This is a genomic window from Kineothrix sp. MB12-C1, assembly GCF_030863805.1.
Lineage (GTDB): Bacteria > Bacillota > Clostridia > Lachnospirales > Lachnospiraceae > Kineothrix.
On the sequence record NZ_CP132957.1, the window covers coordinates 57,672 to 115,342 of the forward strand.

Annotated in this window: 63 protein-coding genes (2 of these 63 cut by a window edge); 20 read left to right on the forward strand and 43 right to left on the reverse strand. The window is 39.3% G+C overall.

Features of this window, described 5'->3' with window-relative positions; genetic code table 11:
* The 9 genes from RBB56_RS00350 to xylA form a co-directional block, all read left to right on the forward strand.
* Positions 1-429: the 3' portion of a cell division protein SepF gene (locus RBB56_RS00350; protein ID WP_306720402.1), read on the forward strand. It extends 66 nt beyond the left edge of the window; only the last 429 of its 495 coding nucleotides appear in the window; its start codon lies beyond the left edge, outside the window; the stop codon is at positions 427-429.
* A gap of 68 nt (positions 430-497) precedes the next feature.
* Entirely contained in the window at positions 498-1,607 is a 1,110-nt protein-coding gene (gene aroB, locus RBB56_RS00355) for a 3-dehydroquinate synthase (protein ID WP_306720403.1), read from the forward strand.
* 20 nt (positions 1,608-1,627) lie between these two features.
* Entirely contained in the window at positions 1,628-2,155 is a 528-nt protein-coding gene (gene lspA / locus RBB56_RS00360) for a signal peptidase II (RefSeq protein WP_306720404.1), read from the forward strand.
* Positions 2,156-3,079: an RluA family pseudouridine synthase gene (locus tag RBB56_RS00365; RefSeq protein WP_306720405.1), complete on the forward strand. Its 924-nt coding sequence runs from the start codon at positions 2,156-2,158 to the stop codon at positions 3,077-3,079.
* Positions 3,080-3,276: 197 nt separating this feature from the next.
* Complete coding sequence (locus RBB56_RS00370) at positions 3,277-3,912, forward strand: cytidylate kinase-like family protein (protein WP_306720406.1); 636 nt, start codon at positions 3,277-3,279, stop codon at positions 3,910-3,912.
* A gap of 316 nt (positions 3,913-4,228) precedes the next feature.
* Positions 4,229-4,993 carry a DUF2087 domain-containing protein gene (locus RBB56_RS00375; RefSeq protein WP_306720407.1) on the forward strand — a complete coding sequence of 255 codons (765 nt, stop codon included), beginning with the start codon at positions 4,229-4,231 and terminating at the stop codon, positions 4,991-4,993.
* A 61-nt stretch (positions 4,994-5,054) separates the two neighbouring features.
* On the forward strand, positions 5,055-5,618 hold the full coding sequence (locus RBB56_RS00380) for a TetR-like C-terminal domain-containing protein (RefSeq protein WP_306722053.1): 564 nt from the start codon (positions 5,055-5,057) through the stop codon (positions 5,616-5,618).
* A 182-nt stretch (positions 5,619-5,800) separates the two neighbouring features.
* Positions 5,801-7,774: an oleate hydratase gene (locus RBB56_RS00385; RefSeq protein WP_306720408.1), complete on the forward strand. Its 1,974-nt coding sequence runs from the start codon at positions 5,801-5,803 to the stop codon at positions 7,772-7,774.
* A gap of 282 nt (positions 7,775-8,056) precedes the next feature.
* A complete protein-coding gene (gene xylA, locus RBB56_RS00390; protein WP_306720409.1) occupies positions 8,057-9,376 on the forward strand; it encodes a xylose isomerase in 1,320 nt (439 codons plus the stop codon).
* Between the two features lie 319 nt (positions 9,377-9,695).
* Here the strand turns inward: xylA and RBB56_RS00395 are convergent, their stop codons facing one another.
* Entirely contained in the window at positions 9,696-10,463 is a 768-nt protein-coding gene (locus RBB56_RS00395; protein WP_306720410.1) for an ATP-binding protein, read from the reverse strand.
* Positions 10,464-10,473: 10 nt separating this feature from the next.
* The gene (istA, locus tag RBB56_RS00400) at positions 10,474-12,021 is read right to left on the reverse strand and encodes an IS21 family transposase (RefSeq protein WP_306719960.1); all 1,548 of its coding nucleotides are present in this window, start codon (positions 12,019-12,021) and stop codon (positions 10,474-10,476) included.
* A 657-nt stretch (positions 12,022-12,678) separates the two neighbouring features.
* Here istA and RBB56_RS00405 point away from each other — a divergent pair.
* Positions 12,679-13,017 carry a hypothetical protein gene (locus RBB56_RS00405; RefSeq protein WP_306720411.1) on the forward strand — a complete coding sequence of 113 codons (339 nt, stop codon included), beginning with the start codon at positions 12,679-12,681 and terminating at the stop codon, positions 13,015-13,017.
* Complete coding sequence (locus RBB56_RS00410; RefSeq protein WP_306720412.1) at positions 12,995-13,177, forward strand: hypothetical protein; 183 nt, start codon at positions 12,995-12,997, stop codon at positions 13,175-13,177. Before RBB56_RS00405 ends, RBB56_RS00410 begins: the two co-directional genes overlap by 23 nt.
* 154 nt (positions 13,178-13,331) lie before the next feature.
* On the opposite strand, the gene RBB56_RS00415 is transcribed toward RBB56_RS00410, so the two are convergent.
* The 3 genes from RBB56_RS00415 to RBB56_RS00425 form a co-directional block, all read right to left on the reverse strand.
* Complete coding sequence (locus RBB56_RS00415; protein ID WP_306720413.1) at positions 13,332-13,556, reverse strand: hypothetical protein; 225 nt, start codon at positions 13,554-13,556, stop codon at positions 13,332-13,334.
* 44 nt (positions 13,557-13,600) lie between these two features.
* Complete coding sequence (gene dtd / locus RBB56_RS00420) at positions 13,601-14,056, reverse strand: D-aminoacyl-tRNA deacylase (RefSeq protein WP_306720414.1); 456 nt, start codon at positions 14,054-14,056, stop codon at positions 13,601-13,603.
* Positions 14,057-14,311: 255 nt separating this feature from the next.
* On the reverse strand, positions 14,312-15,706 hold the full coding sequence (locus tag RBB56_RS00425; RefSeq protein WP_306720415.1) for an AI-2E family transporter: 1,395 nt from the start codon (positions 15,704-15,706) through the stop codon (positions 14,312-14,314).
* 161 nt (positions 15,707-15,867) lie between these two features.
* Between RBB56_RS00425 and RBB56_RS00430 the strand changes: the two genes are divergently transcribed.
* The 3 genes from RBB56_RS00430 to RBB56_RS18580 are packed head-to-tail and all read left to right on the forward strand — an operon-like array spanning position 15,868 to position 17,282.
* The gene (locus tag RBB56_RS00430; protein WP_306720416.1) at positions 15,868-16,920 is read left to right on the forward strand and encodes a tyrosine-type recombinase/integrase; all 1,053 of its coding nucleotides are present in this window, start codon (positions 15,868-15,870) and stop codon (positions 16,918-16,920) included.
* 30 nt (positions 16,921-16,950) lie between these two features.
* Positions 16,951-17,103 (forward strand): hypothetical protein, encoded by a 153-nt coding sequence (locus tag RBB56_RS00435; protein ID WP_306720417.1) that lies wholly within the window; start codon positions 16,951-16,953, stop codon positions 17,101-17,103.
* 26 nt (positions 17,104-17,129) lie between these two features.
* Complete coding sequence (locus RBB56_RS18580; RefSeq protein ID WP_442905437.1) at positions 17,130-17,282, forward strand: hypothetical protein; 153 nt, start codon at positions 17,130-17,132, stop codon at positions 17,280-17,282.
* Between the two features lie 50 nt (positions 17,283-17,332).
* Here RBB56_RS18580 and RBB56_RS00440 read toward each other — a convergent pair whose 3' ends face one another.
* On the reverse strand, positions 17,333-17,695 hold the full coding sequence (locus tag RBB56_RS00440; RefSeq protein WP_306720418.1) for a LysM peptidoglycan-binding domain-containing protein: 363 nt from the start codon (positions 17,693-17,695) through the stop codon (positions 17,333-17,335).
* Between the two features lie 381 nt (positions 17,696-18,076).
* On the opposite strand from RBB56_RS00440, the gene lexA reads away from it, so the two are divergent.
* Positions 18,077-18,694: a transcriptional repressor LexA gene (gene lexA, locus RBB56_RS00445; RefSeq protein ID WP_306720419.1), complete on the forward strand. Its 618-nt coding sequence runs from the start codon at positions 18,077-18,079 to the stop codon at positions 18,692-18,694.
* Between the two features lie 112 nt (positions 18,695-18,806).
* On the opposite strand, the gene RBB56_RS00450 is transcribed toward lexA, so the two are convergent.
* From RBB56_RS00450 to RBB56_RS00475, 6 genes are all read right to left on the reverse strand, one after another.
* The gene (locus tag RBB56_RS00450; RefSeq protein ID WP_306720420.1) at positions 18,807-19,448 is read right to left on the reverse strand and encodes a cytidylate kinase-like family protein; all 642 of its coding nucleotides are present in this window, start codon (positions 19,446-19,448) and stop codon (positions 18,807-18,809) included.
* 18 nt (positions 19,449-19,466) lie between these two features.
* Positions 19,467-20,180, reverse strand: coding sequence for an ABC transporter ATP-binding protein (locus tag RBB56_RS00455; RefSeq protein WP_306720421.1), 714 nt, complete (start codon positions 20,178-20,180; stop codon positions 19,467-19,469).
* Between the two features lie 16 nt (positions 20,181-20,196).
* Entirely contained in the window at positions 20,197-20,955 is a 759-nt protein-coding gene (locus RBB56_RS00460) for an ABC transporter ATP-binding protein (protein ID WP_306720422.1), read from the reverse strand.
* Between the two features lie 2 nt (positions 20,956-20,957).
* On the reverse strand, positions 20,958-22,052 hold the full coding sequence (locus RBB56_RS00465; RefSeq protein WP_306720423.1) for a branched-chain amino acid ABC transporter permease: 1,095 nt from the start codon (positions 22,050-22,052) through the stop codon (positions 20,958-20,960).
* Between the two features lie 9 nt (positions 22,053-22,061).
* The gene (locus RBB56_RS00470) at positions 22,062-22,946 is read right to left on the reverse strand and encodes a branched-chain amino acid ABC transporter permease (protein WP_306720424.1); all 885 of its coding nucleotides are present in this window, start codon (positions 22,944-22,946) and stop codon (positions 22,062-22,064) included.
* 239 nt (positions 22,947-23,185) lie between these two features.
* Positions 23,186-24,418, reverse strand: coding sequence for an ABC transporter substrate-binding protein (locus tag RBB56_RS00475; protein WP_306720425.1), 1,233 nt, complete (start codon positions 24,416-24,418; stop codon positions 23,186-23,188).
* A gap of 224 nt (positions 24,419-24,642) precedes the next feature.
* On the opposite strand from RBB56_RS00475, the gene RBB56_RS00480 reads away from it, so the two are divergent.
* Complete coding sequence (locus RBB56_RS00480) at positions 24,643-24,855, forward strand: DUF378 domain-containing protein (protein WP_306720426.1); 213 nt, start codon at positions 24,643-24,645, stop codon at positions 24,853-24,855.
* An 82-nt stretch (positions 24,856-24,937) separates the two neighbouring features.
* Here the strand turns inward: RBB56_RS00480 and RBB56_RS00485 are convergent, their stop codons facing one another.
* The 15 genes from RBB56_RS00485 to pdaA all read right to left on the reverse strand — a co-directional run bounded on the left by RBB56_RS00485 (position 24,938) and on the right by pdaA (position 36,497).
* Positions 24,938-26,344 (reverse strand): MATE family efflux transporter, encoded by a 1,407-nt coding sequence (locus RBB56_RS00485; protein ID WP_306720427.1) that lies wholly within the window; start codon positions 26,342-26,344, stop codon positions 24,938-24,940.
* Positions 26,341-26,688 (reverse strand): ribosome silencing factor, encoded by a 348-nt coding sequence (gene rsfS, locus RBB56_RS00490; protein ID WP_306720428.1) that lies wholly within the window; start codon positions 26,686-26,688, stop codon positions 26,341-26,343. Before rsfS ends, RBB56_RS00485 begins: the two co-directional genes overlap by 4 nt.
* Positions 26,689-26,701: 13 nt before the next feature.
* Entirely contained in the window at positions 26,702-27,298 is a 597-nt protein-coding gene (gene yqeK / locus RBB56_RS00495) for a bis(5'-nucleosyl)-tetraphosphatase (symmetrical) YqeK (RefSeq protein WP_306720429.1), read from the reverse strand.
* A 31-nt stretch (positions 27,299-27,329) separates the two neighbouring features.
* The gene (gene nadD, locus RBB56_RS00500; protein WP_306720430.1) at positions 27,330-27,944 is read right to left on the reverse strand and encodes a nicotinate-nucleotide adenylyltransferase; all 615 of its coding nucleotides are present in this window, start codon (positions 27,942-27,944) and stop codon (positions 27,330-27,332) included.
* A gap of 36 nt (positions 27,945-27,980) precedes the next feature.
* Positions 27,981-28,271 carry a ribosome assembly RNA-binding protein YhbY gene (gene yhbY / locus RBB56_RS00505; protein ID WP_306720431.1) on the reverse strand — a complete coding sequence of 97 codons (291 nt, stop codon included), beginning with the start codon at positions 28,269-28,271 and terminating at the stop codon, positions 27,981-27,983.
* Positions 28,272-28,434: 163 nt separating this feature from the next.
* Positions 28,435-29,715 (reverse strand): GTPase ObgE, encoded by a 1,281-nt coding sequence (gene obgE / locus RBB56_RS00510; protein ID WP_306720432.1) that lies wholly within the window; start codon positions 29,713-29,715, stop codon positions 28,435-28,437.
* A gap of 81 nt (positions 29,716-29,796) precedes the next feature.
* Positions 29,797-30,081 (reverse strand): 50S ribosomal protein L27, encoded by a 285-nt coding sequence (rpmA, locus tag RBB56_RS00515; RefSeq protein WP_031390037.1) that lies wholly within the window; start codon positions 30,079-30,081, stop codon positions 29,797-29,799.
* A gap of 4 nt (positions 30,082-30,085) precedes the next feature.
* Complete coding sequence (locus RBB56_RS00520; RefSeq protein WP_306720433.1) at positions 30,086-30,415, reverse strand: ribosomal-processing cysteine protease Prp; 330 nt, start codon at positions 30,413-30,415, stop codon at positions 30,086-30,088.
* Positions 30,416-30,418: 3 nt separating this feature from the next.
* Entirely contained in the window at positions 30,419-30,724 is a 306-nt protein-coding gene (gene rplU, locus RBB56_RS00525) for a 50S ribosomal protein L21 (protein WP_306720434.1), read from the reverse strand.
* 92 nt (positions 30,725-30,816) lie between these two features.
* A complete protein-coding gene (locus tag RBB56_RS00530; RefSeq protein WP_306720435.1) occupies positions 30,817-31,386 on the reverse strand; it encodes an NUDIX hydrolase in 570 nt (189 codons plus the stop codon).
* Positions 31,374-32,582, reverse strand: a complete 1,209-nt coding sequence (locus RBB56_RS00535) for a ribonuclease E/G (protein ID WP_306720436.1) — start codon at positions 32,580-32,582, stop codon at positions 31,374-31,376. Before RBB56_RS00535 ends, RBB56_RS00530 begins: the two co-directional genes overlap by 13 nt.
* Positions 32,582-33,295: a TIGR03936 family radical SAM-associated protein gene (locus tag RBB56_RS00540; RefSeq protein ID WP_306720437.1), complete on the reverse strand. Its 714-nt coding sequence runs from the start codon at positions 33,293-33,295 to the stop codon at positions 32,582-32,584. Before RBB56_RS00540 ends, RBB56_RS00535 begins: the two co-directional genes overlap by 1 nt.
* A complete protein-coding gene (locus RBB56_RS00545; RefSeq protein ID WP_306720438.1) occupies positions 33,285-35,150 on the reverse strand; it encodes a TIGR03960 family B12-binding radical SAM protein in 1,866 nt (621 codons plus the stop codon). Before RBB56_RS00545 ends, RBB56_RS00540 begins: the two co-directional genes overlap by 11 nt.
* A gap of 40 nt (positions 35,151-35,190) precedes the next feature.
* Positions 35,191-35,619, reverse strand: a complete 429-nt coding sequence (locus RBB56_RS00550) for a hypothetical protein (RefSeq protein ID WP_306720439.1) — start codon at positions 35,617-35,619, stop codon at positions 35,191-35,193.
* A 14-nt stretch (positions 35,620-35,633) separates the two neighbouring features.
* Positions 35,634-36,497 carry a delta-lactam-biosynthetic de-N-acetylase gene (gene pdaA, locus RBB56_RS00555; protein ID WP_331526260.1) on the reverse strand — a complete coding sequence of 288 codons (864 nt, stop codon included), beginning with the start codon at positions 36,495-36,497 and terminating at the stop codon, positions 35,634-35,636.
* 205 nt (positions 36,498-36,702) lie between these two features.
* On the opposite strand from pdaA, the gene RBB56_RS00560 reads away from it, so the two are divergent.
* Together RBB56_RS00560 and RBB56_RS00565 are read left to right on the forward strand one after the other, a co-directional pair.
* Positions 36,703-38,496, forward strand: a complete 1,794-nt coding sequence (locus RBB56_RS00560; protein WP_306720440.1) for a heme NO-binding domain-containing protein — start codon at positions 36,703-36,705, stop codon at positions 38,494-38,496.
* Positions 38,497-38,735: 239 nt separating this feature from the next.
* A complete protein-coding gene (locus RBB56_RS00565; protein WP_306720441.1) occupies positions 38,736-40,154 on the forward strand; it encodes an NCS2 family permease in 1,419 nt (472 codons plus the stop codon).
* Between the two features lie 124 nt (positions 40,155-40,278).
* On the opposite strand, the gene hisIE is transcribed toward RBB56_RS00565, so the two are convergent.
* From hisIE to RBB56_RS00635, 14 genes are all read right to left on the reverse strand, one after another.
* Positions 40,279-41,574 carry a bifunctional phosphoribosyl-AMP cyclohydrolase/phosphoribosyl-ATP diphosphatase HisIE gene (hisIE, locus tag RBB56_RS00570; RefSeq protein ID WP_306720442.1) on the reverse strand — a complete coding sequence of 432 codons (1,296 nt, stop codon included), beginning with the start codon at positions 41,572-41,574 and terminating at the stop codon, positions 40,279-40,281.
* A gap of 15 nt (positions 41,575-41,589) precedes the next feature.
* Positions 41,590-42,177, reverse strand: coding sequence for an imidazoleglycerol-phosphate dehydratase HisB (gene hisB, locus RBB56_RS00575; RefSeq protein ID WP_306720443.1), 588 nt, complete (start codon positions 42,175-42,177; stop codon positions 41,590-41,592).
* A 35-nt stretch (positions 42,178-42,212) separates the two neighbouring features.
* The gene (gene hisD, locus RBB56_RS00580; RefSeq protein WP_306720444.1) at positions 42,213-43,508 is read right to left on the reverse strand and encodes a histidinol dehydrogenase; all 1,296 of its coding nucleotides are present in this window, start codon (positions 43,506-43,508) and stop codon (positions 42,213-42,215) included.
* A 41-nt stretch (positions 43,509-43,549) separates the two neighbouring features.
* Entirely contained in the window at positions 43,550-44,218 is a 669-nt protein-coding gene (hisG, locus tag RBB56_RS00585) for an ATP phosphoribosyltransferase (protein ID WP_306720445.1), read from the reverse strand.
* On the reverse strand, positions 44,211-45,344 hold the full coding sequence (gene hisZ / locus RBB56_RS00590) for an ATP phosphoribosyltransferase regulatory subunit (RefSeq protein WP_306720446.1): 1,134 nt from the start codon (positions 45,342-45,344) through the stop codon (positions 44,211-44,213). Before hisZ ends, hisG begins: the two co-directional genes overlap by 8 nt.
* Before the next feature lie 95 nt (positions 45,345-45,439).
* Positions 45,440-45,982, reverse strand: a complete 543-nt coding sequence (locus RBB56_RS00595; protein WP_306720447.1) for a Holliday junction resolvase RecU — start codon at positions 45,980-45,982, stop codon at positions 45,440-45,442.
* 21 nt (positions 45,983-46,003) lie between these two features.
* Complete coding sequence (locus RBB56_RS00600) at positions 46,004-47,050, reverse strand: RluA family pseudouridine synthase (RefSeq protein WP_331526264.1); 1,047 nt, start codon at positions 47,048-47,050, stop codon at positions 46,004-46,006.
* Entirely contained in the window at positions 47,051-47,650 is a 600-nt protein-coding gene (locus RBB56_RS00605) for a hypothetical protein (protein WP_306720448.1), read from the reverse strand.
* An 88-nt stretch (positions 47,651-47,738) separates the two neighbouring features.
* Complete coding sequence (locus tag RBB56_RS00610; RefSeq protein ID WP_306720449.1) at positions 47,739-48,509, reverse strand: SDR family NAD(P)-dependent oxidoreductase; 771 nt, start codon at positions 48,507-48,509, stop codon at positions 47,739-47,741.
* A 54-nt stretch (positions 48,510-48,563) separates the two neighbouring features.
* Positions 48,564-50,513, reverse strand: coding sequence for a YgiQ family radical SAM protein (locus RBB56_RS00615; RefSeq protein WP_306720450.1), 1,950 nt, complete (start codon positions 50,511-50,513; stop codon positions 48,564-48,566).
* Between the two features lie 35 nt (positions 50,514-50,548).
* A complete protein-coding gene (locus tag RBB56_RS00620) occupies positions 50,549-51,205 on the reverse strand; it encodes an HAD family hydrolase (protein ID WP_306720451.1) in 657 nt (218 codons plus the stop codon).
* 165 nt (positions 51,206-51,370) lie between these two features.
* Positions 51,371-52,420 carry a calcium/proton exchanger gene (gene cax, locus RBB56_RS00625; RefSeq protein WP_306720452.1) on the reverse strand — a complete coding sequence of 350 codons (1,050 nt, stop codon included), beginning with the start codon at positions 52,418-52,420 and terminating at the stop codon, positions 51,371-51,373.
* A gap of 363 nt (positions 52,421-52,783) precedes the next feature.
* The gene (locus RBB56_RS00630; RefSeq protein ID WP_306720453.1) at positions 52,784-52,918 is read right to left on the reverse strand and encodes a FeoB-associated Cys-rich membrane protein; all 135 of its coding nucleotides are present in this window, start codon (positions 52,916-52,918) and stop codon (positions 52,784-52,786) included.
* Positions 52,919-52,960: 42 nt separating this feature from the next.
* Entirely contained in the window at positions 52,961-53,173 is a 213-nt protein-coding gene (locus RBB56_RS00635; RefSeq protein ID WP_306720454.1) for a FeoA family protein, read from the reverse strand.
* Positions 53,174-53,442: 269 nt separating this feature from the next.
* On the opposite strand from RBB56_RS00635, the gene RBB56_RS00640 reads away from it, so the two are divergent.
* The gene (locus tag RBB56_RS00640; protein ID WP_306720215.1) at positions 53,443-54,906 is read left to right on the forward strand and encodes an ISLre2 family transposase; all 1,464 of its coding nucleotides are present in this window, start codon (positions 53,443-53,445) and stop codon (positions 54,904-54,906) included.
* Between the two features lie 205 nt (positions 54,907-55,111).
* Complete coding sequence (locus RBB56_RS00645) at positions 55,112-55,480, forward strand: metal-dependent transcriptional regulator (protein ID WP_306720455.1); 369 nt, start codon at positions 55,112-55,114, stop codon at positions 55,478-55,480.
* A 132-nt stretch (positions 55,481-55,612) separates the two neighbouring features.
* Here RBB56_RS00645 and eno read toward each other — a convergent pair whose 3' ends face one another.
* Positions 55,613-56,896 (reverse strand): phosphopyruvate hydratase, encoded by a 1,284-nt coding sequence (gene eno / locus RBB56_RS00650; protein WP_306720456.1) that lies wholly within the window; start codon positions 56,894-56,896, stop codon positions 55,613-55,615.
* Between the two features lie 230 nt (positions 56,897-57,126).
* On the reverse strand, positions 57,127-57,671 hold the end of the coding sequence (locus RBB56_RS00655) for a transglutaminase domain-containing protein (protein ID WP_306720457.1). 937 nt of this gene lie beyond the right edge of the window; only the last 545 of its 1,482 coding nucleotides appear in the window; the start codon falls outside the window, past its right edge; the stop codon is at positions 57,127-57,129.

Consider the following 57,671-nt stretch of genomic DNA (forward strand, 5'->3'; position numbering starts at 1 on the left):
GAAGATTACTATGATGATACAGAAGAAGCCCCGAAAAAAGTGATGATGCAGAAGGAAGAGCCTATCCCTATAGAGGATGCGACTACGAAAAAGACTGCTCCTAAGATTACACCAATGGCGAGACAGCCTCGCAAGTTAGGGGGAGCTGGCATGGAAGTATGTGTTATTAAACCGACAACGGTAGAGGATGCGAGAGAAATTACGGAAACTTTGCTTGCCAATCGGACAGTGGTTCTTAATTTGGAAGGATTGGATGTGGATATTGCACAACGGATTATCGATTTTACTTCCGGTTCCTGTTTTGCAATGAGCGGAAATCTTCAGAAGATATCCCATTACATATTTATCATTACCCCGGCAAGTGTTGATATTTCCGGTGATTTTCAGGAACTTTTATCAGGAGCATTCGATGTTCCTATCAATAAGTAAAGTAAAGACTTCCCTGACAACGAGGGAAGTTTTTATATAAAGAACATAACTATTCGGAGGATGCGACTATGGCGCAAAGAATGACCATTAATTATGAGAAAAAACCTTGTTATGATATTGTATTTTCACAGAGCTTCGAAGAACTTGGCTGTGAATTGGAAGATCTAGGAATTAAGGAACGCCGTCTTTGTATTGTTACAGACTCTTCTGTAGAAGCATTATATGCGCAGAGCGTTTTCGAAATCATAAAGGATAAGTGTAAGAAGGCAGTTATTTTCTCTTTTCCTTCCGGCGAACAGAGTAAAACCTTAGATACTGCAAGGAAGGTCTATACTTTTCTTATTGAAGAAGGTTTTGACAGAGGTGATTTACTTATTGCGCTCGGAGGCGGGGTGGTTGGAGATTTAACAGGATTCGCAGCGGCTACTTATTTAAGAGGAATTGACTTTATACAGATACCTACGACCTTATTGTCACAGGCTGACAGCAGCATTGGCGGAAAGACCGGGGTTGACTTCGATGGCTTTAAGAATATGGTAGGAGCTTTTCATATGCCTAAGCTAGTGTATATGAATGTTTCCTCTTTAAAAACTTTGGAAGAAAGGCAGTATTTTTCCGGATTTGCAGAAATTATGAAGCATGGCTTGATTCGTGATCATATTTTCTATGAATGGCTGCTTGAAAATATGTATGAAATATGTGAAAGAGAGCCTTCCGTATTAGAAGAAATGGTGATGAGAAGTAGTTCAATTAAAAAGATGATCGTAGAAAAGGACCCGATGGAAAAAGGGGATAGAGCCTTGTTAAACTTGGGCCATACGATTGGACATGCGATAGAAAAGGCGAAGAATTTCGAACTGTATCATGGAGAATGCGTGGCGCTCGGCTGCGTGGCCGCCGCCTTCATTTCTTGGAAACATGAACTTCTTACGATGGAAGAATATTATGAGATTCGCGATATGTTCGTCCCTTTCAATCTTCCTATTTCAGTAGAGGATATCGATGCCCGGGAAATTGCAGCACTTACGAAAACGGATAAGAAAATGGATGCCGGAAAGCTCAAGTTTATACTGCTTAAGAAGGTGGGAAAAGCGATAGTGGATACGAGTGTGACAGAGGAAGATATTATAAATGCGGTAAGAGAGATTGTTTTCACCGAAGATGATATGAAGGAGTAGATAGAAAGGACAATTATCGAATGGGGCAGGGAAAAAAGATGTTGGCTGCGTTTGATTTACTTTTTCTTGCCATTTTGATTGTAGTGGATCAAGTAAGCAAGTATTTTGCAGTTTTGAAATTAAAAGATGGGACGGTATTTCAGGCCATAGATGGCGTTTTAGAGTTTCGTTATTTGGAGAATAAAGGGGCTGCATTTGGGCTTTTGCAGAATCAAAAAGCATTATTTTTATTTGTGGGCATTATTTTTCTGTGTGCTATCTGTTACGTGTTGTATCAGTCTCCTTATGGAAGAAAGTATACGGTGCTTCACATTCTTCTCGTGACCATTGCAGGAGGCGCCATTGGAAATATGATAGACCGTATTCGATTAGACTATGTAGTAGATTTCATTTATTTTTCCTATATTAATTTTCCTATCTTTAATGTTGCCGATATGTATGTAACGACGGCGTCCATTATCCTTTGTATATTATTTTTATTTTATTATAAGGAAGAGGACTTAAGTTTTCTCAATTTCAAACAGAATAAGTATAGGGAATCGAAATAGATGGATAAGGATACCAGACAGTTTTGCTTTCGAGTAACAGAAGAAATGGAAGATGAGAGAATCGATAAGTGTTTAAGTATGCTTATGGATTCTTTGTCACGTTCTTATATACAGAAATTATTAAAAGACGGACAAGTTACCGTAAATCGTACCGTAGTGAAGGCGAATTATCGGGTGAAGGCCGATGATGAAATATATCTCGAACTGCCCTCTGCGGAGGAACCCGATATTTTACCGGAAGATATTCCGCTTGAGATTCTGTATGAGGATGAAGATGTACTTGTTGTCAATAAGCCGAAAAATATGGTAGTCCATCCGGCGGCAGGGCATCACAGCCATACACTTGTGAATGCGGTTATGTTTCATTGCCGGGGAGAATTATCCGGTATTAACGGTATTATGCGTCCCGGCATTGTCCATAGAATCGATAAGGATACCACAGGCTCTGTTATTATTTGTAAGAACGATTATTCCCATAATCATATTGCAGCTCAATTAAAGGAACATTCCGTAATACGAAAGTACCATGCAATATGTTATGGTACTTTCGCAGAAGATGAAGGCAGTATTAATGCTCCTATTGGAAGGCATCCGGTAGACCGTAAAAAGATGGCAATCAATGAAAAGAATGGGAAGCATGCGGTGACACATTATCGGGTGCTTGAGCGCTTCAAAGGATATAGCTATATCGAATGTATTCTGGAAACAGGTAGAACCCATCAGATTCGCGTTCATATGGCGAGTATAGGTCATCCTCTTCTCGGCGATGAAGTCTATGCCGAAGGCAGGAAATCTCCGTTTAAATTAGAGGGACAATGTCTGCATGCGAAGATGCTCGGCTTTATACATCCGCGTAGTCTGTCATATATTGAAACGGATGCTCCCTTACCTGATTATTTCCGGCATCTTCTTCATATTTTATAAATGTAATAGTGAGGACGCCAAAATGTAGTTTTATTGCATCTTGTGTGCATTTTTGTTGCTGGACATAGCGGAGTTGTGAACAGTAACATATTTTATTGAATTATAATGATTATTTATGTATAATATATATAAAAGGTGATTGAGAAGATCTATGAAGTATTTAATTTTTCGGTCACAGGAATGAGAGGAGAATTGGTATGGATACAATTATTACAATAGCGAGGCAATTTGGCTCTGCAGGAAGAGAGATAGGAGAACATGTGGCGAAGCAGTTCGGCATTCCGTGCTATGACAAACAGCTTCTTACAAGGGCAGCTCAGGAAAGCGGTTTTTGTGAGGAGATGATACAGACGCACGATGAGAGGCCTACAAACTCCTTTCTTTATAATCTGGTAATGGATACCTATTCGTTCGGTTATAACGCATCCTCATTTGTAGATATGCCTATCAGCCATAAAGTATTTCTTGCCCAGTTTAATACAATTAAGAAGATAGCGGATGAAGGTCCTTGTGTTATAGTCGGACGCTGTGCGGACTATGCACTTAGCGATTATAAAAATTGCGTTAATCTGTTTATTTATGGTGATGAAGATGTCAAGGTGAAGCGCATTATGAACAAGTATGATTTAACGGAAGCAAAGGCGAAAGATATGATAGTTAAGAAAGATAAACAGCGCCAAAGCTATTACAATTATTACTCCTCGAAGAAATGGGGACGCGCCGATAGTTACGATTTATGTATTAATAGCAGTGTTTTAGGCCTTGAGGGTACTGCCGACTTAATCGTTCAATTTGTTAAAAGCCTCGAAAATAACAGAGCTGCCGGGAAATAAATTCTCAAAATAAAATGCATATGACAATTTTAGCCCATGGGTTTTCTGAGCCTGTGGGCTTTTTAATTCTATAGGAAACACCTTGTTACATTAAAGTATAAACTTTTATATCTTAATGTAACAAAGCCTGGCATTTATAGAAAAAACAAAAAATAATAGATTATATTTAAATGTGATTGCTGATATGTAGTCAATTATTAATAATGTTTGCAATTATATGGACAATAAATAAAATGTGGTATATAATGTAGATTAAGAAAATCAAAATATTGCATAAAATATTGCGAATAATAAGGAAAAGAGAGAGGGCTAACATATGAACGAGAAACATAATTTGTGGGATTTTACAGTGGAAGAACTTGTAGTTGGATATAGAGAAGGGAAAGAATCCTATTTATGTACCGTATGTGGTGAAGAATTTAAGAAAGGTCTTATATTTCAAAGGGAAGGGGTACTATACGATGCGTTTGGATCGGTTACCGATCATCATGAAAAGGAACACGGAATTACCGTCGATTATATTTTGGATATGGAACCCTCGGTCTGTGGAATCACGCAGATACAGAGGCAAATATTAAAGCTGATGTCGGAAGGCATGAACGATAAAGAAATTGCACAGAACATCGGAATTGCATTGTCTACGGTTAGAAATCACCGATTTAAGTTAAGGGAGAAGGAAAAGCAGGCAAAGGTATTCTTAGCTCTCATGAACTCTCTGGAAGAGAAAACGAACCGATCCATCAATCAGGCGGATACCGGTATGATAGAAGAACTTCATGCTGCCGCAACGATGGTGGATGATAGATATAATATTACCGCCGAGGAAAGAGAAAAAACACTCAAAACTTATATGGATGAAGCGGGGGCGATAAAGCAATTCCCTGCAAAGGAAAAAAAGAAAATCATTTTATTAAGAGAAATTACGAAGAATTTTAAGCCGGAACAAGAATATAGTGAAATCGAAGTGAATAGAATTCTGGAAAGAATTTATGAGGATTTTCCCACGATACGCAGAGCGTTAATCGAATATGGTTTTTTGGACAGATCCCTTGACTGTAGTGTATACAGGGTGAGAATATGATATCAATCTATTAACTGGCAGGCAATAAATCAAACAGATATTGGCAGAAAGGAAGGGAATTATGTCAAATTCTACAAAAGCAGATTTAGAAGAATCCTTGAAAAAACTATTACTGAAAAAGCCATTTGACAAGATTACTATTAATGATCTAACGAGTGATTGCAGAATTAGCAGAATGTCATTTTACTACCATTTTAAAGATATCTATGATCTGGTGGAATGGTGTTGCGTAGAAGATGGTAAAAGAGCATTGCAAGGAAAGAAAACGTATGATACCTGGCAGGAAGGATTGTTACAGATATTTGAAGCCGTTTTAGCCAATAAACCTTTTATTTTAAATGTTTATCATTCTGTGAGCAGAGAACAAATAGAAAGTTATTTATACCAGTTGACATATGGGCTTTTAGAAAATGTTGTTAAGGAACAGGCGCAAGATACATCGCTTCCTGAGGAAGACATGAAATTTATAGCGGAGTTTTATAAATATAGTTTTGTCGGAATCATGTTGGATTGGATTAAAAAAGGAATGAAGGAGGATCCGGATGTAATTGTTGATAAGGTGAGTATTATGCTTAATGGAAATATATCAAATTCCGTTCAAAATTTTATAGCAATGCGTTATTGATATGAGATAAATTCAATAAATTTTTATCAAAGTAGGCAGAATGATAAGTTTTTTTATCATTCTGCCTGTTTTGTAAATTGATAAGTGATAAAAAAGGACTTAATATAAATAAAAGTTGATTAGATAACTTTCAAAAAGCTGTAGATAATAACTTTAATGATTGATGAAAGGCAGGTTAATTTATGTCCAATATGAAGACAAAGGTAGGGTTGGCCACATTGGCGGCGGCCGGTGCAGGCGCGGCCACGCTGGTTGTAAAAAACAAGGAAAAGGGAAGTAATAAAAAAAAGAAAACCGCACAAGTTCCTGTAGATTCTAGCTACCGTAATACAGAGCGTGGTAAACATGAAAAGAACAGCAAAGGTATTTACTATACTAATGGTAATTATGAAGCATTTGCAACACCCAAAAAGCCGGATGGTGTAGATGAAAAAGAAGCATACATTGTCGGTAGCGGATTGGCTGCCCTTGCAACAGCTTGTTTTCTCGTTCGTGATGGGAAAATGCAAGGATCTCATATTCATATCCTCGAGGCAATGGATATTGCGGGTGGGGCATGTGATGGAATTGAAGACCCGACCAGAGGATATGTTATGAGAGGCGGCCGTGAAATGGAAAATCATTTCGAGTGCCTGTGGGATTTGTTTCGCAGCATTCCGTCCCTCGAAACTCCGGGAGTGTCTGTATTGGATGAATTTTATTGGTTAAACAAAGAAGATCCGAACTATTCCTTGTGCCGTGCCACAAAAAATCGAGGTATCGATGCACATACAGACGGAAAATTTAACTTAAGCCAAAAGGGGTGTATGGAAATCATGAAGCTTTTCATGACAAAAGATGAAGACTTATATGATAAAACCATAGAAGATGTATTTGATGAAGAAGTGTTTGACTCCAATTTCTGGCTTTATTGGAGGACGATGTTTGCTTTTGAAAACTGGCATAGTGCGTTGGAGATGAAACTGTATTTCCAAAGATTCATTCACCATATTGCGGGATTACCCGACTTTAGCGCATTAAAATTTACAAAATATAATCAATATGAATCACTAATTCTACCTATGCAGAAATATCTTGAAGAGGCAGGTGTTGATTTTGAATTTAATACAGAAGTCACTAATGTGATTTTTGAAATTTCGAAAGATAAGAAAGTTGCTAAAACAATTGAATGTAAAGTAAAGGGAGTAGAGAAGAAGGTTGTTCTTACAGAAAATGACTTAGTATTTGTTACTAACGGAAGCTGTACCGAAGATACTGTTTACGGAGACCAAAATCATGCGCCCAAAGGGGATGCGGAAGTAAGAACGAGCGGAAGTTGGAACTTATGGAAAAACATAGCAAGACAGGATCCTTCTTTTGGACATCCGGAAAAGTTTTGCTCGGATATCGAGAAGACAAATTGGGAATCAGCAACAATTACGACAGTAGATGATAAAATATTGCCTTATATAAGCAATATATGTAAGAGAGATCCTAAAAGCGGAAAAGTTGTAACCGGTGGTATTGTAAGCTGTATAGATTCTTCCTGGCTTCTAAGCTGGACCATTAACCGACAAGGACAGTTTAAAGGGCAAGATAAAGATAAAATATGTGTATGGGTATATGGGTTATTTACGGATGTTCCCGGAGATTATGTGAAAAAACAAATGAAGGACTGTACCGGGAAGGAAATAACAAAAGAATGGTTATACCACATAGGTGTCCCCGTTGATCAAATTGATGAGCTGGCCGAAAAGAGTGCTATTTCTGTTCCGACTATGATGCCTTATATTACCGCATTTTTCATGCCAAGAACCAAAGGAGACAGGCCGGATGTCATTCCGGAAGGCTGTGTTAATTTTGCTTTTCTTGGACAGTTTGCAGAAACCCCACGGGATACCGTGTTTACAACGGAGTATTCGGTAAGAACAGCAATGGAAGCAGTATATGGATTACTTGGCGTTGACAGAGGAGTTCCCGAAGTCTGGGGTAGTGTATACGATATCAGAGAGTTACTCGATAGCAGCGTTAAATTGATGGATGGAAAATCTCCATTGGAAATAGAATTACCGGGGCCGCTGAATGTATTGAAGAAACCGATCATTCATTTTATAAAAGGAACGGTCATTGAAAAAGTATTGAAAGATCACAATGTTTTAAAAAGTTATATGCTTTAAATATTCATTCGTGAAAATAAATGTGAACCTTCTAAATTATAAAATTTTATCAAACCCTCTCGGACGATTATGTTCGGGAGGGTTTATTAATGGAAATGTATGGTATTCATATCGAGAAAGTATGGACTTCCTAATTTAAATTTTGTATAATGAAGAAAACACACTTTTTTAAAGATAAATTCATGTATGTTAAAAATGGAGATAATTGGACTATTGAAATAAGATAGAACTTAAATGATGGATGCAATAATTGTTATACTAATAAAAAAGGAGGAAAATAAAATGTCTGAATTGTTTAAAGGTATTGGTAGCATTAAATATGAAGGTGCCGGTAGTAAAAATCCATTGGCCTTTCATCATTACAACAAAGATCAAGTGGTTTTAGGTAAACCTATGAAAGAATGGATGCCCTTTGCTATGGCATGGTGGCACAATCTATGTGCAGGCGGATCCGATATGTTCGGCCGTAATACAACGGATAAGGGTTTTGGCGCAGAGCCGGGAACAATGGAACATGCGAGAGCAAAAGTGGATGCCGGCTTCGAGTTCATGCAGAAGCTGGGCATTGAATATTTCTGTTTCCACGATGTTGATCTCGTGCCGGAAGCAGATGATCTGAAAGAAACGAATAGACGTCTTGATGAGATTACCGATTATATTTCGGTGAAGATGAAAGAAACCGGTATTAAATGCCTTTGGGGAACCGCCAATATGTTCTCTAATCCCCGTTTTATGAACGGTGCCGGCAGTTCCAATTCTGCGGATGTATTCTGTTTTGCTGCAGCACAAGTGAAAAAAGCATTGGAATTGACTGTAAAATTAGGCGGGCGCGGTTATGTATTCTGGGGTGGACGTGAAGGCTATGAAACTCTTCTAAATACAGACGTGAAGTTCGAACAAGAAAACATTGCTAAACTGATGAAAATGGCAGTAGAGTATGGACGAAGTATAGGCTTCACCGGTGAGTTCTGGATTGAGCCTAAACCGAAGGAACCTATGAAGCACCAATACGACTTTGATGCTGCTACATCTATTGGTTTCTTACGCCAATATGGATTGGATAAAGATTTTAAGTTGAATATCGAAGCTAACCACGCTACATTGGCAGGACATAGCTTCCAGCATGATTTACGTATTGCCGCTATCAACGATATGTTGGGAAGCGTAGATGCTAATACCGGCGACTTGCTATTGGGATGGGATACTGATGAATTCCCCTTCAATGTATATGATACTACCATGTGTATGTACGAAGTAATTAAAGCGGGCGGACTGAAATACGGAGGCTTTAACTTTGATTCCAAGACACGTCGTCCCAGTTATACCCACCAGGATATGTTTGAAGCCTTTATCCTCGGTATGGATACCTTTGCTCTGGGCCTTTTGAAAGCAGCAGCTATGATTGAAGATGGACGCATTGATGCGTTCGTAAAAGAGCGTTACTCCAGTTATGAATCCGGAATCGGTGAAAAGATCCGTAAAGGTGAAACCAGCCTTGCGGAGCTGGCTGCCTATGCAGAGGAAATGGGAGCTCCCCAATTACCGGGTAGCGGTAGACAGGAATATTTGGAAAGAGTTGTAAATGAAGTACTATTTGGCTAATTAGGATACGATAAGGGCGCAGGAAATTTTCCTGCGCCCTTATTTGTTGTATAAGATAACTTGAAAAAAAGTATTTTATTTAGAACGTTCTCAAAATTCTTATAAATACCTGAATAGAAGGATAAAGTACCTTTTTTATAAAAGGTATTAAAAAGGCATTAAATTAGAGAAAAACATATAATAATGTAAAAAATATTAGATTAAGTTTATTATAAATATACATCATATATGGTTATAATTGCATATTCCAGCCAAACAGCATAACCGTCCCGAAGGGACGGCATGCTATTCCGCTTCAAACTGCACGTTGTAGATTTTGTTACTTTCTCATGTCTCTTCCATTGCACTCAAGGCGGTACGCCTTAGATGTCATCCTGCTTAAGCAGGCATCCGCATAGGTGTTATCTTTGAAGAGGTCCCACCACTTGATGACGGGAAGCTGAGATACAATCATTGTTGCCTTTTTACAATCTCTTGTTTCAATGATTTCAAAGAGGTCACGGCACTTATCCATGCTTAGTTCCATAAGACCGAAATCATCAATTACCAGCAAGTCATAAGCTGCCATCTGATTTGTATAATCGTAGGCATGACCAAGTTGACGTGCCTTTTCACTTTCTAGAAGAAGTGCATTGGCTCTGATATATTTTACTGTTCGTAGCTGTTGTAAAGCGGTAATGCATAGTGCATTCGCGATATAAGTTTTGCCTGCCCCAGCGCTACCAGTAATCAATAGATTTTTAGGTTCGTCAATCCATTCACATTTTTGTAGTAACTCAATGGTGTGAGTATCCAGCATACGATCTGATTCGTAAAGACCAGAATCAAAGTCTGCAGTCGGATATTTCAAGGACGCTTTCTTAAGTAGCTTGTTGAACTTTGTGTTCTGACGCTGATCCCATTCATAGTGAATAATCTCAGATATACGGGTATGAAAGTCCTCGAGTGCCGTGTTGGGGTTAAGGAACTGCTTCTCCAATGCCTCCGACATGTGGGACAGGCGGAGTTTAAATAGTTTGTCCAATAACAGATTTTCATCAGTGCTTAGCTTGTCATTGTATGTATAGTTTTTTTGTGTATAAGCCATAATTCTCACCTTACTTATAGAAGCCCTTTCCTCGGATGTTTTCGTGTTCAGGAAGATCTCCTGGACTAATCGGATTGCTTTGCATTCGACTTAATACCTGCTTAAATGTTTTGTAACGGCAGGAGTTCATTTGAATACACTGACGTGCTGTTTCTTCTACGATTCCATGCGGCATTTCTTTTACCGTATGAAGAAGCCCAGCACACGCATTATAGGCTTGTTCCTCGTGTTTAGAAGCTTTCAGTAGCCTATCAATGCATTCTTCCATGTTAGGTCCGAATACTGAAGCCCAGCGCCTATAGTAAGCACCATCCTTTTCATTGACTTCCTTGTAGTAAAGGTGTTCCGGTCTCATATGACTATCTTCTGTGATGTATTTGGGAAAGTCCTTGTAAGACCGTTTGTGTTTGCAGATCAATCTGTTGTATCCATCGCAGATACGGATTTCTGATGCTGTTGCCTTTATAATTGCAGGTTTTCCACAATGGGTATACACTACTGAATAGTAGTGATCGTCATACTCGATGTGGTAATTATCAGGAATTCTTGTGACTGTTTTGTAATCGCATACCGTGAAGCATCCGCCTGGCAGTGGTTTCATACACGGTTTGTCGTACTTTACAAATGCGTCGGCTCTTGAGTAATTCTTGTTTTGAAATTTCCTAGAGTTGAGGGTCGCTACTATTTTTTGTATGTCAGCGTTCAACTCTTCCAAAGAGATATAAATGTTCTCTTTGAGTTTTTCTACAAGATGGGTTTCAAGATAGCGCACGTGATTCTCCACGGTAGGTTTCCCTTTCGGTTTTCGAGGCGGTGGAGGGAGTACGATCGTATCGTAGAAATCTTCCAGATCAGAATAAGCAGACTGTAAAATCAGCTCATCCTTGGTATGCTTTGTAACAGCAGCTTTTAAATTGTCAGGAACAAGATACTTAGGTATCCCTTCATAGAATTGAAGTGCATGAACCGTTCCTGTCGAGAAGCTTTGCAACTTTTCATCTAAGAATGCTTCCGCATAGATATAGCTGCTAAGTCCCATCGTGGTTACGAATAAATGTACCTTCCGTATTTCGCCGGTTTCTGGATCCATTAATAGCTCTGGTTGGTCACCGACCCAATCGATGTACATTTTTTCTCCGGGAACGCGTTCCACTGCCATCTTGACATCACGCTTTCCAAAGTTTTGTTCTACGAAGCGGTTATAAAGTTCGTAGAACTGGGATTGTTCGTATCCATCAGGATGTTCCTGTTTGTATTCCATCCAACAGTAAGATACATTCACCTTACTTCCTTTGGAATGAATACGATTGAAATAGTGCTGGAATTCTGGTAGTTGGATGTCTTTGCGTTGTAGGTTCTCGGGTGGATAAAACAGCATCTCAACCTCAGGTGGTTCCATGGATTTTAGTTGCTCCAGGGCGAAACCCGAAGCATTGTAACGTTTTAGAATAAGCTGCACCGTTCCGGAGCCGATATGATATCGGTCTTGGATCACACTGATTGAGCACTTATTCTGGCGCATTTGAATCACGCCAATAATAGTGTTGTAGTCTTGCATTTGCATGCCTCCTTTCGTAGTTTGTTTTATGACTACGAAAGAACTATAACACGTTGAAAATATTTATGCAGTTAAAGCGGAAAGGCGTGCAGAACCGGTCGGAAGTGCCATGCAGTTGCTATCGGAATCGGCATGCAGATTGACCGGAATATGCAGTTATAATTTTATATATAAACAATATTATGTTTCAATACAGATAATAAAATAGACAAGTTTATGTAAAAGAATGTTTGTAGTTAAAAGTATCCGCTTAAAATAATAAAAGGATGTGATGTATGTTTTATTTACATATAGTTCTATGCAATATGAAACGAAATAAATGGAAAAGCATAAGCACAGTAAGTATCTGTATATTTATTTTCATTTTACTAAATTTATATTTAACTTATATTTATAACTGTAAGATGCAATTAAATGATCTACCCAATATCAGTCCTATATATTGCAGTATTTCAAACCTCAATGGTTCATCACAAGTAGGGCTTGAAATTAATCCCCTTTGGGACAGTTAGAGAAGTGTTTCATCAGCATAAAATTGATTTCTATGCTGATTCTGCCTCTTTTTATGTTACAGATCCTTTGCAGCTAAATGTTTTTAAAGATGAAATGAAATCCTTTGGGCTTTTAGAAAGAGCACCCTCAGCAAAACTTACATAAATGATAAAAGCAGTATTTTTTGATTTATTTTTTACTTTGATTTATCCGCAATATTTCACAGAAAAAAATGAATATGATGTAGTTGGAATTTCGGCAGAAGAGTGGGAGCATTATGCGGAAAATGATGAATTATACAAGGAACGTGCATTGGGTGAAATTAAAGATGAAAGGGAAATTATTGATAAAATCATCCGTTTCATGCCTTATAAAGTAAGTGAAAAACAAATGATAGAAATACTGAATTTACGACAAGCTAGAATGCAAAAAGCTTTATTCGAAGTAGATGAAAAAATATTACATACAATTAGAGAAATTCATGCAAAAGACATTAAAAGATGAATTAGCAGGGGCCAGAAGGGCGGGAATGAAAACGGTATTTACAGAATATCTGGATAAAAAAGAGGATAAGATAAGTAAAATACTGTTACAGGAGGCTGATTATTATATCAAACAATTTGATGAACTTACTAAGAAAGTACTTGTTTTGCAAAAATATTAATACATTTAAAGATATTGCCTAATTAATCTATCTGAGTAGAAATGTTGATTATAAAAGACCACCGACACTACTTGGTGAAAAAAGGAATCAATAGTGACAATAATACAACTATTCGCAAAAGACAACTTTAACGAATAGTTGAAGCAATAAAATCTTATTTTTCACGATAGTCCTCAGTGCTATTATATTTTGTCACATAATTCGTATGAGATAATGATTCGCGCCGTTTTTCCATTGCTTTACGGCGGTCCAAGTAAGTCTTGCGATAATTATCTACTGAACTAAGTTTATTCATTTCTTTATTTTTCTTATTTCTTTTAACAAATACAAGGATATACATCACAATAAGAAAAGCTATGATTAATATGGCAATGAACACTTTTTAATCCTCCTTTACCTCATAGCACAGATATTATTCTTTTTCTATTCGCCGAATATCTCTTCGGAATCAAGTATAATTGTAAAAGGTCCATCATTGATTAAGGAAACTTTCATATCAGCCCCGAAGCTGCCTGATTGCACATTAGGAAGTTCTTCCTTGCATTTTTCGATGATATATTCATATAGCTGACTCGCTGCATCAGGAGCGCCGGCGCGAATGAATGAAGGCCGATTACCTTTCTTGCAATCTGCATATAATGTGAATTGTGAAATAATTAACATTTTGCCATGAACTGTTTTAATATCTAAATTGGTCTTTCCATTTTCATCTTCAAAGATTCGCAGACCAATTAATTTTTTAATCATTTTATCGGCGAGCGTTTTCGTATCAGATTGGCTGACTCCTACTAAAACGAGAAATCCCTGTTTGATTTCTCCTATTACATCACCTTCTACCTTAACATCAGCCTCTTTTACTCTCTGTATTACGAAACGCATGGCTATAACCCTTTCTTTTTATTATTCCAGTACTCTTCTATTTCCTTATCCCGCTGTATAATATAAAGTTATTTGCTTTTCTGGAAATTCTTTATGTCAATATTATTTATCGCTTAAGTCTATCCAATATCTCTTTATCTTAACGCCATCGACACAAACATTATGTTCAAAAACTCCGCCGTTTGCAAGAATTATTTTTTCGCTAGCAAAATTATCTTCATCACAAGTAGTTAACACCTTATTTAAATCATAATACTACCTCTGATCTTCTTCGCTTTTTTCCGGTACATCTGCATCGTTATTCTTTTGTGCAGTCATTTGATTTTTATCTGTAGTTTTAAACTGATTAAATGGTCTAAGAAGTTTGTTCCTGGGCTGGGATTCGCTACCCGCATGTTGCGCTTTCTTTTCGGATTCATAGGGAATAAAATCACCATTTTCAATGGAACCTACATCCATATATTCCTTCGTTTTCACTGGCATCTTTTTCTTGCGAAGCATTTGATTTACCGATGAACGCACCGCAGCATAGAAAATTGCGAAGACTGGAACACCGACAATCATTCCAAGAATTCCGAACATGCCCCCGAATAAGGTGATAGAGAAAATCACCCAAAATCCAGATAATCCGGTAGAATCTCCCAGTATCTTTGGACCGATAATATTTCCGTCAACTTGCTGTAGAACTAAAATAAAGATAATAAAATACAAACATTGTAAGGGATCAACCATTAGAATAAGTAAGGCACTTGGAATAGCTCCAAGATAAGGTCCAAAAAAAGGAATAACGTTTGTAATACCTACAATTACACTGATTAGAACCGAATAAGGCGTTCCCATTAAGCTCGTTCCGGCAAAGCATATAACACCTATAATGGCAGAATCTATGATTTTACCTATAATAAATCCACTGAAAGTTCGATGTGTAAATCGAACATTTGCAATTAGTGCATTTGCTTCCTTTGTCTCAAATAACGCATAAGCAATTTTCTTAGCTTGTCCGGCAAAAAGTTCTTTACTGCTCAAAATATAGATAGATATAACAAATCCGATAATCAGATTCCATAGTTGCATTAAGAAGCTTAAAAAACTTAAAGAAAGATTTTTAAGCAACTCATTCATCTGAGGTATCAAGTTATGATTTAAGTAATTAGTTAATTCACCTGAATATTGATTCAATAAATCCATCACAATTGCTTCAAATTTGGGGTTGTCAGCTAAAAGTCGAGTGCTCCAAAGAGAAAGATTGTTAATATATATTGGAAATTGAAATACAATGCTCTGGATGCTTCTGATCAACTGTGGGATAACCATGGCAAAGAATCCGTATAATACAGCGGTAACAAGGACTACCGTGATTAAAATGGAAAGCATTCGTATCCTTTTAGACGTTTTTTTCGTCAGTTCTATCCTATATTTATGGCATAATGGAATGAGCATCTTCTTTTCTACTGTATTTAAGATGGGGGTCAACAAATATGCCAAAAGAAAGCCATCTAGTATGGGCATCGCTATCCGTACGACGGTATGAAACCCGCCTGAAACATTTGCACCATGGAATAATAAATAATATAGACATATACTAGCAGCAAAAACTAAAAATGCTGTCATGCCCCAATAAAAATACTTTTTGTCAATATGAAATTTCATTTGCCTGCATGTTAACTCCTTTTTTCATTTTGTAATATTATGATATCATATTATACCATTAATAGCTAAATATGTGTTGTCAAATATAAAAAAACATTAAAGAAGGTGAATTTCTACAGAAAAATGATATAATAGGAGTGGTGATAAAAGGAGCCTGATAAATGGAAAACAACAGAAATTATCATGAAGAACAAAATAAACTAAATACGATGCGAATGAGAAATGTGCTTCTGGAGCTTCCGGCTTTTTGCAAACAGTTTTTTCGAGGAATAGAAAATACTACTTCTACGAAGACAAGACTGGCTTATGCTTATGATTTGCGAGTATTTTTCGAATATATGCAAAAAAATAACAGTTATTGCCGGACAATGGAAATAAAGGACTTCCCCTTATCTATTATGGAGCAGATAACTCGTGAGGATATTGAAGAATATTTAGAATATATTAGTTTATATCAAAAGGATAATCGTGAAATTACCAATGAAGAGCGAGGGAAATCCCGCAAATTAGCATCTCTTAGAAGTTTTTATAATTACTTTTATCAATCGGAACTGATAGAAAAAAATCCAGCCGTATTGATACCTATGCCAAAGCTTCATGAAAAAGAAATTATACGTCTCGATGCTGATGAAGTATCTGTACTGTTGGATCAAGTAGAGGATGGCACTAAGTTAACTAAGAGTCAATTAAAGTATCATGAGAAGACAAAACTTCGTGATACTGCCCTTCTGACATTGCTTTTGGGAACAGGTATCCGTGTTTCAGAATGTGTAGGACTTGATTTAGATGATGTTGATTTCAAAAATAATGGAATAAAGATACGCCGGAAAGGCGGATTTGAAACTATTGTTTATTTTGGAGAAGAGGTTGAGACAGCTTTAAAAAACTATTTAGAAAAACGTTATCATACTATCCCGCTCTCGGGTCATGAAAAAGCACTATTTTTATCTTTACAGAATCGTAGAATTACAGTTCGCGCAGTGGAAAATCTCGTTAAGAAATATGCTTCTACGGTAACGACTTTAAAGAAAATAACTCCTCATAAGCTTCGCAGTACATATGGAACTTCTCTTTATAGAGAAACTGGAGATATTTATCTTGTGGCCGATGTGCTTGGGCATAAGGACATCAATACAACAAGAAAACACTATGCTGCTCTGGAGGATGAAAGAAGGCGTAAGGCTGCAAAAGCGGTTAAATTAAGAGAACCTTAGAATATACGTGTGTTTTAAAGGAGGACTGCCATGCTAAAAATTCAGCCGACCGGCCTAAATGAGGTCCTGATTCTGGAATATGACGTAAACAAAGATAACAGAGCAGTTTTTCACAGAACATTCTCTCGTGAATTAATGCTCAATTCGGGTATTCTAACAGAATTTACAGGCATGCTGCATTAACTTTGGAAGATAACTCTAATATCGTTATGCGTATTGATAATGCTTTTGATACATCACTTTCAAGAGTTATACGCTATGATGATAAAGATATCAATCTGAATATTACACTTTCTGAGATTATTCTATCAAAACAGGATACATATGCTCCATTTCTTGTTGGCAGTGATTGTAACTTATAAATTGTAAAAATGGTTAAACTAATTGAACGAAACAGTAATATCTATTATCGTTAACTTATAAATTCTACAGAGAAATAAGGAATAATAAGATAATTTCCGGCAGCGATCTTATCATCTCGCAATCCGTTAATTTTTACTAATTCTGCAACGTATTCCTCTACTGTCCTGTAATTGTCACCCATATACTTGGAAGCGATAGTTGATAAAGTATCACCTCTTTCTATTATAATGCTTTTGTAATACTTGTACTCCACTGCTTCTGTCTTTGATTTTGCGTTGGAAACAATAGCATTAATACCGAAAGACAATGCTGCTACCAGAAGGAAGGTTGTTGCAAACAATAAAACATTTTTTCTTCTTTGGCGTTGTCTTCTAAGCTTGTTATTATGTATTCTTCTTTCGCTCTTACTCATTATTGCGCAACTCCTTTCGACTTCTTCCATGTTTCCCGAATGAGAATCTTCTTTATTTGGAAGTGGTTTCAGATTTTTAAAGTTATTCTAACAGTTTAACTTTGTAATTATCTAATAGCTCTATTTTAAATTTAAATATAGACTTATAAAGTTCCGGGCAAAACCTTATATTATTTACGAACAAGTGTTTCAAACATTCGTTCTATATTCGAATTATATCGAACATGCATTCTTATGTCAAGTGTTTTTTGATAAAAAATCGAACAAATATTTGGAATATATGTTTGCCTTTTTATTTCCTTTGTGCTATACTAAATAAAAGTTGATTGGCATTACTTGCTGAATTATACTATTTCAAATTATAAAATCGGGAGGCTTAACATGGGCTATGGCAAGATTACTAATAAACAGAAAGAAATTTTAGAATACATAAAAGATGCTATTTTAACGAGAGGTTATCCGCCTGCAGTGCGAGAAATCTGCGAGGCAGTTAATTTGAAGTCAACCTCTTCTGTCCATTCACATCTAGAGACATTGGAGAAGAACGGTTATATCAGAAGGGATCCTACAAAGCCCCGCGCAATTGAGATATGTGATGATAGTTTCCAAATGGTGCGTACAGAGATGGTTAGCTTACCGATTATTGGAAATGTTGCTGCAGGACAGCCTATTTTAGCAGAAGAAAATATTGAGAGTTATTTCCCTGTTCCGGCTGAATTTGTACCGTCCGGTGACTCTTTTGTTTTAAAAGTAAAAGGCGATTCTATGATAAATGCCGGCATTCATAGTGGAGATCAAATTTTTGTCAATTCTTGTACTTCTGCTTCTAATGGTGAGATGATTGTCGCTCTTATCGATGATTCTGCTACCGTTAAGACGTTCTACAAGGAAGATGGGCATATTCGCTTACAGCCTGAGAATGACTCTATGGATCCTATTATCGTAGATGACTGTCAAATTCTTGGTAAAGTATTTGGTGTGTTTCGGTTGATGAAATAAATAGGAGTACTTTCCTATTACAGAAAAAGAACGTTTTATGTCGGAATCATTATGATATCCTTCATAAAACGTTCTTTTTAGTTTTTAGACTTTCTGTTTTAGAGACCTTCCTTTAATTATGGAATCTTACATGAATATAAGATTTAATCTCTTCAATACAACGTTCGAACCCGAGTTTCGAGCTATCAAGACACAAATCATAATTTCTGGCATCGGTCCATTCGCGTCCTGTATAATATTTGTAATATTCTGCTCGCATTTTATCTATCTTTGCAATATATTTTTCCAGTTCTTTTGTAGGCATGCTTACTTTTTTAGCCGCTTGTTCCAGGCAATAATCTTTCGGTGCATGAATGAAGACGCTAAGCACATTGTCATAGTCCTTCAATATATAATCAGCACAGCGTCCTATAATAACACAGGACTCTTCTTCTGCAAGTTCTTTGATAACCTTAGCCTGATAATTGAACAAATTCATATCTGAAACAAAATTGTCGCTTTCAGGGGGGATGAGCTGCCCGGTATATACACTTTTGATTACCTTAAGCAAGTTGGTCATCTTTATCTTTTCATCTGCATTGACGAAAAGTCGTTCATTGATTCCGCTTTCTTCAGATGCCAGCTTTAACAGTTCCTTATCATAGTAATGAATATTCAAATCTTCTGAAAGCATTTCACCTATGGTTCGGCCGCCGCTTCCATACTGCCTCGCTATTGTAATTACTACTTTCTTATTGATATTAATAGAATCCATAAGTAATACACCTCCCGATTATGCTTCGCCAAGATAAGCTTTTTTAATGGAATCATCATTTAAAAGCTCGCTCGCTTTTCCTTCCAGCACTATGTTTCCTGTTTCGAGTACATAAGCGCGATCCGCGATAGAGAGCGCTTTTTTTGCATTCTGTTCTACCAGCAAAACGGTAGTTCCGCTTTCGCTCACTTCTCTTATAATATCGAAAATCTCATTTACGAAAATCGGAGAAAGGCCCATAGAGGGCTCATCCATAAGAATAATCTTAGGATGTGACATAAGAGCTCTTCCCATAGCGAGCATCTGCTGTTCTCCTCCGCTGAGTGTTCCCGATATCTGATTCTGACGTTCCTCCAATCGGGGGAATCTTTTGTAAATCATCTTCAGAGTATCTTCGATTTCCTTCTTATCTTTTCTTGTATACGCTCCCATTTTAAGGTTCTGCAACACAGTAAGTTCGGAGAAAACTCTTCGTCCTTCCGGAACGTGCGCCATTCCCATAGAAACAATCTTATATCCCGGAATCTTAGCGATATCCTGCCCTTCAAATTGGATACTTCCGCTTTTAGCAGCAAGAAGACCGGTTATCGTATGAAGAATAGTCGTTTTTCCGGCGCCATTTGCTCCGATAAGAGCAATGACCTCTCCTTCATTAACATCGAAGGAAATTCCTTTGATTGCCTGAATTACGCCATAATATACTTCTAAATCCCTGATTTCAAGCATTGCCATTTTATCTGTTTCCTCCTTACTCCCCAAGATATGCGGTAATTACTTGGGGATCGTTTAATACTGTACTCGTTTTTCCCTGCGTTAGAACACGACCGAAATTTAATACTGTTAATTCCTCGCAGATACCTGAAACGAGCTTCATATCATGCTCTATGAGAAGAATTGTCATCCGGAACTCATCGCGCACAAAACGAATCGTATCCATTAACTCTCCCGTCTCATTGGGATTCATGCCGGCTGCCGGTTCATCGAGAAGAAGCAGCTTGGGCTTAGTGGCCAAAGCTCTTGCGATTTCCAATTTGCGCTGCTTTCCATAAGGAAGATTAGCTGCAAGATAATTAGCCTCTTTATCCAGGTCGAATACCTTTAAAAGCTCCATCGCTTTCTCATTCATTTCCTTTTCCACCCTATAATAAGACGGAAGTCGGAAGATACCTTCGATAGTGGAATAATGATAATTATTATGAAGTCCTGCCTTTACATTATCCAATACAGTCAATGCCTTAAATAAGCGAATATTCTGAAAAGTTCTGGCAACTCCGGCTTTATTGATATCCACAGTCTTCAGCCCTGTGATATCCTGATCTCCCAGCTTAATAATGCCTTCATTAGGTTTATATACTCCTGTTAAAAGATTGAAGACTGTTGTTTTACCGGCACCATTAGGACCGATAAGACCATATAACTGTCCTTCTTTTATCTCGATATTAAAATCATCTACTGCCCGCAAACCGCCAAAAGAAATGGTTAAATTCTTTACTTCTAACAATGCCATAATTATTTAACCTCCTTTTTTGCTTTGATTTTAGGGAAATATTTTTCTCTTATTCGTTCTTTCCACAAGATTGCCTTTGGACTCCAATTAAATAACATCATTGCAATTAGTACGATAGCATAAATGAGCATTCGATAATCGCTCAGTCCGCGAAGAAGTTCAGGAAGCAAAGTAAGAACAATCGCAGATATTATAGAACCGCGGATATTTCCAATTCCACCGAGGACAACGAATACGAGAATCATGATGGACATATTATATCCGAAGTTCTTCGGAAGCGCAGTTAAAGTGGATAAATTATGCGCATATAAAACACCCGCTACGCCTGCGATGGATGCAGAGATAGAAAATGCCATCAGTTTGTATTTAGTAATATTGATTCCGATGGATTCTGCTGCGATACGGTTATCACGGATTGACATAATTGCTCTTCCGTCCCTGGAATGAATCAGGTTCAATATAATAAATAAGGAAAGAAATATCAAAATGGTACCGATGAGAAAGTTGGAATCATTAGGCGTTCCCGTAATACCTTGTGCGCCGTTCACAAGAATCTCTCCATCCTCTTCCATATTTAAGGAAAGAAAGTCTTTCATGGAAAAGTGAAAACCATTGCTATCCCTTCCGATATACATAACATTTACAAGGTTTTTAATAATCTCACCAAAAGCCAATGTTACGATAGCCAGATAGTCACCCTTCAGACGTAATACCGGGATACCGATAAGAATTCCAAAAAGTCCGGCTACGGCAGCCCCGATTATAATAGCGAGAACGAATCTTAATCCATCAGGCATAGTACCATTTAGACATTTGGAGAAAAAAGCACCGGAGAATGCACCAACGCACATAAAACCTGCATGACCAAGGCTCAATTCCCCTAAAATACCTACTGTTAAGTTCAAGGATATCGCCAACATAACATAGATGCAAAGAGGAACCAAAAGCCCTTGCATCAAACTAGACATATTGTCTGTAGCAAGAAGCACTTGAACGATAATAAATATACCGAGTACCAGCAAATAGGTGATAAGATTATTTTTACCTACCTTATTTAATTTTAAGTTTTTAGAAAGAAAATTTAGCTTGTTATTCATGCCGGCACCTTACACTTTCTCTTGTATTTTCTTACCCAGAATACCGGTCGGCTTAACGAGAAGGACAATAATAAGCACCGCAAATACGATAGCGTCTGCCATCTGGGAAGAAATATATGCTTTTCCTAAAATTTCGATGATACCAAGTAAAATACCACCAATCATGGCACCTGGAATAGAACCGATACCGCCGAATACTGCAGCCACAAAGGCTTTAATTCCCGGCATAGCGCCCGTATAAGGCGTCAGGGATGGATAAGCAGAACATAATAGCACGCCGGCAACAGCTGCCAGAGCAGAACCGATAGCAAAGGTAAGAGCAATGGTACCGTTTACATTGATTCCCATAAGCTGTGCAGCTCCCTTATCTTCCGATACGGCAAGCATCGCCTGTCCCGCTTTCGTCTTATTAATGAACAGGGTCAAGATAATCATAACCAAAATCCCTATAGCAATGGTTATAAGTGTCTCGCCGGAAATAATAAGCTGACCGCCTGCCAGCATAAGGGGAGAAAGTGAAACCACTGAAGTAAAGGATTTAGTATTAGCGCCAAAAATAATCAATGCCACATTTTGAAGTAAATAACTAACACCGATGGCCGTAATTAGAACGGCGAGGGGGGAAGCTGCATTGCGAAGCGGTTTATAGGCGATACGTTCAATAGTAATACCGAATATAATACATATAATAATCGCAATAAAGATACCGAGCATCGGAGGAAGTCCCATAGTGCTGACTATGGTAAATACGGCGAAAGCTCCCACCATAATAACATCTCCGTGGGCGAAATTAAGCATCTTGGCAATTCCATAAACCATCGTATATCCAAGTGCTATAATGGCATATACGCTGCCAAGGCTGATGCCATTAATCAAATAAGAAATAAAGCTCATAAGAAACACCTCTTCGTCTTTTTTAACTGTGAGACTAAATTATATCATTAAATATGTGTATAGGCAAGAAAATGGAATATTTATTCTCTTTCCTATGAATATTATCCTATAGGGCACTTTCCTATTACATAAAAAGAAAGAGGTACTAAGGCTATTGTTGCCTTAAGTACCCCTCTTCTATTAATTGTTTTCATGCTTTTTTAAAGACTCTATAAGATATCTTACAGGACCGGTCGCCATTACATTGCAGTATATACACCGTTTGTAATTTGAACAGCTTTAGGCTCCTTATTAGGCTCGCCGCTGGCTTCCCAAGACATACCGATACCGGTCAAACCGTCTATTGTAATCTCTGTCATGGAAACTTTCATTGCATCACAGATTGCAGATACATCCATATCCGGAGTTACACTTGCATTTTCTAACGCTGCTTTAATCGCATAAATTGCATCATAAGAATCTGCTGCGAACTGGTTCGGTGTTTCGCCAAATCTTTCTTTGTAAGCAGATACGAAATTCTGTGTCAATTCATCTTCAGCATCTGCAGCAAAAGGAGTAAGAAGCATAACGCCTTCTGCCAAAGCGGTATCGAAATTCTCTACGTCCAGAATACCGTCAAGTCCATCGCAACCGAAGAAAATAGGATCATAGTTCATTGCTGCCGCCTGAGAAAGAATCAAAGCCGCCTCTGTATAATAAATAGGTAAAAATACGAGATCAGCGCCGCTGTCCTTTGCTTTCTGAAGCTGCACAGAGAAGTCTGTCTTGCTATCCGCGGTAAATGCTTCTGCAGAAACTACTTCAAAAGGCTGGCTTGCTGATTCAGATACGAATTTCTGATAGATTCCTGAGGAATAAATATCAGAGCTGTCATAAATAACTGCAACCTTAGATGCAACTGCATTATCACCGATGTATTTAGCAGAAGCCATACCCTGGTCAGGGTCTGAGAAACATACACGGAATGCATTATCATACTTGATACAATCCACGGAAGATCCGGAAGGTGTCAACTGGAACATGTTGTCAGCTGCTGTCTTTTCTGCAACAGCTACAGAACATCCGCTTGTAACAGTTCCCATAAGAAGCTGCATATCCCAATCCTTCAAGGTATTGTATGCATTTACTGATTTCTCAGGATCATTCTCATCATCTTCAAATTTGAATTCTATCTGATAGCCGCCGATACCGCCTGCCGCATTGATTTCATCAACTGCGAGAAAAGCCGCATTCTGTACTGCCATGCCATATACTGCCGCTCCGCCGGTAATAGGGCCGATGCCACCAATCTTGAAGACTCCGTTGCCGCCTTCCGCTACTCCGGTGTTTTCAGCCGTTTCAGTACTTTCTGCTACTTCGGTAGCTTCCGTTGTATCCGCCGGTGCAGAGTCAGTAGATGCTGCTCCACCGCAACCTGCCAGTAAAGTCATAACCATGGCAGACGCCACTGTAATACTCATAAACTTTTTCATACTTTTGTCCTCCTCAAATATAGTATAATTTTGATTATATTACTCTGAATAAAAATTTTTGTCAATCTTATTTTATACATTTTCTATACATTTAGTATAAAACATGAGAAATATACGTGAAATGATTTGTATTATTATGCATAAAGGTATATTCGTGCATAATAATTAAAAAACGGGAGAAAATAAAATCGATATAGAAAAACAACAAAACGGAGGGTTTTAGAATGAACAATAAAGTATTGGACTGTATCGCCCTTACCATCGCAATTATCGGAGCGATTAACTGGGGACTTATCGGTTTTTTTAGTTTCGATCTGGTAGCGCTTATTTTCGGCAGTATGTCCTGGATCTCCAGAATTATATATGCATTGGTCGGAATCAGCGGCCTCTATCTCTTTACCTTCTACATGTATGCAGGAGGAACCAGCAGAGACTGACCGAAAATAAAAAGCAGAATAAAATATACGCTGGAAGACGATAAAAATGGCACTTTTTACAGTGCCATTTTACATACCGATTTTATGCTATCTCTTTCGATAATTCTTTCGTTTCTCCGATAATATTATTCAACCAAACACCCTTTTTCACGAGCACAAAGCCAACAATACATTTGATGATATCGACAAGCTGACACGCCAAATATACAAATACAATATAAAGTACGGTATATCTTGTCAGGAAGAACGCAAGAGGTATGTTGAAAATCCATACATAAACGCTGTCAAAAAAGAAGGTAACCCACGTTTTTCCTCCTGAACGTAACGTGAAATAAGTAGCATGTGTAAAGGCAAAAAGTGGCATACACAAAGCAGCAATCATAATAAATCTGGTAGCGAGCAAACGTATTTCTTCTGATGTATTGTAAAACATAGGGAACAAGGGGGCAACAATTGCCATTATGCTTCCAATTCCCACACAGCTCACTACCGAGAAAAAGATAAGTTTCCGGTCAGTATCTTTCGCCTCTTCCATCTTGCCGGCACCAAGAAGTTGGCCTACAATAATTCCAATCGCACTTCCCATAGCAATAAATACAATGTTAAATACATTGGATATCGTGGAAGAAATATTAAAGGCCGCAATAACGGATAATCCTCGTACCGAATAACATTGGGTAAGCACAGCTTGTCCGCTGGCCCACAATACCTCGTTGACCATAAGAGGCATCCCGAGAATGGCTACCTTACCAAGAAGTTCCTTCGGAATAAGGAAGTTTCGATACACTCCCTCAATAAATATGTTCTTTTCTTTGTGATAATGTGTCCAGCCTGCAATAATGAAAAGTTCTGCAAAACGTGCGATAGTTGTTGCGAGAGCAGCGCCTTCCACCCCGAGAGCCGGGGCGCCGAACTTTCCATAAATTAAAATATAATTTAATATAAGGTTCACGAATACCGCAACAATACCTGATTTCATAGGAAGCATGGTCTCTCCTGTCTCGCGTAAAGTAGACGCATAGACCTGCACCATGGCAAACGGAATGATTTCAATCATCATAATACGCAAATACTGTTTGGCATACATGAGGGTAGCATTGATATCCCCGGCATCATTACTCTCATGAAGATAAAGATGTATCAATTGGTCTCCGTAAAAGCCAAATAAAAGAAGTCCAATGACTGTGATCCCTGCGGTAATCAGTACCTTAATACGAAAAGTATCGCGCACACCTTTGGCATCATCACAACCGTAAAATTGCGCCGTAAAAATACCTGCACCGGAGACGCCTCCGAAAACACAAATATTGAATACAAAAACAAGCTGATTAACAATGGCAACCCCGGTCATTTGTTCCGTTCCGACCCGTCCTACCATAATATTATCGAGAAGATTAACGAAATTCGTAATGCCGTTTTGTACCATAATCGGTATGGCAACCGCCAGCACCATGAGATAGAATTTCTTATCTCCTATTAACTTTTTCATAGTTCCACCTGTCTCCCGTCTCTCCAGATACGTTCCAGATCATAAAACAAACGGTTTTCTTTATCGAATACGTGAATAATAATATCGCCAAAATCAAGAAGTACCCAATTGGCAGAATCATATCCTTCTATTTGTTTCAAGGAGTGTCCTGCCCTTCCGAGCTGTTCTTCTACATGATCGGCAAGTGCCTGTATCTGACTTCTGTTAGAGCCATTAGCGATGATAAAATAATCAGCAAGCACCGATACTTCGCTAATATCTATAATACGGATATCCTCCGCTTTCTTATCTTCTAATGCAGCAACAGCAATTTTTGCCATCTTTTTTGATTCTTCTATATTCATCGATTTTTCCTTTCTAGTTTGTGCTATTTTTTCCATAATCTTTATAAAAATCATAAGTCTTTTGTGTCATTGGATCAATATCTCCTGCTGTCGTATTGAGATAAACGAGAGTATCTTCCAAAATACAAAGTAAGGCCTCATCCAAATCCACAAAGGCAAGACGTCTGATTTCGGAAAGATTAGGTGCCTGCTTTCTACCCGGTTCGATATAATCGGACACGTATACAATCTTTTCCAGCAGAGACATATTCGGCCGCCCTGTTGTATGATTTAAAATAGCATTGATCGTATCTGTATCGTGAATATTATATCTTTGCATAGCAATGTAACTTCCTACTTTTGCATGGAGTAAAAAGGGATTACGCCTTTCAATCTCATTAACGCTTATATTATGCTTCTCACAAATAGACAGGCGTTTATCGTTACTTAGACATTTTGCACAATCGTGAAGCATACCTGCTGTTTCTGCCTTTATAATGTCCGCATCATAACGCATGGCAAGAGCCGCCGCCGTATAAGCAACCCCGAGAGTATGCTCGAAACGTTTGGCATCCAATGTCTTTTCCATAGCCTTTCGTATTTTCTTAATATTGGAAGCTTTTGCTCTCATCGGTGCAACCTCCGCTGTCATAAGTGGATTTTTATTGATAGAGGTGGTGCTCTTCTATATAAGCCATCACCTGCTCGGGGACCATGTAACGAATAGAATGCCCCAGTTTTCGTTTTTTTCTAATATCAGTGGAGGAGATAGAAAATTCTTTCAACGGTAAGAGTTCGATGCGTGCCGCATATTTTTTCTCCAAATATGCTATTTGTTCCTCCATAGCGGACTGGCCCTTCTCATCACGAACTGCAGCGAGTATCGTACAGCTTGCAAAAATAATCTCCGGATTCTTCCATGATTCTAAGTGAAATAAGCTGTCCGCCCCCATAATGAAATAGAAGGCTGTTTCCGGCTCATTCTCTCTTAGTGATAAAAGGGTTTCAAAAGTATAAGTATTCCCTTGCCTTTCCACCTCGATAGCAGACAATTTAAAATAAGGATTATTCTCGATTGCAAGCGATGTCATAGCAAAACGCATGTATTTATCCGCCATTTCAACCTTATCTTTCATATAGGAATGACCGCTTGGAATAAAGAGAATTTCATCCAAAAAACAAGCATCCCGTGCAGTTTCTGCTAAAAGAAGATGCCCTATATGGATCGGATTAAAAGTACCTCCCATAATCCCTTTCCTTTTTATGCCATCTTTCACGAAATCATCATCCTTCCTCCGACTGTATGCCGTATCTTATGACGGCAGAACAATTTTTTTGTGATCTTTGCTTTCCTTATATAATGTGATCTTCTTACCAATCACCTGCACTACTTGTGAATGCGTTCTCTCAGCCAGCATTTCCGCAATAGCTCTGGGGTCATCGAGGCAGTTTTTTAATACTGCTATCTTAATCAATTCCCTCGTGTTAAAAGCTTCTCCAACCGCCTCTGTGACTTCCGGCGTCAAACTCGATTTCCCAATCTGAAAGATAGGATCGATATTGTTCGCAAGACTCTTCAAATAACTTCTTTGTTTACTTGTCATATTATAACCATGCCTTTCTCATTCTACTGTAACAGTTCAGTAACCTCACTGTTACGTGTGAAGATCCATTTAAATCACCTTCGGCGATGGGATTTCACTTATCTTTCCACGTATTCTTACGGTCAGCGCAGTAAATGCGCAGACCTACTGAATAGTTGCTATTCTACTTATAATAGTCAAAGGCAAGTCCATACATGCGAACAGTATCGCCTTCCTGAATGCCCAGTTGTTCTAGTTCTGCTAAAATTCCATTTTCCTTCAGGAAGTTCTGGAAGAAGGTAAAGCCCTTTTCCGATTCCAGATTCGTATAGCCGAGCATTTTCTCAATACGAGGACCTTCCACTACATATTCATTATCCTTTTCGTTATATGAAACCGTATAAGGCTCATTATCCGCCAGATGGAATTCAGGAAAATATTCCTGTTCAAAAATAATCGGTTTATCATCCAACTGTTCTAAAAGGTTGTTCACATGGTACAAGAGCTCGCGTACTCCTTGCCCGCTAATAGCAGAAATTGGGAATACCTTAATACCCTTTGGTTCAAATTCGTCCTTAATCTTAGTGAGAACCTCATTCTCGTAAAGCATATCTATTTTATTCGCTGCAATAACCTGAGGACGCATAGCAATCTCAGGATTATAAGCGTTCAGCTCTTTATTGATAGCGTAGATATCCTCAATGGGATCTCTTTCTTCTGTTGAGGCTGCATCCACAATATGAATAAGGACCTTGGTACGCTCGATATGACGAAGAAACTCATAACCGAGTCCTACTCCTTCGGAGGCACCTTCAATCAGCCCCGGAATATCCGCGATAACGAATCCTTTTGCATCATCCAAATCAACCACTCCCAGATTAGGATTTAAGGTTGTAAAATGATAATTAGCTATTTTAGGTCTGGCATTCGTCACTCGCGCAAGAAACGTGGATTTTCCCACATTGGGGAATCCTACAAGTCCCACATCGGCAATCACTTTTAATTCAAGTAAAAGTTCAAATTCTTTCGCCGGTTGTCCGGGCTGTGCATACTTAGGGACTTGCATGGTGCTCGTTGCATAGTGTTGATTGCCCTTGCCGCCTTTTCCGCCATTTAATAAAGTCACCCGACGGTTGTCACCCGACATGTCCACAATTACTTTGCCGCTTTCGGCTTCTTTTACAACTGTTCCGTAAGGAATCTTGATGATGAGATCCTGTCCGTTTTTACCACGGCAGTTCTTTTTACCGCCTTCTTCACCATTTTGGGCGCTATATTTTCTTATGTGGCGAAAGTCTGTAAGTGTATTCAGACCATCATCGACTTGGAGAATAACGCTCCCGCCATCGCCGCCATCGCCTCCGTCCGGACCGCCGTTAGGAACATATTTCTCTCTTCGGAAGGAGACATGTCCATCGCCGCCCTTTCCGCTCTTTATATATATTTTTGCTCTATCTGCAAACATTGATTATCCACCTATTATCTTAACTATACAATATACAAAACAGGCTTCAAACAAGTTATGTTTGAAGCCCGATCGTTCGTACTATTTCTCTACAGGATATACGGAAGCTTGTTTCTTATCTCTTCCTTTTCTTTCAAATCGAAGTACACCGTCCACTAATGCGAATAATGTATCATCGCCGCCTCTACCTACGTTTACGCCGGGATGAATCTTAGTTCCGCGCTGTCTGTACAGAATATTTCCTGCTTTTACGAATTGTCCGTCAGCTCTTTTCGCACCAAGTCTTTTGGATTCGGAATCTCTACCGTTTTTGGTAGAACCAACTCCCTTTTTGTGAGCGAAAAATTGAAGGTTCATATTTAACATGGTCTTACACCTCCTCGAATTTAAGTGCCAAATACTTACTGCCGTACTCTTTTGCAATACTCGACAGTCCAAGTATCATGGAATCAATAAGAAGTATTCCCTCTTTGGACAAGACACTTTTCAAACGGCAGTCGATAAAACCCGACTCTTCGTTCGTTACAATATCCATATCTTCATTTGCCAGCTCTTCCATCGAATTTATGGTATTGATGACAAGAATGGATACAGCAGCACATACAATGTCCTTGCCGCTCTTTGCAAAGCCCGCATGTCCCATACAGGTGAATCCTTTATATATTCCATTTTCATTTTTCTTAATAATCACTGTTGTCATAAACTACGCGTTAATTTTATCAATCTTAACTTGTGTGTATGCTTGTCTGTGACCATTTTTCTTATGGTAACCGGTTTTTCTCTTATACTTGTAAACGATAACTTTCTTCCCTTTTCCTTGCTCCATAACTGTTGCAGTTACAGAGGAAGAAGCTACGTCTCCGGCAACCTTAAGCCCGTTATCGCTAATAGCAACAACATTGTCAAATGTTACAGTGCTTCCAGCTTCTGCATCGAGTTTTTCCACTCTGATTACATCACCTTCGGAAACTTTATACTGTTTTCCACCTGTGGCAATAATTGCGTACATAGTGCACCTCCTGATTATTTACTCGCTAGGGTCGGCGGCATCCGAATATGGACACACTTTGGCCTATCTATGCGGCATACTCCGTAAGTTTATCACCCCATTTTTGCGATGTCAAGAAGTTTCGTGAAAAAATATGAGATAACCTGTGCACGGGAACTGAATTCCTCTGTTTGAAGAAGCCTTTCGACCTCCTCTTTCGTATAAAATCTCGCTTCTATCATTTCGTTATCGGAACTATTGTCGGCAAATTCTCCCTGTACCTCTACGAAAGCAATGTGCGTCTTCATATCTGAAATAGCTACCGCTGCATAGGAAGCCGGAAGGATATCTATAATTCTTTTTACTAAAAGTCCCGTTTCTTCATATAGTTCTCTGGCAATACATTCTTCTACTGTCTCGCCATCCTCCATCATTCCAGCACATAAGTTATAAATGCTCTTATTAATACCCATACGGAATTCTTTTAACAATAACAGTTTTCCATCGTTTATTGCAACGATCGACAGGCCGCTTACATTGCTGCCAATATCCTGTACGCTGTTGAGTTCCTTACGGCTCACAATTTCATAGGTTTTCTCTCGTCCCGCTTTGTTTAGATAGGTCAGCTCATAATTTTTTAAATATTTGCCGTCCCTGACTTTTTCCATTTTTATAAATTCCATTTGCTTTCCTCTATTTGCTCTTTTAAGGGTTTGCTTATTTTCATGCGCGTAATTTCCACAAGACCTAAGGCTGTCATATCGACCAGGGAGGTCTTTACCGCATCTTTTTTTAACAAATTTCCCAAATATGACATTAATTGCAGTTGATTCTCTTTTAATCTCATATTAATAAAATCTATGATGATAATACCGGATAGGTTACGAAGAATCAATTGATGGGCGATTTCCTCCGCGGCTTCTATATTCATATGAAAGAAGGTTGCTTCATTATCCCTTCTGCTCGCGGCCTTTCCGGTATTTACATCGATAACCGTTAAGGCTTCGGTCGGTTCGATAATCAGATATCCGCCTGATTTTAGCCAAACTTTCTTGGAAAGAGCCTCCTTTAACTTAGTATCGATCGCATAGAGTTTGGAAAGGGGAAGAAGCTCATCTTCATAAAGTCTCACTCCCGGAAGGCTGAAATCGGGATGTAAACGGGAATATTCCATTACATCGTCATAAATGTCCTCGTCATCCGTTACAATTTCTTCATATGCCCCTGTATAGGCATCCCTAAGCCGAAGAAGATAATCAGCGGGATCCTTATGAAGCAGCGAATAACAGGTTCTGGATGCTGCTGTCCTTATAATCTCGGTTAACCGATCCAGCAGAAATTTCCATTCCGTTAACAAAGGAGAATAATCCTCTAAATCCTTAGCATTGGTACGAATAACTGCGCCGAATCCCTCAGGAAGATAGGGGGATTCCGGCAAAAGCGCTTGCTCTATCCTTTTTTTCGCTTTTGAGGACAACTTAGCGGAATAGGAAACGCCGGGTCTTCCTGAAGATATCACACAATATTTTCCGCTTAAGGATATATTCGTTGTGACCATAGGCTGCTTCGTTTTAGCAGCATCCTTATTGATCTGTACAACGATATCGTCTCCTGATAAAACCCTTCCGTCATAGTTTCTATTAGTTAAAATAGGCTGTCTTGCATCGCTCAAAGCGAGAAAACAGGGCTGCCCTGGCTTGATTTCCACAAAGGCGGCCTGAATGGCCGGGGATATATTCCTTACCTTAGCAATGTAGATGTTTCCTACAAGGCTGCCCTCATCCTCTTCCACGTGAGCGGAAATCAGACGGTTGCCATGTAGGAGCAAAGACATGATCTGTTCATTCTTTTTGCAAATAATATATTTTTTGTCTTTCATTAAAATTGACTTCCTATCGCATCGAGAGGAACAAGGACAGGGGATTCTTCGCTTCCCGTGTTCGTGTAAGTATCAGCTCTCGTTATTTCTAAGGCATATTCAGATAAGGTTTTATCATGTTCCTTTAAGAAAGCTTCAAGAACAAGGCTCGGCTTAATGTTTCCGGAGCTACTGGCATCTACCAGCATTTCAATGAAGGAACCTATCCTATCTTCTCCTATATGAAGGGAGAAAATGGATGGTTTTAGGTCCATCTCTATCTCACTTTTTTTCGTTTTTTTAATGACCATAATGGAAGGTCTTTCATAAAAAGATCCGAGTTGACTCTTCCAGTCAAAATCCGGTTCATAACCCTCTCGGAATCTCACAATGTATCGGGCGGCAGCTACGCTGGCCATAGCATTTTTCGAATCTTCCGATAACTTTGTAACGCTTAAGATTTCCATACCCGGGACCATTGCTTTATTTAATTTCTCTTTGATATCCGCTGCAGAATCCGCAGAAACCACCTCGATATCCATATATTCCCCCTGACTTTCCAATCCTACTCCCAAGGGCGCAGCAAAAGACATAATTTGATGAGGACTAAAGCCTTCAGAATAAGCGATATCAATACCCGCCCTTCGAATAGCCTTTTGGAAATAACGCATGATATCCAAGTGACCGATGAACCGCATAGCGCCGGATTTGCCGAATTTGATTCTAATTTTCATAACATACACCTCCCCCGAATACATTAGCACCGCAACCGAGGCACTGTACCCGGCAGTTTGGAGATTCCTGTTCTTCCAGCGCTCTTTGCCATTCCCTCTTTAAGAAGTTCTTCGTCACGCCGCAATCGATAAAGTCCCACGGAAATACTTCATCTAAGGGGCGTTCCCTAAGATTATAAAAATCAATATCGACACCGCATTCTTCAAAAGTCTGAATCCATACATCATTTTTATAATGTTCACTCCAGGAATCGAATAAACAGCCTTTTTCATAGGCTTTTTCGATGACTTTGGCTACTCGCCTGTCTCCCCTGGCAAACACCCCTTCCATTACGCTAAGATCCGCTTCGTGCCAATTATATTTGATACTTCTTTGGTTAAGCTGTTCTTTAATTCCTTTGCGGGTCAAATATGCCTTATCGATATACTCTTCTTTTGTATGCATCTTCGACCATTGGAAGGGAGTAAAAGGCTTCGGAATGAAAAAGGAAGTACTGGCAACAATCTGTACCTTGCCATTTTTTCTATTTTCCTTCGGAACAGTTTCGAAAAAGGTAGCGGCTATCTTATCGCATAATTCGCCAATTCCTCTAATATCTTCCTCTGTCTCCGTAGGGAGACCGAGCATGAAGTAAAGCTTTACCCTTGTCCATCCTCCTTCAAAAGCGAGAGCTGCCCCATTCAATATGACTTCTTCAGTCAATCCCTTGTTAATAACATCTCTAAGCCTCTGACTTCCCGCTTCAGGCGCAAAGGTGAGGCTGCTCTTTTTAATATCCTGCACTTTGCTCATGACATCGAGGGAAAATGCGTCAATACGCAGGGAGGGAAGAGAAATATTTACATGTTTTTCTCCACACTCCTCAATAAGAAAATCTATGAGTTCAGGCATTTTAGAATAATCGCTGGAACTTAAAGAACTTAAGGAAATTTCCTCATGCCCTGTATTCTTAAGCATTTCTATCGCATATTTTTCTAAGACCTCTACGTTTCGTTCCCGTACCGGGCGGTATATTTGCCCGGCCTGGCAGAAGCGGCAGCCGCGGATACACCCTCTTTGGATCTCCAATACAACCCTGTCTTGTGTAGCCTTAATAAAAGGCACTACAGGATTCATGGGATAATGGGTCGTAGAGACTTCCATTTCAATTTCTTTCTTAATAATAGAGGGAATCCCCTCCTCCAGAGGAATTCTCTCACGAATCGTTCCATCTTCATGATAGGATACATCGTAGAATAAGGGCACATAAATACCGGGAAGCATCGCGGCCTTTCTCAGAAAATCCCTTCGGCTTTCGTTATTTTCCTTCGATTCTTTGTATAAATCGATGAGTTCCCGATATCTGGTCTCTCCCTCTCCGATATAGAACAAATCAAAAAACTCTGCAATCGGTTCCGGATTATAGGTACAGGGGCCGCCTCCTATCACAATAGGATGTTCCCATGTTCTATCCTTAGCATGAAGAGGGATTTGAGATAAATCGAGAATCTGTAAAATGTTGGTATAACACATTTCATATTGGATGGTAATACCGAGAAAATCCATATCTTTTATCGGCTCCTGAGATTCCAGACCAAAAAGAGGGATTTGTTCTCTTCTCATAATTTGATCCAAGTCCACCCAGGGGGAATACACCCTTTCACACCACACATCTTCAAAGCTATTTAACATATCATATAAAATCTGGATTCCCAGATGCGACATACCGATTTCATATATATCGGGAAAGCACATAGCCATTCGTACGCTCACTGTATCTTTGTCTTTTACTACTGCATTGACTTCATTGCCGATATAACGCGCCGGCTTCTCCACTTGCAGAAGTATCTCATCTCTTAAAGCTAGTTTGTTCATAATACTCCTATCTTTTCTATTAATATTGAAAGGAGCCCTCCTATTCTCCGGTGGTCCTTCCATTAAATAGAGTATAAGGGAAATTATGCTCAAAATCAAATACTACTTCATCGAGCCCTACATCGAAGTCTTTATTCATTTCTTCCTTTAACTGATTGGTATCAAACCCTCCGATTGTTTTACCGCCGGCATCCAGAAAAAGGAAGGCAGCAAACAACAAGATAGAAATAACAAGTCGAAGGCGGAAGGAGAAAAAGGAAGTCTTATCGATTCCTTTATTCTCCCCGGCGCCTGCTTCTGTATATCCTTTCATATAAAGGGGAAGTTCCTCTTGCCCCAATTCCCCGTCACCTAGTTCTGCTCCATAGAGCATCCGCTCTCTGCTTCTCATTCGTGTCCGGTTATCCTTGTGTTCCGCACGTATCATCTGCACTAACTGCAGTTTCTGTTCTGAAGTAATATTTCCCATATCATTGCCTCCTTTCATTGACCTGCCAAATCGGACAGCGGTTTAAAAACATACCCCATTTCTTCCCATTTTGTCAGCAGTTCATCCAGTATTACAGCATTGGTCTTAGAAGTGCTGTGTAAAAGAACGATTGCACCCGGATGAATACGTCCGATTAGCTTTTCAAAGGCCTCTTCTTTCGTAGGCTGTTTGTCTTGATACCAATCCACATAGGCAAGACTCCAGAAGAAAGTTTTGTATCCCATATCCTTTGCCATTTTTAAGTTCTGCTCACTATATTTTCCCTGCGGCGGCCGATAATACATAGTCAGCTCCTGGCCGGTAATATCTCGGAATAAATCCGCCACATCGTTCATTTCCTTCTGGAAAGAGGCCGTATCGGATATCTTGGACATATCAGGATGATGATAGGTATGATTCCCTACGCAGTGTCCTTCTGCGACCATTCTCTTGACTAACTCCGGAGCGGATTCCAAATAATGACCTACGATAAAAAATGTGGCCGGTGCCTGATGCTTTTTCAACGCATCGAGAATCGGAGCAGTATTGCCGTTCTCATAACCGGCATCGAAGGTAAGATAGATGACTTTTTCTTTGCTATCTCCAATATAATAGGCGTCATTCTTCTTAAGCTGTTCGGAGGAAGCAATTCCGGTAGGCTGTGTGCCGTCACCATATCCTCCAAGGCCCCAATTTTCACATTGTGCTGCAGGGGCATTCGTTGGAAGAACTTTCTCCTTCACATAACCAAAAGCTTTACCGATGAAAAATATCATAAGCAAAAATAAGAGTGCAAGAATAACATTCCCCGGTAGAATTGTCTCTTTCTCCGAATTTTGACCGTTTTTCCTACTTTTTATGTAACCATTACGTTTCATATCATTTTCCTAAAAAATCTTTGTAATAATATATTACCATGTCTGAGAAACTATTCGGTTTTCCTATGGATATTGTGAAAATATACTTTGATATTTTACCTGTTATATAGTAAAATATATAGGAATAATTTTATAATATACTGTAAAAGTTTTACCGTTTTATAAATAAAAATAATGAAAATATAATTACAAAGGAGATTTTACTATGAAAGGTACTGTTGTTTCCTCTTGGATGCAATCTTGTCGCAAGCTTTTTGGTGATTCTGTCGTAAATAACGCATTAGAACACTATCAATTGTCCGCGGATCATATTTTCACTCCGATTGAAGATGTGGCAGATAATGTTGCTACCGGCCTGGTAGATTACATCGGTAATAAAGTAGGTAAAAATCATGAAGAAATATGGGGGCTTATGGGCGAAGAAAATATCAAGACCTTTAGCCAACTCTATCCGGGCTTCTTTCGTCATGAGAATGCTTACCAATTTCTAAAATCTATGAATGACGTACATATTATCGTTATGCGCCGCTTTAAGGGGGCAGTTCCTCCTATTTTGGATTTACAGCCCATATCTTCACATGAAACATTATTTATTTACCGTTCCAAACGCGGAATGGGCGATTATCTGGTAGGATTATTAAAGGGTGTTTCCAATTACTTTAAAGAAGAGATCAAGTCAGAGGTATTGAGCAAATCCGATGGAGAGATTCATTTGAAACTGACCTTCGAGAACAAGATACAATATACGAGAAAGTTCTATTTGAACCAAATATTGTCCCTCGGTTTTCTGAAAAGAAGCAGCCAGAAAATTGCACTTCTGAATACCATTATAATCGGAGTGATTGGTTTCATTTTATTTGGTGATCCGATAAAATCGGGAATTCTCGCCATCCTTACTTTTGCCGTATCCCTACTCTCCTCTTTTATGATTGGCAGGCCGTCCAAGCTGATCGCATCGGAGCTTCAGAATCTGGCAGAAAGAACCTTTTCTGAGAACGTACAGCTCCGCTCTATGGATGAAAATGAGAAACTTATGGATATCATTAACGAATTAAAGACGGTCGTACAGAAGGACTTTATCGAATTCAATGCGATTGTCGATGAAATGTATACTTTCAATAATTCGCTTTCCGGCATCGCTTCTACTATGCAGTCTACATCTAACGATATTACCGATGTTTTGGATCAGGTAGCTGTAGCGGCAACGACTCAGGCAGAAGACACGGAACATGCAGTTTATGTTTTAAATGAAAGCATCGGGAATATTACCCGTATTTCCGATGAAAGCCAAAGCAATAAGTCGAATATTGAGGATGCGGTGAGCAGCATCGAAAATAGTTTCCTCAATGTTAAAAATACAGCAGAACAGATTAATCAGGTGCTGGATAAGTTCGGCCAGATTAAAGATAACAGTAATGAACTGCAAAATAACGCTGCCAATATTACAGAAATTGTATCCATCGTATCAGGAATCGCCAAACAGATTAATCTTCTCGCTTTAAACGCTTCCATCGAGGCGGCAAGAGCCGGTGAAGCAGGACGCGGATTTACTGTTGTTGCAGAGGAAGTCCGCAAACTCTCAGAGGAAACGAACAGCGCTGTGGAAGAGATTAATAATAATCTGACCAATTTTGTTTCCAGCGTTGGTGAAGTGGTGCTCGGTATCGATACACAATATGCGGTATTGGAAACAGAAAACAGCTCACTTATGGAAGCGGTAACTACCTCTAACCATTCGAACGATAACTTAAAGGGCGTTTCCGCTCTCATGATTCAAACTTCCGTTAATTTGAAGAAGGAGGCAGATCATATAGCGTCCCTATTCGACAGCGTTCAGAGCCTCGCTGCTATTGCTGAAGAGAATTCGGCATCCACTGAGGAAGCAAGTTCCAATGTGGCGATTTACGTGGATCAGATTAATGAGTTATCCAAGCAGATATCCGTCTTCGACTCCATGATTAAGGCTTTCCAGGAGGATTTGACGAAATATAAAATATAATGAGTTCTTAGAATAAAGAAAATAAGTGACACAAAAAGCAGGAATACGACTGAAGTTCAGTAGATTCCTGCTTTTTTTATAAATATTAAGAAAATATAAAAAAATATAAAAAAAATCTCAACAAAATCTTGCAATTCTCTTCGCATTCGTATACCATATATCGTGTTGAACAATAAACTACAAAAGTAAATAGGATATTGTTACCGAAAAACTCACAATTTTAAGCAAGGAGATTAACAATGGAGAAATTATTTAAACTGAAACAGCACAATACCACTGTGTCTACCGAAATTCTTGCCGGGCTCACTACCTTTTTTGCAATGGCGTATATTTTATTCGTCAATCCGGCAATGCTTTCTCAGACAGGGATCCCTTATGGCGCAGTATTTCTTGCTACCATTTTCGCTTCTGTTGCCGGCACGCTCGTTATGGCTCTTTTTGCCAATGTTCCTTATGCACAGGCTCCGGGAATGGGATTGAACGCATTCTTTACCTATACCGTATGCTTCGGTCTTGGCTTCACTTGGCAGCAAGCTCTTGCTATGGTATTTATCTGTGGTATTATCAACGTTATCATCACTGTTACAAAAATCCGTAAATCTATTATCAAAGCAATTCCTTTAAGCCTTCAGCACGCGATCGGCGGCGGTATTGGAATCTTTGTAGCGTATATTGGAATCAAAAATGCAGGATTCTTAAACTTCACATCTGATCCTGGTGCCTACATATTGCTGGATAGCGGAACTGTAATTGCGGATGCGGGCATTGTTCCTGCCTTGGTATTATTTAATAACCCTGCAATCTTCCTTTCTCTGATTTCTCTTATTATTATGATCGTACTCGTTATAAAGAAGGTTCCGGGAGCTATCTTTATCAGCATTATTGTATCTACGATTATCGGTATCTTCATGAAAGTGGTAGATGTGAGCCAGATCGGTATTGCTTCCAATCTCGGCACATCCTTTGCTGAACTCGGAACTACGATTGGTGCTGCATTCGGTGCGGAAGGAATGTTATCTCTTTTTGCAGATGCTTCTAAGATTCCGCTCGTACTTATGACAATCTTTGCATTCAGCCTTTCCGATACCTTTGATACCATTGGAACCTTTATCGGTACTGGACGTCGTTCCGGTATCTTCAGCGAAAAGGATCAGGCAGAAATGGAGAATTCCAGTGGATTTAAGTCCAAAATGGATCGCGCATTGTTTGCCGATTCCATCGCTACTTCTATCGGCGCTATCTTCGGTACTTCCAATACAACAACTTATGTGGAAAGTGCTGCAGGTATCGGTGCAGGCGGACGTACCGGACTAACCTCTCTTGTAACATCTATTATGTTCTTGTTGAGTATTTTACTTGCACCCGTTATCGGTATCGTTCCTACTCAGGCAACGGCTCCTGCTCTTATTATAGTTGGTATTATGATGCTTTCTTCCTTTGCAAATATTAAGTGGGAGAATTTAGAAGAAGCTGTTCCTGCATTCTTCGCAGGTATCTTCATGGCTCTGTGCTATAGCATATCTTATGGTATAGCAACAGGTTTCATCTTCTACTGTATCGTAAAATGTCTGCGTGGTGAAGCGAAGTCCATTCATCCTATTCTTTGGGTGAGTACAGGGTTGTTCCTGTTGAACTTCATTATTCTGGCATTAATTTAAGAATGGCTTCTTAATACTCGATATAAATTATTAATCTAAGAAGACTGTCATAAAGACTTACGATAAAGGAGCTTCGAATCGGTTCTCTTCCGACTCGAAGCTCCTTATCTTATAACTTCCTATTTTACCGCTTAGAAAGCTCCTCCATAATCTCTTCCCAAGTAACTCCCTTTTCTGCCATAAGAACCATCATATGGTAGAGAAAATCTGAGATTTCATACTTAATTTCATTTGAATTCGGATTCTTAGATGCAATAACGATTTCCGTCGCTTCTTCTCCTAATTTCTTCAGTATCTTATCGATTCCCTTATCGAATAGATAATTAGTGTAGGAACCCTCCTTCGGATGTACTTTACGATCCATAATGACATTCATTACCGATTCAAACACCTTTAACGGATTAGTATCGTCATAATCCTTTTTCAATATTTCATTGAAGAAACAGGACTGACTTCCTGTATGGCAGGCAGCCCCTACTTGTGAGACCTTGGCAAGAATAGTATCCATATCACAATCCGCAGTCAGTGATTTTACGTATTGGAAATGACCGCTCGTATTTCCCTTTATCCATAGTTCATTACGGCTCCGACTATAGTAGGTCATTTTCCCGGAATGAACTGTCATACGATAGGCTTCTTCGTTCATATAAGCTACCATCAGTACTTCATCTGTCTTATAGTCCTGTACGACTACCGGTATCTGCCCATCGGAATTTAATTTGAAGTCGGACCAGGGAAAGGCAGCTTCTAAGGTGTTCACCTTAATTCCATTGTCCTGACAAAGATTCTTAATAGTGGGGAGTTCTTTCGCATTATCATTGATCGCTTGACCGGTAACACCGCACACCCCCGTATCTGAAAGAATCTCAATTAGTTTATCTAAGGACACTTCAGGCAAAGAAACAAGTATTTTTGTCTCACCTTCCCATGTACGAAGGCTTTCTCTGATTGAAGTTTCATTGATAAGAATGAGCTCACCGATAAAAGTCTTGATGAGATTTTTATGATTCAGAATATCTTCCGCTTCCGCATAACAGGCTGCAATCTTCTCTTTTCCGAACTTTAAGGAAACCTCTTCGGTCAGCGCTATATTTTCCGGCTTGGAATAATTTAATGCAGCTTTCCTGCATCCAACATATAAAAGCTTCTTAATATCTTCCATCCGGTGTACATTTCCGGCACCAGTTACAGGAAGTTCTGTTTTTACACATATTTCTTTAATGATATCAAGAGCCTCTTCGTGTTCAGCATCCCCTTTTGACATGTCGAAAATCAAAAGTTCATCCGCATTATTATCTTCATAAAAACAAGCCAGCTTTACCGGATTAGTATCAATAATCGTAACATCGGAAAGATTCTTAACTGCATTTCCTTTATAAAGATAGATACAGGGAACTAATTTTTTATAATCGCCATTCATGTATATGCTCCTTTTTTACAAACTGCCCTTTGTACTTAGCACATCTGTAATTCTTTCGTCTCTCATCACCGCTTCATCCAAAGCCTTACCGAAAGCTTTAAACATAGCTTCTATCATATGATGGTTATTTATTCCTGACAACATTTTCAAATGAAGATTCATACCGGCTGAATAAGAAATTGCATAAAAGAATTCTTTTACCAATTCGGTATCAAGTCCACCCACTCGTTCTGTCGTAAATGTACAGCCAAAGTCAAAATAGGGCCGACCGCATAGGTCAATAGAACATAAAGTAAGCGCCTCGTCCATGGGGAGGATAGAGGAACCATAGCGCTTAATCCCCACTTTATCACCTAGAGCTTCCTTAATAGCCTGCCCTAAGACGATCCCGGTATCTTCTACCGTATGATGACCATCCACCTCTAAATCACCCTTTACTTTTACCTTTAAATCAAAAAAGCCGTGCTTGGAAAATCCCTCCAGCATATGATTGAAAAAGCCGATTCCTGTATCGATTTCGCTCTTTCCCGTGCCGTCCAGATTAAGAGTCATGGAAATGTCGGTTTCCTTTGTTTTTCGTTCTAATGTCGTATTCCTTGCCATAAAACCACCATACCTTTCTATAATACCCTTTTAAGTCATGACTCTTCAAATCTTACTTTAATTGAATTCGCATGTGCCGTCAGCCCTTCGCTCTTTGCAAATAATTCGATATCCCTATGTACCTTAAAAAGGGCTTCTCTCGAATAAGAGATAATACTCGTCTTTTTCATAAAGTCATCCACATTCAAAGGGGAGAAAAACTTCGCAGTACCATTGGTAGGCAATATGTGATTAGGACCTGCATAATAGTCTCCCAGCGGTTCGGAAGAATATTCGCCGAGGAATATCGCACCTGCATTTTTAATCTTAGTCATAATCTCATAAGGATTAGCTGTTAATATCTCTAAATGCTCCGATGCAATTTCATTGGCAGCTTCGACAGCTTCCTCCATTGTATCAGCTATAAGAATATAGCCATAGTTATTCAACGACTTTTGAATGATTTCTGAACGCGACAACTCTTTTGTTAATCGCTCGGCCTGAAGAGATACCTCTTTTGCCAGCCCTTCACTCGTAGTAATTAAAATAGCACTTGCCATTTCGTCGTGTTCCGCCTGAGATAGAAGATCCGAAGCCACGTAGAGGGGATTGGCTGTCTCATCAGCCAGTACAAGAATCTCGCTTGGTCCGGCGATGGAGTCGATACTTACGTAACCGAAGCATGCCTTTTTAGCAAGAGCTACATAAATATTTCCCGGTCCGGTAATTTTATCAACCTTAGGAATGCTCTGAGTGCCGAAAGCCATAGCCGCAATCGCTTGTGCACCTCCTATTTTATAAACCTCATTCACTCCCGCTATATCTGCGGCAACTAAGGTGCCTGCATAAATCTTCCCTTTTTTGTCGGGAGGCGTGGTCATAATAATTCTCTCCACACCGGCTACTTTGGCAGGAATTACATTCATCAGAACGCTGGAAGGATAGGCGGCAGTACCACCTGGCACATAGACACCTGACAGACCGATAGGTGTAACCTTCTGCCCTAATATCGTGCCATCCTCTTTCGTATCGATCCAGCTATTGTGGAGCTGCTTTTCATGAAAGCTCTTTATATTGTCAGCGGCCTTTTTCATCACTTCGATAAGAGCCGGATCCACTTGCTTATAAGCCTCTTCGATTTCTGCTTTCGTTACTCTTACCGTCGATGCATCTATATGACATTGATCGAACTTCTCGGTATACTCGAAGATAGCTTCATCCCTTCGCTCCCGGACATTTGCAATAATATCAGCAACAATAGCCTCGAACTGACCGTAATTATTCGGACTTCTCTTTAATAATGTATTTAATAGATCTGTTTTAGATTCTGAGGTTAGCTTAATTATCTTCATTTACAGTCTTATTCCTTTCCGGTACAGTTTCAATTCTGTTCTTATTTCGATGCATCTGCCAGCGCAATGCGCGTACGTAAATCATGAATCAGCTTCTTGATACGTTCCGTTTCCATCTGCATACTCACCTGATTAACAATCATCCTTGCAGAAAGGGGACAGATTTCTTCCAGTACTTCAAGGCCATTCTCATTTAAGGTAGAACCGGTCTCGACAATATCTACGATAACATCCGATAGCTTCACGATAGGGCCGAGTTCTACAGATCCATTCAGCTTAATAATGTCTACCGTCTGATGTTTTTTGTTATAAAAGTAGTCTTTCGCAATATTAGGATATTTGCTCGCTACACGAATCATTTCATGATGTTTCAAAAGCTCCTTTGCGCTGGCAGGTCCGCATACGCACATTCTGCACTTGCCAAAACCGAGGTCCAATACTTCATAGACCCGTCTGTTTTCCTCCATAATGGTGTCTTTTCCAACCACTCCTATATCAGCAGCGCCATATTCCACGTAAGTAGGTACATCGGGCCCCTTGGAAAGAAAAAAACGAAGTTTTAGTTCCTCATTAACAAAAACAAGCTTTCTTGAGCTTTTGTCTTTCATTTCCTCACAAGTGATTCCAATTTCTTCTAAAAGCTCCAATGTTTTATTTGCAAGCCTTCCTTTTCCCAAAGCGAAGGTCAGATATCTTTCTTCTTTACTCATACCCCGCCTCCTCGTCTTTCTTCGGACTAAGAACTACCTTTTTCCCTTCCCTACGCAGCTTCTTTGCCCTTTCCAAGTCTTCCTTATAACTCGCTTGCGTATATGTTATGACCATCGCTGCGTCCGGAATCTTAACTTCTATATGTTGCCTGCTAAGAGCGGCCATCAAATCATCGATAACAATTACAAATCCGATGGCTGGTGCATTCTTCCCGAAACGGGATAAAAGAGTATCATATCTTCCTCCTGTTACAATCGCATCACCCACACCATAAGTATAGGCTTTGAAAATAACTCCCGTATAATAATGATATCGACTCAGCATTCCTAGGTCGAAAGAGACATATTTCTCAACGCCATAAGCACACAAAGCTTCATAAAGTTTCTCAAGTCGTTCAACCGCCTGAATCGCCCGTGAATTGCCGGTAAGTTCTTTGGCCTTAGAAAGAGCTTCTGTGGAGCCGAATAAATCGGTAACCGTTAACAACCTCTCCCGTAATATGGGATCGATATTTTTGCCGATTAAAAGTTCCTCCGCACCGAAATAATTTTTCCCTGATATGTATTCCCGAAGCTCACTCTCCGTCTCTTCATTAATCCCTGCTTCTATGCAAATCCCTTTGAAATATTCCACATTGCCGATGTTGAGCTGGAAATCCTGTATTCCGGTTTCTAATAAGGTCTCAATAATAAGGGCTGCCATCTCTGCATCCGCTTCCACACTCGCATCTCCAATGAGCTCCGCTCCCATTTGAGTCGCTTCCTTTAACTTACCTTGAAGATTAGTCGTATTCGTGAAGGTATTTCCCACATAACAGAAGCGAATCTGCACATTTTCATCCATAAAGTATTTCGAAGCGCATCTGGCCATAGAAGGCGTAAAATCCGGACGAAGTACGAGAGTCTCTCCTTCTTTATCATAAAATTTGTACAATTCCCTGGAAGGGGTCGTTCCTATTTCTTTTGAAAATACATCGAAAAATTCAAAGGTAGGTGTCTGTATATCTTCATATCCATAACTTCTTATCTTATCTAAAATCCATGTTTCTACGGTTAACTTTTTCGCATACTCGTTACCGTATATATCCCGGACGCCTTCCGGCGTATGTAGAAATTTCATATCCATAATACTAGAATCCCCTTCTTTTGCTTTATCAAGTTACAGTGATATCAAATTAGCACAACAAATTACACGTAGTATAACGCAAAAAAGGAATCTTGTCAAATAAGGAATTCTCTATCCTCTAAATCTTTCTGAAGGACATCCAAATAGGGAACAAAAACGCCATTTTTCTTCGGTATCACATATTCCGGATTCAGTTCCTCAAAGCGGAAGCTCTTCCGCCCTCCTCCAGTGGCCCTCTCCCAGAAGAAAGCCAGCATATCGTAAGTTAAATAGTAAAATAAATCTTTATGCGTGTAATAAATGATAAAAAAAGCGATACCTCTTTGCTTTTCGAATTGCTTCATGAATTCTACCTGATGTTCATGTATATTCTGAAGGGCAAAGGTATCAGTTCCGCATTCTTTCGCATCAAAGCATACCGGTATTCCTTGTACAGCCCCGATATAATCGACGGTACTTTTCTGCTCGAAGTAAGCTAAGGTGATATGCCTGCTTTGCTTATCGATAGTAATTGGAGTGATCGGTGTTGGCACCTTCTGAATAAGAGCCAGTCCGCTTTCCAAATATCTTTCATTTGTTAGGTTAATAAGATCCTCTAAGGTAGAACCCCGAAGACCTCTCGAATTCCAAGTTCCCATTTTCTTTCCTATTCCAGCCTTTTATAAGTCATCTTCTATTAAATGAAAAATCGGGGGTTCTTCTGCAATCAGCTTTTTTTCACTAATTGCTTCGAATTCTCCGGTAAGTACCGGGAATTCCAAACGGTGAGCATGAAGAAGCTGGCTTTCCACTTTATACTTTTTCTTATAGTTATCGTTGAACTTGCGGTCTCCATACTTATAGTCGCCCAGAAGAGGATGGCCGATGGAAGCAAGGTGTGCTCTAATCTGATGGGTCTTGCCCGTAATCAGTTCTACTTCCAACAACGTTTTATCTCCTATAACCTTCAAAGGTTCATATTTCGTCTTAATAAAGGAAGATTCTGCTCCATTCGGCCGCTTTGTAACGACTACCTTATTTTTCTTCTCATCTTTTGTCAGATAGCCCTCAATCAAGGTAGCATGTACAATCTTCCCCTTCACGTAAAGTCGGTAATATTTATGAAGGCTTCTATCCTTTAATAATTCACTCATTTTCTGACTGCCTGCAATTGTCTTTCCGCAGATGACCATACCACTCGTATTGCGGTCCAGGCGATTACAAACGGAAGGCCTGAACGTATGTAATTCTTCTTTTGTGATTTCTCCATGCATCAGCAGATATCCAATAAACCATTCATTGAGAGAAAGGTCTTCCGGATGTGCTTTCTGCGTCAATAACCCGGCAGGCTTATTCACAATTAAAACATGATGGTCTTCATAAATAACGGGAAGCTTTCCATATGCTTCATAAGCTTTTTTATAATCTTTATACTGTCGGTCTAAAGATTCCGGAATCTCCGACCCTTTCCCTTTCATCTTTTCCAAGGTTTCCTCTGAGAAAAAGAGACGAATTTCATCGCCGATTATCAGCTTCTCATTTCCGGAGGCTTTTTTACCATTAAGTACGATGTTCTTTTTGCGTAGCATTTTATAAAGAAAGCTATTCGGAGCTTCTTTCAAATATTTATGTAAATATTTATCTAGGCGCTGGCCTGCTTCATTTTCTTTTATAATTAAAAGTTGCATAATAATCATGCCTTTCTTATAGTCCAGGCTCGATGCCATTTATAGCGTAATCGACAGTAAGCAGCTCAGAATATCTTGTAATTTTTTCTCGGCATCCTCGTTTTTAATACCTTCCAGACTTTTTAAATTATCGAGACTTTCACAATACTTTTGTAGATTTGTATCAATTTTAACCGTTATATTTTTATAGCCGCTCTGTTTTAGCATACTTTCGATATGCCGGGCACAAGCCTTTTCGTCACAGGTAGCATCTTCCGAGAAGCCACAGATAATGGAATCCTTCACGACCATATGACTGACTTGATAATTCTTCTGATAGGAGGTGAAAAACAAATCGTAGAGATAGGTGAGGCCTTCTTCTTGTTTCTGAAGCCTCTGGTGTGCCTCATCCGAACAGCCTCTGGCCTTTAGAAACATTATCATAGAAACCGCACTTCTACTGGCAGGAAGAAGGCCGACCACTGCGGCAATTGTCCATATACTCTTCTTATCTCCCCCGTTAAGCCATAAGCCAATTCCAAAAATACCCAAGGATAACGCGAACATAAAAACAGTCCTTATAATAACCTTTATGCGTTGTGCCACTAAATAACCATATTCACCCTTTTTTACTCTACTGCCGATTTTCTTTCGTTCCATACTATCATTTCACTTTCTGTATTATTTCAATTACCAATCATTGTGTTTTATTTATATTATTTAATTATCCTAAGATTTTTTATGCCCGTTACTTTAATAAGTTCATAATTCCTAACAACCAGGAATGAGGTATCACTTTTGCCATAACATGGAAGGATTTGATAGGAAGGCTGCAGACGGATATCGCTTTCTTATCGTACGAATCTAAAAGGGCTTCTCTTACTACTCTCTCTACATCCACCATCGTCCATTTCTTAAGGCCAAGGGTGGAACCGGAACGTTCTGCAACATCGAAAAACTCTGTATCCACCGGCCCCGGACAAACTGCTGTTACCCATATATTCCGTCCGCGCAGTTCTTCCCTCAATGCCCTCGAAAAACTGAGTACATAAGATTTGCTGGCCGCATAAACAGCAAAATTCTTCTGCGGCAAGAAGCCTGCACTGGAAGCGATCTGGAGGATACGACTGTTCTTTTGCATATAAGGAATGCAGTAATAAGTCATTCTGGTCAATGCTTTACAATTCACATCCAACATATCCAGTTGCTCTTCAATACTAAGGGAGTCGAATGCTCCCATTAAGCCAAAGCCTGCACTGTTAACGAGCATACGAATCGTTACGTCCTCGATTTCAAGGATCTTGCCGAAAGCGCGCATATCATTTACATCGGTCACATCCATGGCAATTACCTTCGTCGGCATCTCAATGAGCTTAGCCAGCTCAGTCATACGTTCTTTCCGCCTTGCGATAAGCCAAATTTCATCCATCTTATGAAAAATCTTATCCATCTGCAAAGCAAATTCCAATCCCAGGCCAGAAGATGCACCGGTAATAATCGCTATATTTTTTCTTTTCATAAAATTCACCCTTTTCTATTTTTATTTCCCCGTTCACATTTTAGGGTCTTTCCTTTACTTTTTCTTATGAACATTTCGTATTGTTTTCTTCTTAAATGATGCAGATTTTGTATTTTTCGTTCTTCTATCTTTTACCGAACCATTCGGGGATGATGTCTTTTTACCTACTGAAGGCACGGCAGCTCTCGGACGGATTAAACATTTTTTATCGAATCCGATGAGATCTTCCCTGCCTGCACTGACTAGTGCTTCATATACGAGATCGTAGTTCTTAGGATTCCGATACTGTATCAGCGCTCTCTGCATCGCCTTTTCATGCGGGTTTCTGCAGACATATACATTTTTGCCATCCCGCGGATCGATTCCGGTATAATACATAACGGTAGATACGGTGGAAGGAGTAGGGTAAAAATCCTGCACCTGCTCCGGCATATAACCCAGGTCACGCAAATACTCCGCAAGCTCTATGGCCTCCTTTAACGTAGAACCGGGATGGGAGGACATCAGATAAGGAACGAGGAACTGTTTTTTATCCAACTGTTCATTTATCTTTTTATATTTTTTGATGAAACGCTCATAGACAGCATTTTCCGGCTTTCCCATTTTCGATAGAACAGCATCGGAAATATGCTCCGGTGCCACTTTAAGCTGACCGCTGACATGATGTTCCACCAGCTCCTTGAAAAAAGTATCGTCCGCATCTTCCATAAGATAGTCAAAACGAATGCCGGAACGTATAAATACCTTTTTCACCTTCGGAACCTCCCGCAATTTACGCATAAGCTTAAGGTAATCACTATGGTCAACGGTAAGATTCTTGCAAGGAGAAGGGAACAAACACTGTTTAGTCTTACACACTCCTTGTGTGAGCTGTTTTTCACAGGAGGGATGGCGAAAATTAGCGGTAGGTCCGCCCACATCATGTATATATCCTTTGAAATCTTTATCTTCTGTAATTAAATGTGCTTCCTGCAAAATGGATTCATGACTTCTCACCTGCATCGTCCTTCCCTGATGAAAGGTGAGGGCACAGAAATTACAGCCCCCAAAGCAGCCTCTGTTACTGATTAAGGAAAACTTAATCTCTGAGATAGCAGGAACTCCGCCCATTTCTTCATAAGAAGGATGGTAAGTCCTCTGATAAGGCAAGTGGTATACGTAATCCATCTCCTCTGTGGTCAAAGGCTTCGAAGGTGGATTCTGTACGACATAAACACCGTTCGGATAGGCTTCTATTAAATAATTTCCTGTGAAAGGATCGGTATTTTCATACTGTAGGGCGAAGCTATCCGCATACTTCTTGCTATCCTGCTTCATTTCTTCATAAGAAGGAAGTTCTATACTATCATAGATTCCGGATATATCCCTTGTTTTATACACAGTTCCCATAATAAAAGTAATATCTTTTACGCTAATACCGCTGTTTAGGGCATCTGCAATCTCTACGATGGAATGTTCTCCCATACCATAAGAAATTAAGTCCGCCTGTGAATCCAATAGAATGGAACGTTTGAAGCTGTCCGACCAATAATCATAGTGAGCAAGTCTGCGCAGACTCGCTTCAATTCCACCGATAATAATGGGTACTTCCTTGTAAGTTCTGCGTATTAGATTGCCATATACTACGGTTGCATTATCCGGTCTTTTATAAGCTTCTCCACCCGGAGTATAGGCGTCGCTTTGTCTTCTCTTTTTCGACACATAATAATGATTCACCATAGAGTCCATATTCCCGGATGCAACAAGAAATCCAAGACGAGGCTCCCCAAATACAGTGATACTTTTATCATCCTTCCAATCCGGCTGCGAAATAATTGCAACGCTATAGCCATTCGCTTCTAAGATCCTGCTAATTACTGCATGACCAAAAGAAGGATGGTCCACATAAGCATCTCCTATCACATAAACGAAGTCAGGTTGTTCCACACCCTGTTCTAATAATTCTTCCTTTGTTATCGGTAAAAATCCATTCACCCGTTCAATTCTCCTATCTTTGCAATTCATCCAAATCTCATTCTTTTGTTTGTGAAACTATTTCTTTATGTATACAACGGAGAAAATTCCATAAAGTCTTCGATATAATAATCGGCTAATTCCTTCTTTTTCTCCCTTTGTGTTCTGGAATATAAATCTTCTACAGCACATACCCTCATTCCGGCAGATTTTCCGGCCGTAATTCCGGCAACAATGTCCTCGAACACAAGACATCTGGAAGGCTCCACCTTAAGCCTATCCGCTACTGCCAAATAAATATCAGGGGAAGGCTTTCCGCGTTCCACCTCGCAAGAAGTCATGATACAGGAAAAGTATTTTGATATATCGTGTACCTTTATAACATTTTCTACCAATTCCCTGGAATTACTCGTTGCGATTCCTAATTTGATCTTATTTTTACGACAATATTTCAGAAAAAGGTTCACTCCATTTTTCAAAGGAACTTCATTGCTATATTTATCCCAAGCCATTCGATTCCAATCATCCTTTATTTTCTGAATGGGATCAGGAAGTTGAAAATGTTCCTTAAAAAAGTGAGCGGTCTCGCTAAAGCTCTTTCCTTCTATCTGCCCCTGTAACCCGGAAGGAAGATTCAGCCCAAACCTCCCAAGGTATTCAATATCTATCTGTTCCCAAATCCACATGGAATCTACCAAGGAACCGTCCAAATCAAAAATAACTGCATCAATATTATGTAACATTATCTTAAAAACCTTTCTCTCTTATCCAACTCAATATCATACCATAAATGAAAGGAATCCGCACGTTATACTTTATATAAATAGGAGAAACAAAACAAATGTTTTACAACGGAAAAACCGCCTGACTGCACAAACAATCAAGCGGTTTCTTGTTTTAATAACGTTCTATCCTATCATGAAAAAACCTACTGCCGCAATAATATAAACCGATATTAGCTTAAGGCCTTCCATCCAGTCGGTCCTTCCTGCCTTTACAATATGGTTTACAATAAATACGCTGGCTCCAAACAAGAAAATTTCTCCTGCTTTAAAAACAATGCTCATAGGCGTTTCCGATATGAAAAGACTCATAATAACCGAAATCGGAATGACGAATAGTACGATTTGTAAACTGGAGCCTACTGCAATTTCAATGGCGATATCCATTTTATTCTTAAGAGCCATAATAATTGCTGTGCTATGCTCCGCTGCATTTCCTACGATAGGTATCAGAATAATACCTATGAACATCTGGGAAATTCCGGCTGCTTCTGTCATCGGTTCGATACTTCCCACCAGAAATTCTGATTCGACAGCAATCAGGATAGTGGCTACTGCAAGAATGACGGTACTGGCAATAAGGCTCCACTGAGCCTCTTCTTCTTCGTCCTTTTCATCATATAGATCATTCTGGCTTTTGAAGGAATAAATAACACCGACAACATATGTGATGAGCATAATGATGCTTGTAATAATGCTAAAGGTCATATATTTTCCAACAATGACATCCTCTTGTATCTTCGCGGTAAATACGGCAGGCATAGCAAGAGCCACTACGGCAAATAAAAGCATGGTTGCCGTGGAGCGGCCTAATTTCGCATCGTATTTCAGCACCTTATGTTTCAAGCCTCCGGCTAGTATGCTACAGCCGAGTACTAATAAAATATTTCCAAGTACAGAACCTGCTAACGTAGCCTTTACCACATCAAACAGTCCTGCCCTGATGGCAAAGAAGCTAATGATAAGCTCCGTCGCATTTCCAAATGTGGCATTTAAGAAACCGCCCGCTTTCGGTCCCGTATAAACAGCGATAGATTCGGTAGCGCTCCCCAGGTATCCGGCTAACGGTATAATAGCGATACAGGCCAAAATAAACATGGTAGTTGCATTCCAATTCATAAAATATCCTACGAAGGAAAGGGGGACACTAATTAATAAAATTCTTAGATATTTCATACTCTTCAACCTCACTCTTACTAAATTATGTTAAATCTCTCTGCCTGAAAATTGGCTGTCCAATTACGTACTGTCAATTTGATGAATTATGATCCTAAAAGCAAACAAAATCAACCATAATCACCTATAAATTAGCAACTTCTTAACATATCTTTCTGCCTTATTCGACATTTTTCCTTCGGTTTTCCTCCTTCATATGTAAGATATGCATAGCAAAAGTAAGTGGAACGCAAACGCGGAGTGCTTTTATTCTATAGGATCAACACTTCTACAATTTAATGTAACAAGGTCTTTCTTATAGAATAAAAAAAGCAGAATGAATTAACATTCCGCTTCCCTTGCTTTTATTTGACTTCAAGTGGGTCAATGCCCGCAACCGCCTTCGCATTGATCACAACCCATACCGCATGATTTTCCGTTTTTCTTTGCCCGAACCATACTTCTCACGGCCAGAGCAACGATACCTAACACAACAACTGCAACAATAGCTGTTCCCATACTGCACCTCCTTTAGGATAATTGATTCCGGTAGATTTTCTATTACTCCACCATAATCTTAAGTGCCATATCCTTACCAATAGCAACTCTGGAATCTTTGATGTTAACAATCATATTGCCACCAATCTCCGACACAACCGTTACAATACCTCCAGTTACAAAGCCGAGATTCTCCAAAAAGCGCCTCGTCTCTTCCTTGCCGCCTATTTTACGAATTACGTTAGATTCTCCTGCTTTTACCATTGTTAAAGGCATCTTTATCCTCTGCTTTCCTGAGCATTCCATATCCTGTAGCTCATCTGAATTATTATATGATTTTGATAATTATTTTCATTTCATTTTATATGGTTAGTATATTCTAACTGACAATGGTTGTCAAGAATTTTATAGATAATTTGAACCAATAATTATAAATTGCTAGGGTAAAGTTTTTGTAGGATATTAATTGAATAAAAAGAGAACGCCTCTTTGTGTTATGATTTTAACGACTAAGAAAAAATCGGACACAAAGGAAGGTGCTCTCTATGATTAAAAGTATACAACAGTTTGAAGAAAATGGGGCAAAAAATTTAACAGGAGTTCTGGAAAAGTTTTTGAAAGATCCTCAACAACAAGCAGAGTTTATCTATGGAATTACAGATAGTGTAGTACAGTTAGGACTGGACATGATTGCGGAGACTTTTGAAAGTATGGATGAAGAACTGAGAAACAGCGGATACAGAAGGAGAAACTGGGTCATAAGCAGACGAGATGAAACATCCCTGATTACCAGCCTTGGAACTGTGAGATATTGCAAGACACTGTTTAAGAACAAGAAGACTGGAGCCTGTGAATATCTGCTAGATCGGATCATGGGATTAGAAAGCCATGTAAGGATGACAGAAGATGCACAGGCGCAGATGCTTGAGGAAGCGGTCGACAGTAGCTATCGCAAAGGAGGAATCAGAGCCAGTCTTTCCGAAAAAGTCAGCAAACAGACAGTAAAAAATAAGATACATGATCTGAAATTTCATACAAAACCAGAAAAAATAGAGAATAAAAAACAGGTTTCCTATCTTTATATTGATGCAGATGAAGATCATGTGTCATTGCAGTATCTCGAGAAAAAGGGAGATATCACGAAACCTCGAAGCAACACCAGTATGCCTAAAATAGCCTATGTATATGAAGGTGCGGAATCAGAAGCGCCTAAAAGCGAAAGGTTTAAGCTGATCAATCCGAAGTACTTTGGGGGCATATATGAGGGAAGCAAAGGAGTAGAACAGTTCTGGCGAGAGATTTATGAGTATATCAGCGCCACCTATGACATGGATGCCATAAAACAGATTTATATTAATGGAGATGGTGCAGCCTGGATAAAAAGCGGACGTAAATTTATAGCCGGATCAACCTTCGTACTGGATAAATTCCATATGCAGAAATATATCACAGCAGCAACTTCGCATTTAATGGATTCGTCAGAGGATGCAAGAAGTGAACTGTATGGTGCCATACACAAGAGAGCGAAATGGATGGCATCCGAGACCTTTGAAAAAATCCTGAATATAACAGAAAACGAAGCACAAAGGAAAAAGGTAGAAAGTAGTATGGCTTATATCCTAGGGCATTGGGATGGGATCATGCAGGGTTTGAGAAATAAAGAAACACAAGTGGGATGCAGTGCAGAAGGACATGTGAGCCATATCTACGCAGACAGGATGAGTTCCAGACCATTAGGGTGGAGTAAGCATGGAGTTCACCAAATGGCAAAGCTAAGGATTTATAAAGCAAACAAAGGAAATATGTTGGAGTTGGTGAGAATGCAAAAGCAGGAGTTGCCCATAGCAGTGGGTACAGAAGAAAGAATCTATTTAAGCAGCGAGATGTTTCGATTGGAAAGCAAGCGACTGACAGAGGAACAACGCTATGTAGAAAGGATAACTCATAGCATTCCCTTTCCAGAAGTGAAAAAGATAGCTTATTTTAAAAACCACATTTGGGGATTGTAAAAAGAATAGAAAGTAGGTATATTGTGAAAAGAGGTTAAATCTAAAACACATCAAGGGGATTCTCTACCCAATTAAATCCTACAGTAAATTTACGCTATCTTATAAATTGTTACATTTGCTGTTTTAGTTGGAATATGATATACTAAAAACATAACATTTTTCATCGGATTTATACTATATTTAAAACGAAAATGGGGTAATACTTATGCATATAAACGAATCAGCCGAAAACTATCTGGAAACTATTTTAATACTCAGTAAATCTCATCCCGTGGTACGTTCCGTCGATATTGCCGAAGAATTGGGGTTTAAGAAGTCGAGCGTCAGTGTGGCGATGAAAAATTTGCGCGAAAAAGAGTATATTACTGTGACATCCGAAGGATTTATTAATTTAACGGAATCCGGACGCAAAATTGCGGATATTATTTACGAAAGGCACGAACTTCTCTCCTCCTGGCTCGTGGATCTTGGAGTTGATAAGACTACTGCCGCCGATGACGCCTGCCGTATCGAGCATGTAATTAGCACCGAAAGTTTCGAAGCGATCAAAGAATACATAAAAAAGGATCATTAATTTTTATTTTTATAATATTTATCACGTATGGAACAGCAAAATCCGCACTTACAACATGGCGAGTAAGTGCGGATTTTTATATGGATTATGAAATAGTTAAAAGCATTTTAATGAAACAAAAAATATATAAAATTAGAAAGCATCAAAACCAGGATATACAGCACCCGCTCCAAGTTCCTCTTCAATACGAAGCAATTGATTGTATTTCGCAACTCGTTCACTTCTGCTCGGTGCTCCTGTCTTAATCTGGCAAGTATTTAAAGCAACTGCCAAATCTGCAATTGTCGTATCTTCTGTCTCTCCTGAACGATGAGAAGAAATTGCCGTGTAACCAGCCTTATGCGCCATTTTAATAGCCTCTAATGTCTCCGATACGGATCCGATCTGATTTAATTTAATGAGAATGGAGTTACCGCAGCCCGAATCAATTCCTTTTTTCAGACGTTCTGTGTTTGTTACGAATAAATCGTCTCCAACAAGCTGTATTTTATCGCCGAGTTCTTTCGTCATCAACTGCCAGCCATCCCAGTCCTCTTCATCCAATCCATCTTCAATCGAATAAATAGGATATTTCTCGCAGAGAGCCTTCCAATGAGCCACCAATTCTGCTGATGTATATTTCTTCTTGCATTTAGGAAGAAGATATTCACCTTTATTCTCGCCCTTCCATTCGCTTGCTGCAGCATCCATTGCAAGAACAAAATCTTTACCCGGTTCGTAGCCAGCCGCTTTTATCGCATCTAAGATATACAAAATAGCTTCTTCATCGCTGGCAAGGTCAGGAGCAAATCCTCCTTCATCGCCTACTGAGGTAGCAAGTCCTTTTGATTTCAAAAGAGCAGCTAATGCATGAAATACCTCTGTACACTGGCGAAGTCCTTCTCTAAAGCTATCTGCCCCTACCGGCATAATCATGAACTCCTGTACATCCACGGTATTCGCAGCATGTGCTCCGCCATTTAAGATATTCATCATCGGCACCGGAAGTCTGTTGCTGTTCACTCCTCCGAGGAAACGGTAAAGCGGAATTTCAAGAGCGTTAGCCGCCGCTCTCGCAGAAGCGATGGATACTGCTAAAATAGCGTTAGCTCCAAGCTTTGATTTATCCTTTGTACCATCTGCCTGAATCATTGCCGCATCCACAGCATAAATATCGGAAGCGTCCAACCCTTGCAGGGTATCGTTAATTGTTGTATTAATATTATGTACTGCCTTTTGTACACCTTTGCCTCCGAAACGGGATTTATCACCATCGCGAAGTTCGAGTGCTTCGAATTCTCCTGTAGATGCTCCGCTCGGTGCGGTTCCTCTTCCTACAGTACCGTCTATCAAATATACCTCCGCCTCGACGGTGGGGTTTCCTCTCGAGTCAATAATTTCACGTCCAATTACTTTTTCAATTTCTAAATAGTTCATTGTTATCATCCTTTCCCATAGAGGGATTTCTCCTTTTGCCCTTTGCGATTATGATAAGCAAAAGGAGTCGTCCATGATTTATTCACAAGAAGTTAGTCTTTGCTAACTACTCATAGTATAGCAACTAAACTTATATATGGCAAGAGTTTTTTTACTACTATTGGAAATAATTTCTAACCTTCAATTTTCGCTTCGGGATAATCCCTGAAATCGAAAGACAACCTTTTGCTCTAGAAATAAATATCGGCCCAATGAGATAGTAAAATCTCTCCTCCCTGTAAGAGTTCTGCCTGAACCTCTACCACACTGCCGGATGCCCCTAACTCCTCCATCACCCGATTCATATACGCATCACCGAAGCTTCCGCTTACATAGGCGTCATAACATTGCTCCCATAAGTCGTTACTTGCTACTACATTCTGAAACTGCACAGAACCGCCTGCCAGTATCACTGCCTCATAACAATTGTTATAATAGTCATCCATATTCATCAGAACATCCGCCGAGGAAAAACCTACATCGTCCAGACTTCTAAGCCCAATGACCGGATTGCCGGGATTGCTGTTCACAGCCTGTCCCTCTTCCTGTTTTGGTCCCGCATATTTCTGTCCGTTACAAGGAGGCAGACATACCGATAAGTCCTCTCTCATATGAGTACCTGCAAAATCAGCATCAGTTCTGTTGAAATAATCATAGGTGTTGGGATCCGTATCATCCCAAGTCGTATCTACATTATAGAACTCACCTTCTAATTTAATGATATTCCAAGCATGAC

Excerpts from the sequence above, each read along its gene's own strand:
- aroB (WP_306720403.1), top strand. The coding sequence starts at position 498 with ATGGCGCAAAGAATGACCATTAATTATGAGAAAAAACCTTGTTATGAT.
- lspA (WP_306720404.1), top strand. The coding sequence starts at position 1,628 with ATGGGGCAGGGAAAAAAGATGTTGGCTGCGTTTGATTTACTTTTTCTT.
- RBB56_RS00365 (WP_306720405.1), top strand. The coding sequence starts at position 2,156 with ATGGATAAGGATACCAGACAGTTTTGCTTTCGAGTAACAGAAGAAATG.
- RBB56_RS00370 (WP_306720406.1), top strand. The coding sequence starts at position 3,277 with ATGGATACAATTATTACAATAGCGAGGCAATTTGGCTCTGCAGGAAGA.
- RBB56_RS00375 (WP_306720407.1), top strand. The coding sequence starts at position 4,229 with ATGAACGAGAAACATAATTTGTGGGATTTTACAGTGGAAGAACTTGTA.
- RBB56_RS00380 (WP_306722053.1), top strand. The coding sequence starts at position 5,055 with ATGTCAAATTCTACAAAAGCAGATTTAGAAGAATCCTTGAAAAAACTA.
- RBB56_RS00385 (WP_306720408.1), top strand. The coding sequence starts at position 5,801 with ATGTCCAATATGAAGACAAAGGTAGGGTTGGCCACATTGGCGGCGGCC.
- xylA (WP_306720409.1), top strand. The coding sequence starts at position 8,057 with ATGTCTGAATTGTTTAAAGGTATTGGTAGCATTAAATATGAAGGTGCC.
- RBB56_RS00395 (WP_306720410.1), bottom strand. The coding sequence starts at position 10,463 with ATGGCTTATACACAAAAAAACTATACATACAATGACAAGCTAAGCACT.
- istA (WP_306719960.1), bottom strand. The coding sequence starts at position 12,021 with ATGCAAGACTACAACACTATTATTGGCGTGATTCAAATGCGCCAGAAT.
- RBB56_RS00405 (WP_306720411.1), top strand. The coding sequence starts at position 12,679 with ATGATAAAAGCAGTATTTTTTGATTTATTTTTTACTTTGATTTATCCG.
- RBB56_RS00410 (WP_306720412.1), top strand. The coding sequence starts at position 12,995 with ATGCAAAAGACATTAAAAGATGAATTAGCAGGGGCCAGAAGGGCGGGA.
- dtd (WP_306720414.1), bottom strand. The coding sequence starts at position 14,056 with ATGCGTTTCGTAATACAGAGAGTAAAAGAGGCTGATGTTAAGGTAGAA.
- RBB56_RS00425 (WP_306720415.1), bottom strand. The coding sequence starts at position 15,706 with ATGAAATTTCATATTGACAAAAAGTATTTTTATTGGGGCATGACAGCA.
- RBB56_RS00430 (WP_306720416.1), top strand. The coding sequence starts at position 15,868 with ATGGAAAACAACAGAAATTATCATGAAGAACAAAATAAACTAAATACG.
- RBB56_RS00435 (WP_306720417.1), top strand. The coding sequence starts at position 16,951 with ATGCTAAAAATTCAGCCGACCGGCCTAAATGAGGTCCTGATTCTGGAA.
- RBB56_RS18580 (WP_442905437.1), top strand. The coding sequence starts at position 17,130 with ATGCGTATTGATAATGCTTTTGATACATCACTTTCAAGAGTTATACGC.
- RBB56_RS00440 (WP_306720418.1), bottom strand. The coding sequence starts at position 17,695 with ATGAGTAAGAGCGAAAGAAGAATACATAATAACAAGCTTAGAAGACAA.
- lexA (WP_306720419.1), top strand. The coding sequence starts at position 18,077 with ATGGGCTATGGCAAGATTACTAATAAACAGAAAGAAATTTTAGAATAC.
- RBB56_RS00450 (WP_306720420.1), bottom strand. The coding sequence starts at position 19,448 with ATGGATTCTATTAATATCAATAAGAAAGTAGTAATTACAATAGCGAGG.
- RBB56_RS00455 (WP_306720421.1), bottom strand. The coding sequence starts at position 20,180 with ATGGCAATGCTTGAAATCAGGGATTTAGAAGTATATTATGGCGTAATT.
- RBB56_RS00460 (WP_306720422.1), bottom strand. The coding sequence starts at position 20,955 with ATGGCATTGTTAGAAGTAAAGAATTTAACCATTTCTTTTGGCGGTTTG.
- RBB56_RS00465 (WP_306720423.1), bottom strand. The coding sequence starts at position 22,052 with ATGAATAACAAGCTAAATTTTCTTTCTAAAAACTTAAAATTAAATAAG.
- RBB56_RS00470 (WP_306720424.1), bottom strand. The coding sequence starts at position 22,946 with ATGAGCTTTATTTCTTATTTGATTAATGGCATCAGCCTTGGCAGCGTA.
- RBB56_RS00475 (WP_306720425.1), bottom strand. The coding sequence starts at position 24,418 with ATGAAAAAGTTTATGAGTATTACAGTGGCGTCTGCCATGGTTATGACT.
- RBB56_RS00480 (WP_306720426.1), top strand. The coding sequence starts at position 24,643 with ATGAACAATAAAGTATTGGACTGTATCGCCCTTACCATCGCAATTATC.
- RBB56_RS00485 (WP_306720427.1), bottom strand. The coding sequence starts at position 26,344 with ATGAAAAAGTTAATAGGAGATAAGAAATTCTATCTCATGGTGCTGGCG.
- rsfS (WP_306720428.1), bottom strand. The coding sequence starts at position 26,688 with ATGAATATAGAAGAATCAAAAAAGATGGCAAAAATTGCTGTTGCTGCA.
- yqeK (WP_306720429.1), bottom strand. The coding sequence starts at position 27,298 with ATGAGAGCAAAAGCTTCCAATATTAAGAAAATACGAAAGGCTATGGAA.
- yhbY (WP_306720431.1), bottom strand. The coding sequence starts at position 28,271 with ATGACAAGTAAACAAAGAAGTTATTTGAAGAGTCTTGCGAACAATATC.
- obgE (WP_306720432.1), bottom strand. The coding sequence starts at position 29,715 with ATGTTTGCAGATAGAGCAAAAATATATATAAAGAGCGGAAAGGGCGGC.
- rpmA (WP_031390037.1), bottom strand. The coding sequence starts at position 30,081 with ATGTTAAATATGAACCTTCAATTTTTCGCTCACAAAAAGGGAGTTGGT.
- RBB56_RS00520 (WP_306720433.1), bottom strand. The coding sequence starts at position 30,415 with ATGACAACAGTGATTATTAAGAAAAATGAAAATGGAATATATAAAGGA.
- rplU (WP_306720434.1), bottom strand. The coding sequence starts at position 30,724 with ATGTACGCAATTATTGCCACAGGTGGAAAACAGTATAAAGTTTCCGAA.
- RBB56_RS00530 (WP_306720435.1), bottom strand. The coding sequence starts at position 31,386 with ATGGAATTTATAAAAATGGAAAAAGTCAGGGACGGCAAATATTTAAAA.
- RBB56_RS00535 (WP_306720436.1), bottom strand. The coding sequence starts at position 32,582 with ATGAAAGACAAAAAATATATTATTTGCAAAAAGAATGAACAGATCATG.
- RBB56_RS00540 (WP_306720437.1), bottom strand. The coding sequence starts at position 33,295 with ATGAAAATTAGAATCAAATTCGGCAAATCCGGCGCTATGCGGTTCATC.
- RBB56_RS00545 (WP_306720438.1), bottom strand. The coding sequence starts at position 35,150 with ATGAACAAACTAGCTTTAAGAGATGAGATACTTCTGCAAGTGGAGAAG.
- RBB56_RS00550 (WP_306720439.1), bottom strand. The coding sequence starts at position 35,619 with ATGGGAAATATTACTTCAGAACAGAAACTGCAGTTAGTGCAGATGATA.
- pdaA (WP_331526260.1), bottom strand. The coding sequence starts at position 36,497 with ATGAAACGTAATGGTTACATAAAAAGTAGGAAAAACGGTCAAAATTCG.
- RBB56_RS00560 (WP_306720440.1), top strand. The coding sequence starts at position 36,703 with ATGAAAGGTACTGTTGTTTCCTCTTGGATGCAATCTTGTCGCAAGCTT.
- RBB56_RS00565 (WP_306720441.1), top strand. The coding sequence starts at position 38,736 with ATGGAGAAATTATTTAAACTGAAACAGCACAATACCACTGTGTCTACC.
- hisIE (WP_306720442.1), bottom strand. The coding sequence starts at position 41,574 with ATGAATGGCGATTATAAAAAATTAGTTCCCTGTATCTATCTTTATAAA.
- hisB (WP_306720443.1), bottom strand. The coding sequence starts at position 42,177 with ATGGCAAGGAATACGACATTAGAACGAAAAACAAAGGAAACCGACATT.
- hisD (WP_306720444.1), bottom strand. The coding sequence starts at position 43,508 with ATGAAGATAATTAAGCTAACCTCAGAATCTAAAACAGATCTATTAAAT.
- hisG (WP_306720445.1), bottom strand. The coding sequence starts at position 44,218 with ATGAGTAAAGAAGAAAGATATCTGACCTTCGCTTTGGGAAAAGGAAGG.
- hisZ (WP_306720446.1), bottom strand. The coding sequence starts at position 45,344 with ATGGATATGAAATTTCTACATACGCCGGAAGGCGTCCGGGATATATAC.
- RBB56_RS00595 (WP_306720447.1), bottom strand. The coding sequence starts at position 45,982 with ATGGGAACTTGGAATTCGAGAGGTCTTCGGGGTTCTACCTTAGAGGAT.
- RBB56_RS00600 (WP_331526264.1), bottom strand. The coding sequence starts at position 47,050 with ATGGCATCGAGCCTGGACTATAAGAAAGGCATGATTATTATGCAACTT.
- RBB56_RS00605 (WP_306720448.1), bottom strand. The coding sequence starts at position 47,650 with ATGGAACGAAAGAAAATCGGCAGTAGAGTAAAAAAGGGTGAATATGGT.
- RBB56_RS00610 (WP_306720449.1), bottom strand. The coding sequence starts at position 48,509 with ATGAAAAGAAAAAATATAGCGATTATTACCGGTGCATCTTCTGGCCTG.
- RBB56_RS00615 (WP_306720450.1), bottom strand. The coding sequence starts at position 50,513 with ATGAATTGCAAAGATAGGAGAATTGAACGGGTGAATGGATTTTTACCG.
- RBB56_RS00620 (WP_306720451.1), bottom strand. The coding sequence starts at position 51,205 with ATGTTACATAATATTGATGCAGTTATTTTTGATTTGGACGGTTCCTTG.
- cax (WP_306720452.1), bottom strand. The coding sequence starts at position 52,420 with ATGAAATATCTAAGAATTTTATTAATTAGTGTCCCCCTTTCCTTCGTA.
- RBB56_RS00630 (WP_306720453.1), bottom strand. The coding sequence starts at position 52,918 with ATGGGAACAGCTATTGTTGCAGTTGTTGTGTTAGGTATCGTTGCTCTG.
- RBB56_RS00635 (WP_306720454.1), bottom strand. The coding sequence starts at position 53,173 with ATGCCTTTAACAATGGTAAAAGCAGGAGAATCTAACGTAATTCGTAAA.
- RBB56_RS00640 (WP_306720215.1), top strand. The coding sequence starts at position 53,443 with ATGATTAAAAGTATACAACAGTTTGAAGAAAATGGGGCAAAAAATTTA.
- RBB56_RS00645 (WP_306720455.1), top strand. The coding sequence starts at position 55,112 with ATGCATATAAACGAATCAGCCGAAAACTATCTGGAAACTATTTTAATA.
- eno (WP_306720456.1), bottom strand. The coding sequence starts at position 56,896 with ATGAACTATTTAGAAATTGAAAAAGTAATTGGACGTGAAATTATTGAC.